Origin of the sequence: Bacteroides zhangwenhongii, assembly GCF_009193325.2 — a bacterium.
In the GTDB taxonomy this organism is placed as follows: domain Bacteria; phylum Bacteroidota; class Bacteroidia; order Bacteroidales; family Bacteroidaceae; genus Bacteroides; species Bacteroides zhangwenhongii.
This window is the reverse complement of the sequence record NZ_CP059856.1, coordinates 3,571,269-3,628,939: the sequence shown is the minus strand read 5'-3', so window position 1 is coordinate 3,628,939 and position 57,671 is coordinate 3,571,269. Positions and strand designations below refer to the sequence as shown.

General features: G+C 40.6%; 56 protein-coding genes and 1 tRNA gene (1 of these 57 only partly in view). 10 read left to right on the top strand and 47 right to left on the bottom strand.

Features of this window, described 5'->3' with window-relative positions; translation table 11 throughout:
• Nucleotides 1-373: 373 nt before the first annotated feature.
• From GD630_RS14565 to GD630_RS14515, 11 genes are all read right to left on the bottom strand, one after another.
• Complete coding sequence (locus tag GD630_RS14565) at nt 374-535, bottom strand: hypothetical protein (RefSeq protein WP_153260244.1); 162 nt, start codon at nt 533-535, stop codon at nt 374-376.
• Nucleotides 536-1,039: 504 nt separating this feature from the next.
• The gene (locus tag GD630_RS14560) at nt 1,040-1,213 is read right to left on the bottom strand and encodes a hypothetical protein (RefSeq protein ID WP_153260243.1); all 174 of its coding nucleotides are present in this window, start codon (nt 1,211-1,213) and stop codon (nt 1,040-1,042) included.
• Entirely contained in the window at nt 1,210-3,108 is a 1,899-nt protein-coding gene (locus GD630_RS14555) for a glucosaminidase domain-containing protein (RefSeq protein ID WP_143868874.1), read from the bottom strand. The genes GD630_RS14560 and GD630_RS14555 overlap by 4 nt, the downstream gene beginning before the upstream one ends.
• A gap of 154 nt (nt 3,109-3,262) precedes the next feature.
• Nucleotides 3,263-3,682: an A1S_2505 family phage non-structural protein gene (locus GD630_RS14550; protein WP_143868875.1), complete on the bottom strand. Its 420-nt coding sequence runs from the start codon at nt 3,680-3,682 to the stop codon at nt 3,263-3,265.
• A gap of 63 nt (nt 3,683-3,745) precedes the next feature.
• A complete protein-coding gene (locus tag GD630_RS14545) occupies nt 3,746-4,801 on the bottom strand; it encodes a penicillin-binding transpeptidase domain-containing protein (protein ID WP_182505627.1) in 1,056 nt (351 codons plus the stop codon).
• Nucleotides 4,798-5,259, bottom strand: a complete 462-nt coding sequence (locus GD630_RS14540; RefSeq protein WP_143868877.1) for a hypothetical protein — start codon at nt 5,257-5,259, stop codon at nt 4,798-4,800. Before GD630_RS14540 ends, GD630_RS14545 begins: the two co-directional genes overlap by 4 nt.
• Entirely contained in the window at nt 5,256-5,756 is a 501-nt protein-coding gene (locus tag GD630_RS14535) for a hypothetical protein (protein ID WP_143868879.1), read from the bottom strand. Before GD630_RS14535 ends, GD630_RS14540 begins: the two co-directional genes overlap by 4 nt.
• A gap of 4 nt (nt 5,757-5,760) precedes the next feature.
• Nucleotides 5,761-6,129, bottom strand: a complete 369-nt coding sequence (locus GD630_RS14530) for a DUF2752 domain-containing protein (protein WP_143868881.1) — start codon at nt 6,127-6,129, stop codon at nt 5,761-5,763.
• Nucleotides 6,130-6,135: 6 nt separating this feature from the next.
• Entirely contained in the window at nt 6,136-6,582 is a 447-nt protein-coding gene (locus tag GD630_RS14525) for a CD225/dispanin family protein (RefSeq protein ID WP_143868883.1), read from the bottom strand.
• A 640-nt stretch (nt 6,583-7,222) separates the two neighbouring features.
• Complete coding sequence (locus GD630_RS14520; RefSeq protein WP_143868885.1) at nt 7,223-7,810, bottom strand: tyrosine-type recombinase/integrase; 588 nt, start codon at nt 7,808-7,810, stop codon at nt 7,223-7,225.
• A 319-nt stretch (nt 7,811-8,129) separates the two neighbouring features.
• Nucleotides 8,130-9,149, bottom strand: coding sequence for a DUF3871 family protein (locus GD630_RS14515; protein WP_143868887.1), 1,020 nt, complete (start codon nt 9,147-9,149; stop codon nt 8,130-8,132).
• Between the two features lie 661 nt (nt 9,150-9,810).
• On the opposite strand from GD630_RS14515, the gene GD630_RS14510 reads away from it, so the two are divergent.
• Nucleotides 9,811-10,401, top strand: coding sequence for a putative polyvalent protein kinase domain-containing protein (locus GD630_RS14510; RefSeq protein ID WP_143868889.1), 591 nt, complete (start codon nt 9,811-9,813; stop codon nt 10,399-10,401).
• Nucleotides 10,402-10,510: 109 nt separating this feature from the next.
• On the opposite strand, the gene GD630_RS14505 is transcribed toward GD630_RS14510, so the two are convergent.
• The 8 genes from GD630_RS14505 to GD630_RS14470 form a co-directional block, all read right to left on the bottom strand.
• Nucleotides 10,511-11,728: an IS256 family transposase gene (locus GD630_RS14505; protein ID WP_431834204.1), complete on the bottom strand. Its 1,218-nt coding sequence runs from the start codon at nt 11,726-11,728 to the stop codon at nt 10,511-10,513.
• Between the two features lie 244 nt (nt 11,729-11,972).
• Nucleotides 11,973-12,647, bottom strand: coding sequence for a hypothetical protein (locus GD630_RS14500; protein WP_394368236.1), 675 nt, complete (start codon nt 12,645-12,647; stop codon nt 11,973-11,975).
• Nucleotides 12,580-12,768 carry a hypothetical protein gene (locus GD630_RS14495; RefSeq protein ID WP_143866327.1) on the bottom strand — a complete coding sequence of 63 codons (189 nt, stop codon included), beginning with the start codon at nt 12,766-12,768 and terminating at the stop codon, nt 12,580-12,582. The genes GD630_RS14500 and GD630_RS14495 overlap by 68 nt, the downstream gene beginning before the upstream one ends.
• A 5-nt stretch (nt 12,769-12,773) precedes the next feature.
• Nucleotides 12,774-12,947, bottom strand: a complete 174-nt coding sequence (locus GD630_RS14490) for a hypothetical protein (protein WP_182505626.1) — start codon at nt 12,945-12,947, stop codon at nt 12,774-12,776.
• A gap of 277 nt (nt 12,948-13,224) precedes the next feature.
• A complete protein-coding gene (locus tag GD630_RS14485; RefSeq protein WP_143866325.1) occupies nt 13,225-15,048 on the bottom strand; it encodes a DEAD/DEAH box helicase family protein in 1,824 nt (607 codons plus the stop codon).
• A gap of 3 nt (nt 15,049-15,051) precedes the next feature.
• Nucleotides 15,052-15,519 (bottom strand): hypothetical protein, encoded by a 468-nt coding sequence (locus GD630_RS14480; protein ID WP_143866323.1) that lies wholly within the window; start codon nt 15,517-15,519, stop codon nt 15,052-15,054.
• Between the two features lie 91 nt (nt 15,520-15,610).
• Nucleotides 15,611-16,876 (bottom strand): phage integrase SAM-like domain-containing protein, encoded by a 1,266-nt coding sequence (locus tag GD630_RS14475; RefSeq protein WP_143866321.1) that lies wholly within the window; start codon nt 16,874-16,876, stop codon nt 15,611-15,613.
• Between the two features lie 455 nt (nt 16,877-17,331).
• Complete coding sequence (locus tag GD630_RS14470; RefSeq protein ID WP_011108574.1) at nt 17,332-19,611, bottom strand: toll/interleukin-1 receptor domain-containing protein; 2,280 nt, start codon at nt 19,609-19,611, stop codon at nt 17,332-17,334.
• A gap of 104 nt (nt 19,612-19,715) precedes the next feature.
• On the opposite strand from GD630_RS14470, the gene GD630_RS14465 reads away from it, so the two are divergent.
• The 4 genes from GD630_RS14465 to GD630_RS14450 all read left to right on the top strand — a co-directional run bounded on the left by GD630_RS14465 (nt 19,716) and on the right by GD630_RS14450 (nt 22,468).
• Entirely contained in the window at nt 19,716-19,919 is a 204-nt protein-coding gene (locus GD630_RS14465; RefSeq protein ID WP_011108573.1) for a helix-turn-helix domain-containing protein, read from the top strand.
• 29 nt (nt 19,920-19,948) lie between these two features.
• Nucleotides 19,949-20,188 carry a helix-turn-helix domain-containing protein gene (locus GD630_RS14460; RefSeq protein ID WP_055169699.1) on the top strand — a complete coding sequence of 80 codons (240 nt, stop codon included), beginning with the start codon at nt 19,949-19,951 and terminating at the stop codon, nt 20,186-20,188.
• Entirely contained in the window at nt 20,139-21,722 is a 1,584-nt protein-coding gene (locus GD630_RS14455) for an RNA-binding domain-containing protein (RefSeq protein ID WP_011108572.1), read from the top strand. Before GD630_RS14460 ends, GD630_RS14455 begins: the two co-directional genes overlap by 50 nt.
• Nucleotides 21,723-21,838: 116 nt before the next feature.
• Nucleotides 21,839-22,468 carry a GIY-YIG nuclease family protein gene (locus tag GD630_RS14450; protein ID WP_011108571.1) on the top strand — a complete coding sequence of 210 codons (630 nt, stop codon included), beginning with the start codon at nt 21,839-21,841 and terminating at the stop codon, nt 22,466-22,468.
• A gap of 173 nt (nt 22,469-22,641) precedes the next feature.
• Here GD630_RS14450 and GD630_RS14445 read toward each other — a convergent pair whose 3' ends face one another.
• The 17 genes from GD630_RS14445 to GD630_RS14365 form a co-directional block, all read right to left on the bottom strand.
• Nucleotides 22,642-25,254 carry a UvrD-helicase domain-containing protein gene (locus GD630_RS14445; protein ID WP_011108570.1) on the bottom strand — a complete coding sequence of 871 codons (2,613 nt, stop codon included), beginning with the start codon at nt 25,252-25,254 and terminating at the stop codon, nt 22,642-22,644.
• A gap of 15 nt (nt 25,255-25,269) precedes the next feature.
• Nucleotides 25,270-25,929 (bottom strand): hypothetical protein, encoded by a 660-nt coding sequence (locus GD630_RS14440; RefSeq protein WP_011108569.1) that lies wholly within the window; start codon nt 25,927-25,929, stop codon nt 25,270-25,272.
• 32 nt (nt 25,930-25,961) lie between these two features.
• Nucleotides 25,962-26,459 carry a hypothetical protein gene (locus GD630_RS14435; protein ID WP_011108568.1) on the bottom strand — a complete coding sequence of 166 codons (498 nt, stop codon included), beginning with the start codon at nt 26,457-26,459 and terminating at the stop codon, nt 25,962-25,964.
• A gap of 365 nt (nt 26,460-26,824) precedes the next feature.
• The gene (locus GD630_RS14430; RefSeq protein ID WP_011108567.1) at nt 26,825-27,370 is read right to left on the bottom strand and encodes a hypothetical protein; all 546 of its coding nucleotides are present in this window, start codon (nt 27,368-27,370) and stop codon (nt 26,825-26,827) included.
• Between the two features lie 24 nt (nt 27,371-27,394).
• Nucleotides 27,395-28,606, bottom strand: coding sequence for a relaxase/mobilization nuclease domain-containing protein (locus GD630_RS14425; RefSeq protein ID WP_011108566.1), 1,212 nt, complete (start codon nt 28,604-28,606; stop codon nt 27,395-27,397).
• A gap of 15 nt (nt 28,607-28,621) precedes the next feature.
• On the bottom strand, nt 28,622-29,029 hold the full coding sequence (locus GD630_RS14420) for a plasmid mobilization protein (RefSeq protein ID WP_011108565.1): 408 nt from the start codon (nt 29,027-29,029) through the stop codon (nt 28,622-28,624).
• Nucleotides 29,030-29,207: 178 nt separating this feature from the next.
• Complete coding sequence (locus GD630_RS21590; RefSeq protein ID WP_011108564.1) at nt 29,208-30,026, bottom strand: hypothetical protein; 819 nt, start codon at nt 30,024-30,026, stop codon at nt 29,208-29,210.
• A gap of 46 nt (nt 30,027-30,072) precedes the next feature.
• Nucleotides 30,073-30,420 (bottom strand): hypothetical protein, encoded by a 348-nt coding sequence (locus GD630_RS14410; protein ID WP_022470529.1) that lies wholly within the window; start codon nt 30,418-30,420, stop codon nt 30,073-30,075.
• Nucleotides 30,421-30,556: 136 nt separating this feature from the next.
• On the bottom strand, nt 30,557-31,942 hold the full coding sequence (locus GD630_RS14405; protein ID WP_055169705.1) for a virulence-associated E family protein: 1,386 nt from the start codon (nt 31,940-31,942) through the stop codon (nt 30,557-30,559).
• A gap of 4 nt (nt 31,943-31,946) precedes the next feature.
• Entirely contained in the window at nt 31,947-32,264 is a 318-nt protein-coding gene (locus GD630_RS14400; RefSeq protein ID WP_022470528.1) for a DUF3853 family protein, read from the bottom strand.
• Nucleotides 32,265-32,463: 199 nt separating this feature from the next.
• Nucleotides 32,464-33,717, bottom strand: a complete 1,254-nt coding sequence (locus GD630_RS14395; RefSeq protein WP_022470527.1) for a DUF6043 family protein — start codon at nt 33,715-33,717, stop codon at nt 32,464-32,466.
• Nucleotides 33,718-33,737: 20 nt separating this feature from the next.
• Nucleotides 33,738-35,225 (bottom strand): tyrosine-type recombinase/integrase, encoded by a 1,488-nt coding sequence (locus GD630_RS14390; protein ID WP_022470526.1) that lies wholly within the window; start codon nt 35,223-35,225, stop codon nt 33,738-33,740.
• Nucleotides 35,226-35,847: 622 nt separating this feature from the next.
• Nucleotides 35,848-35,921: transfer RNA gene (locus GD630_RS14385), tRNA-Ile, on the bottom strand.
• Between the two features lie 91 nt (nt 35,922-36,012).
• Nucleotides 36,013-36,324 (bottom strand): DUF4491 family protein, encoded by a 312-nt coding sequence (locus tag GD630_RS14380; protein ID WP_007762258.1) that lies wholly within the window; start codon nt 36,322-36,324, stop codon nt 36,013-36,015.
• Nucleotides 36,325-36,330: 6 nt separating this feature from the next.
• Nucleotides 36,331-36,795, bottom strand: coding sequence for an Lrp/AsnC family transcriptional regulator (locus GD630_RS14375; RefSeq protein WP_143866319.1), 465 nt, complete (start codon nt 36,793-36,795; stop codon nt 36,331-36,333).
• Between the two features lie 160 nt (nt 36,796-36,955).
• Entirely contained in the window at nt 36,956-37,834 is an 879-nt protein-coding gene (locus GD630_RS14370) for an FKBP-type peptidyl-prolyl cis-trans isomerase (RefSeq protein ID WP_143866317.1), read from the bottom strand.
• Nucleotides 37,835-37,854: 20 nt separating this feature from the next.
• Complete coding sequence (locus tag GD630_RS14365) at nt 37,855-38,439, bottom strand: FKBP-type peptidyl-prolyl cis-trans isomerase (RefSeq protein ID WP_055279380.1); 585 nt, start codon at nt 38,437-38,439, stop codon at nt 37,855-37,857.
• A gap of 469 nt (nt 38,440-38,908) precedes the next feature.
• Between GD630_RS14365 and GD630_RS14360 the strand changes: the two genes are divergently transcribed.
• Nucleotides 38,909-39,607: an SIR2 family NAD-dependent protein deacylase gene (locus GD630_RS14360; RefSeq protein ID WP_143866344.1), complete on the top strand. Its 699-nt coding sequence runs from the start codon at nt 38,909-38,911 to the stop codon at nt 39,605-39,607.
• Nucleotides 39,608-39,627: 20 nt separating this feature from the next.
• Here the strand turns inward: GD630_RS14360 and GD630_RS14355 are convergent, their stop codons facing one another.
• Together GD630_RS14355 and GD630_RS14350 are read right to left on the bottom strand one after the other, a co-directional pair.
• Complete coding sequence (locus GD630_RS14355; protein ID WP_182505625.1) at nt 39,628-39,774, bottom strand: hypothetical protein; 147 nt, start codon at nt 39,772-39,774, stop codon at nt 39,628-39,630.
• Nucleotides 39,775-39,782: 8 nt separating this feature from the next.
• The gene (locus GD630_RS14350; RefSeq protein WP_143866315.1) at nt 39,783-40,580 is read right to left on the bottom strand and encodes a class I SAM-dependent methyltransferase; all 798 of its coding nucleotides are present in this window, start codon (nt 40,578-40,580) and stop codon (nt 39,783-39,785) included.
• Between the two features lie 386 nt (nt 40,581-40,966).
• Between GD630_RS14350 and GD630_RS14345 the strand changes: the two genes are divergently transcribed.
• Nucleotides 40,967-41,824 (top strand): SGNH/GDSL hydrolase family protein, encoded by an 858-nt coding sequence (locus GD630_RS14345; protein WP_143866313.1) that lies wholly within the window; start codon nt 40,967-40,969, stop codon nt 41,822-41,824.
• Between the two features lies 1 nt (nt 41,825).
• Here the strand turns inward: GD630_RS14345 and GD630_RS14340 are convergent, their stop codons facing one another.
• Genes GD630_RS14340 through GD630_RS14310 form a run of 7 tightly spaced genes read right to left on the bottom strand, consistent with a single transcriptional unit; the run spans nt 41,826 to nt 49,146 of the window.
• Complete coding sequence (locus GD630_RS14340; protein WP_143866311.1) at nt 41,826-42,575, bottom strand: glycosyltransferase family 2 protein; 750 nt, start codon at nt 42,573-42,575, stop codon at nt 41,826-41,828.
• Complete coding sequence (locus GD630_RS14335; RefSeq protein ID WP_143866309.1) at nt 42,568-43,833, bottom strand: glycosyltransferase family 4 protein; 1,266 nt, start codon at nt 43,831-43,833, stop codon at nt 42,568-42,570. Before GD630_RS14335 ends, GD630_RS14340 begins: the two co-directional genes overlap by 8 nt.
• A 3-nt stretch (nt 43,834-43,836) precedes the next feature.
• Entirely contained in the window at nt 43,837-45,102 is a 1,266-nt protein-coding gene (locus GD630_RS14330) for a glycosyltransferase (RefSeq protein ID WP_143866307.1), read from the bottom strand.
• A gap of 42 nt (nt 45,103-45,144) precedes the next feature.
• A complete protein-coding gene (locus GD630_RS14325; RefSeq protein ID WP_143866305.1) occupies nt 45,145-46,230 on the bottom strand; it encodes a glycosyltransferase in 1,086 nt (361 codons plus the stop codon).
• Nucleotides 46,227-47,141: a glycosyltransferase gene (locus GD630_RS14320; RefSeq protein ID WP_143866303.1), complete on the bottom strand. Its 915-nt coding sequence runs from the start codon at nt 47,139-47,141 to the stop codon at nt 46,227-46,229. Before GD630_RS14320 ends, GD630_RS14325 begins: the two co-directional genes overlap by 4 nt.
• 4 nt (nt 47,142-47,145) lie before the next feature.
• The gene (locus GD630_RS14315; RefSeq protein ID WP_143866301.1) at nt 47,146-48,171 is read right to left on the bottom strand and encodes a glycosyltransferase family protein; all 1,026 of its coding nucleotides are present in this window, start codon (nt 48,169-48,171) and stop codon (nt 47,146-47,148) included.
• Between the two features lie 12 nt (nt 48,172-48,183).
• Entirely contained in the window at nt 48,184-49,146 is a 963-nt protein-coding gene (locus GD630_RS14310; protein WP_143866299.1) for a glycosyltransferase, read from the bottom strand.
• Nucleotides 49,147-49,234: 88 nt separating this feature from the next.
• Between GD630_RS14310 and GD630_RS14305 the strand changes: the two genes are divergently transcribed.
• Nucleotides 49,235-50,065 carry an O-fucosyltransferase family protein gene (locus GD630_RS14305; RefSeq protein ID WP_007762192.1) on the top strand — a complete coding sequence of 277 codons (831 nt, stop codon included), beginning with the start codon at nt 49,235-49,237 and terminating at the stop codon, nt 50,063-50,065.
• Here GD630_RS14305 and GD630_RS14300 read toward each other — a convergent pair.
• A complete protein-coding gene (locus GD630_RS14300; RefSeq protein WP_143866297.1) occupies nt 50,062-51,504 on the bottom strand; it encodes a lipopolysaccharide biosynthesis protein in 1,443 nt (480 codons plus the stop codon). The genes GD630_RS14305 and GD630_RS14300 overlap by 4 nt on opposite strands.
• Before the next feature lie 3 nt (nt 51,505-51,507).
• Nucleotides 51,508-53,547 (bottom strand): methionine--tRNA ligase, encoded by a 2,040-nt coding sequence (gene metG, locus GD630_RS14295; RefSeq protein ID WP_143866295.1) that lies wholly within the window; start codon nt 53,545-53,547, stop codon nt 51,508-51,510.
• Between the two features lie 120 nt (nt 53,548-53,667).
• Here metG and GD630_RS14290 point away from each other — a divergent pair, with 120 nt between their 5' ends.
• Both GD630_RS14290 and GD630_RS14285 read left to right on the top strand, forming a co-directional pair.
• Nucleotides 53,668-55,728, top strand: a complete 2,061-nt coding sequence (locus GD630_RS14290) for an acetate--CoA ligase family protein (RefSeq protein ID WP_143866293.1) — start codon at nt 53,668-53,670, stop codon at nt 55,726-55,728.
• Between the two features lie 96 nt (nt 55,729-55,824).
• Nucleotides 55,825-57,671, top strand: the beginning of a protein-coding gene (locus GD630_RS14285) for a hybrid sensor histidine kinase/response regulator transcription factor (RefSeq protein WP_143866291.1). Its footprint extends 2,164 nt past the window's final position; 1,847 of the gene's 4,011 nt are visible here — the first part of the coding sequence; it begins with the start codon at nt 55,825-55,827; its stop codon lies beyond the right edge, outside the window.

Sequence of the window (57,671 nt, the reverse complement as noted above, 5' to 3'; positions counted from 1 at the left end):
CTCTATGCAAGTTCAGAGGTCAACAATAGGTCAACATTGAACTTACTCTGCAAAGTTAACAATAAGTCCTCATATCAAGAACTAAATCACTGTTTATTATTACATCAAGGTGCAGAATCTTATTTATATGTGTGCCTGTCCTGCCATGTTTAAAACTCCGCTCTATGTATTATGTTCTTCTCCTGTTATTTAATATCATTAAATTTGAATTCAACCTTTCATAGATAGGGGTATTATATAAATATATCTTGTAGTAAAAGGTAGTATTGGTAATGTATTGACATCTCTTTATAACTAGGACAATCTCCCCCTCTTCCTAAATCAACTGACATTCCAGTCAATTCGTTTAACTTGTCTTGTGTTACTATTCTACTCATCGTTTAAATTCTTTATTACTTACCTTATTAAGTTCATCTTTATAGAATGCCTTACTATCTATAATAACTGGCTTACCATTTAGGAACCCTACATTAGATTCCATAATATCATCTGCAACAATCGTACCATTTGAGAATGATACATCATTAGTAGCCATTTACAGTTATCACGTTTAACAATTAATGTATTGTTATATTAATTTAATTACTATCTTTGTTGCCAGAGCGGCTATCCTCGTCTCGTGAGAGAATTAAGAGCCGCTTCATGGCAGATTAGTTATCTAATAACTCTTAATTGGAGGAGAAGTTATGAAGAATAACTATTCTTTAGGTAAGACTGTCTTTGTCCGCGACTACTGGCGGTTCCGCTATGGAAGGTGGGAACATGTCAAAGCTCACTGGCGTAGACCGCCCAGACGTAGACGAAGAGGTACTTACCTTAGGCACTGTGCCTGATTGCTTTGGTGATAAGCCTGTCTTAGTAAGGGCTTACACTCGTACTAGATTTGGCGACAGGAGCATGTAAGGGCGTACTGTCGCACTTTACCTAAGTAAAGATTCACCAAAGGAGCCTGATTCTCACCACAGAATTAGGCTCCTTTTATTGATGTAAAGTTACTCATTACTAGTCTACTAAACTAATGGGGATGTGTTAAGTATTGTTACTTCATTGTATCATCTCCGAATATGTCTTTTAATAGCTTCTCCAGTTGCTTAGGCTTAGGAGGGTCGCTAAGAACTTCTATAGTGTCATTACTATGTTTCAGTTCTTCCTTCCATTCTAACTTCTGCTTCTTAATATTAAGATAGCTCCACTTTACTCTTCTTATGTTCATAATTTACCTCCATTCTTATATCCTAGTTTACCTAATTCATTTAATATCTTGTGTACTGTGCTATCATCCAGACCAAATAAGGTGCTTATATAGTCCTTCGTTTTACTTTGCTGCTCTGGGGTCATTAAATTGTATCTAGGCGCTTTTAAACCTATTCTTAGTGACATCATTTCGCTGTTCAATTCTTTTGGACTGCCTTCCCAAGTACCAGCTTTGGTCTTTAAAGGAGTAAGAGCTTCTGATGTTATAAAATCATCATTCACTATTCTATAGTCATTAACCTTTGTCCGTCTATTTGCCATTAGTGCTAGGTCAGGTAGGGCATTTTGATAAGAATGCTGTAATTCATGAGCAACATTCATCCTTATTGCCCCAGTCGGAATTAAGAACTTAGAGTTAGGCGACTTACGTAAATTAATGTGGCTATTTATACCCCAACCTCTACTGTTGACCCCTGTAGAGTTGTCTGGATTATCAAAGTTGCTGTAAGTCTTGGAATTAAACGTATACTTGGTATTAGTTCCTTCTAGTGGTCTGATATCGTGATACACATCTGGGTAATTGTCACTCCTGTACTTATAATCGTCCATATTAATTGCTTCCACTTCAGCGCTAGTCGCATCTCCAACCTTATGTGCTTTCTCTAAATACCTTCTTCTCTCTTTGTAAGTAAGCGGATACGTTCCGTCTTTCCTAGCCTGTCTAAACCTCTTAGGAGAGCTTACAAAGTCCTTAGTAATAATTACATAGTCCTTACCAACTCGCTTAAGTGTCTTTAATGGCTTCTCTATAAAGTTGGGAAGTAATAGCAATTCTGCACCCAAAGCAGCCTGTCCGTAATTACCAGACCTAGCATCTTGGTATATATCTCTGGCTGATTCAATATCGCCTAATGGAGTAGTTGCTGATAGTATCTCTCTACCTACATCTCCCACAGCTCTCCTTCCTCTATCTACAGCACCTGCTAAGTTAATATTCTTAGTAGTAACTGTAACTTCTGGTAGAGTTACGTTGTTCATGCCATTCTCATTAGTAACTGGCAATACCATATTACCTCTCTTATCATAACCTCCCATATATTTAATAGGTTGAGCTGGATTCTGATACTTAATAATACCACCTTCTCTGAAACTATTATATACACCTCTTAATGAGTTGGCATATTCCTTAGCTTCTGCATACCTTCTCTTACCTTTATTGCTACCAGTAAGCTTAGCTACAAACTTATTAATATCATCATTCTCATCAAAGTCATATAGTCTCTTTAAGAATTGTATCTTATCTGCTGCATACTCATCCATAGAATTATAAGACCTAAACTTCTGCTTAATAGCTTCACCTTTAGCATTCTTATCATTACCAGTTACATAGTCACCTTTCCATGAACTACCAGTAGTCAGATTACCAAAGTTGTACTTACCTTGCGCAGACTTACCCCAACTAGATTCTAGTGCGTCTTGTGCTAACAACATTCTAATTGCATTATCATTAGTAATACCAGCCTTCTTATAAGCATTAATAAGTTCTGTAGTCCATTGCTTTCTGTTAGTATATGGACTCTTCCAAGTTGATTTGGCAGTCTTAGTAACTGGCTTATTAATTACTGGCTCTACTGTAGGATTATTAGCTACTACAGGAGATTCTTCTACTGCATCAGGTTTACTATCCTCTCTAGTAGGTACTACTAATCCTTGTGGAGTATTGTAAGTTGTATTAAAGTTGTATTCACTAAATGGATTAGTAGGATTAGTTATATCCTTATAATCTATAGTAGGATTCTCTACAACATTATAGTTTACAAATCTCATACCTTGTTGAGCTTTCTTGATTCTCTTCTTATAAGTTGGGCGGCTTGATTTAACAAACTTCTTGCGCATATCTCGTTTGCCATTCATAAGTATTCAACCTTTCTAACATAGGGGTATTATATATGAATATATGTCTTAGAAAGGTTGAATACTATCTAACAGCTTTGGATGTATCAATTCGCAGGAATACAATCAACAATCTGTCTAAATACATCACCTGCCATTAGTGGCACAATGCTTGTTAACCTGTTATTACATCAATAAACTCTTTAGGTAAGCTTACATTAGTCAGGTTTATAGCATTGTCAAATAGAGGAGCTATATCTTCATCTCTAAAGCCTGCGATTCCGCAACCAATCCTTGTAACTAAGAAATGTAGGTTAGTATTAGCCTTAGCAAACTCTATAAATTCATCTGTGTACGGTTTTATAGTTCTCACTCCACCTTGCATAGTAGGTATGGCATAGGACTGTCCTTGAAGTCCTACACCTTGTCCCATAATTGCACCAAAGCACTCTCTAGCAATACGTGCAGCACCGCCACCATGTATACCTTGTAAGTTACTGCCAAAGACAAAGATTTCATTGTCTTTTAATTCTCCAATATATGCAGGAGTAATACCACAACTTACTATTTTAGGCTTGTTACTCTCTTTAATCATAATAGTTATCTTCTAAGATATTATAGTTTAAATTTAGCTGTTGTAAAGATAAACATTATTTAATTATAGACTATCAACAATCTGCTTAAATACATCACCAGCCATTAGTCCACCACTGGCTGGTAATCCAGTCTTATTAATAGTAACTATGATACTATACTTGGGATTATCAACAGGGAAGTAACCACAGAACTCAACTGCATACATATCTTTAGTACTATCCTCATTAGTAGATAGCGAACTAGTTCCCTGTATACCTGCAACTACTACCTTATCAGACTTGGCAGGTTGCCCTAGTCCGTCAGTAATATTAAGTACTAGAGCTTTCTTCAAACTGTCAATATTAGCCTTACTTGCTATTTGGGGATTAATAACTACTACACTATCCTTATATAGTTGAGGCTGTATCATCTTCCCATTATTAGCAATGGCATTATAGAAGGTCAGTATTTGAATTGGTGATACCTGTTGGTTATAACCAATACTAAACCATACAAAAGCTGTCTTAGTCCAGTTGTTGTCTTTAGGAGTTATAAAGTGTGCAGGCTTTAAATTGGCTATCCCTGTTATACTATCTGGCTTGCCATAGCTCATATTAGCAAGTAAGTCAAAGCATGATTGGGGATTACTACCAAATGCTTTCTCCATAGTCTTATAAATAGCTATATTGGAACTAACCGCCAATCCTTCTTGTACTGTAAGTTCACCGTATCCGCCCCTATGCCAATTATGGTCTTTAAGCTCTCTACCGTGAACTTGGTAGATACCATTCCCAGTATCAACTCTATCACTCAATCTCACCTTACCAGTTTCTAAGGCTGCTAATAGTGATATTGGGTGCATCAGACCCGTAGACTGCCATACAGAGAGGTTCTCACAAGATTGGTAGTCTGTACTGTCTTTCTTGGTAAGTCCAACCAGAGCCTTAATTTGCCCTGATTGAACTTCCATTACTACTACCTGCCCAGATTGGGCATTTACCTCTGATAGCTTACTTCCCAATATGGCAATAGCATTAGTTTGTAATGTACTGTCTATAGTGCAAGTAGGTGATGTTACTTGCTGTCTGGATTGACAAGATACACACAGTAAGATTGATAGTAAATATATGTACTTCATGGTTTGTGACATTTAGGGTTATCTTTATTCCTTCTCACATAGAGTATACTAAAAGTGACTATTGCAATTATGATAAATGACAATACAATTCCAATGCTCCCATAAGTTAAAATGGTAACTCGTAAGGGATTGGTTTGGCTATCAGCTTGTTGCTTAGCCATTTCCTCTTGGTAAAGTCTCTCGATACCAGCTGTAAAGTCTAATGTACCACCTTGTTGTGCCTTAGCCTGTTGTTGCTGTTGGCGCTCTGCTTCCCTCTCTTGGTAAAGTCTGTTAACATCAGTCATGAAGTCTAATGTGCCTCCTTGTTGGAAGTAAGACCCTTTATGCTTAGATAGATGAGGTACTTTATCAGTAGTGGTAATACTGTCCATAGTTAAGCTATTTGCTGCCATTACTTGTTCTTTAGACTGGTAAGACAAGCATATAAGGATTGCTATTAAATATATATACTTCATAATTTATTGTGCTTAGGATTATACTTGTTCCTCCTCACATATAGTATTCCAAAGGTGACTATTGCGACTATAATGAATACTGATACGATTCCAATAGTCCCATAAGTTAATATAGCGGCTTGTTGTGCCTTAGCTTTTGCTTGTTGTTGCTGTTGTTCTTCTGCTTCCATTTCTGCAATGAACTTTGCTATATCAGCATTAAAACCCTCTTCATCAAACCCTATAACTCCTCCTTGTTGTTCTTTAGCTTCCTCAACTTTGGCTCTCTCTTCCTCTTCAAACTTCTTCTTGTAAGACTCTTCTATCCTCCTATCCCTACCAGATGTAGTTCCGTATTGGGCTTTGATAATTCTACTTCCTTCATCCTTAGAGATATGCTTGTCAGTTGTACTAGCAATACTGGCTTGTAATGTGCTTGTAGTCGCTGATGTTACCGCTTGCAGTTCAGTCTGATAACAGAGACATAACAAGGTTAGTATAAATGAAATGTACTTCATAATCCTAGATGTTAATTAAGTTTCTAATAATCCACCATAACACGACAATGATTAAATAGCACCATATATATGACTTATTGTGTATCTTAACATAAAGGTCTGGTCTACTGCATCTGTAGCATTCCGCCAATGACAGTATTACTATAACTGGAAGTGTTGCTACTAATAAAGCATTATAGTGGAATGCCTTTGATATATCTAAATGTAATAAATAATGTATTGCCCTTTGAGATCCACATCCGGGACATTGCAATCCAGTTAGAAGCAAGAATGGGCATTTAGGAAAGATACTATAATTACATGGATTGTAACAATAGCTAATAGTAGTTAGTACTAGTATCAGTACAACTACCCCAATCTTCCACCACTTCATTACTGCTTAGTAATTAGCAAGTAGCAGTATATATATTGCCCAGAATATAAGATAGACTACCACAAATGCCAACATTATAAAGAATCCCCAAAGAGTCCACTTCTTCGCCTGTCTGGAATGGTACAATGCCTGTTCATACTGCCCAGTAGAGTATAATGCTTCTATCTTGGTTGCGTTGACAATTCCCATGATACCAAAGGGCAGGCAACAGAGACAAGTCACTAAAATGGATTCTACCAACCATGTCTTAGGCATAATACTCTTATTGGCTATTGGCGGTTCCGGTGGTAGACACGCAAGTAAATCAGCTAATTCGGGTACTTGCTTGGCAGGTTTCCATTCAGTAAATCCTACCGTCCATACCATTGTGTTTGGCGTAATATTCTTACTGGCTAATACATCCAGAGGAAATGGTCCTTGCTTGGCATTGTTAATTAATATATAAAACTCCATAGTATTTAAGTTGCGCCTACCTATCCCCTCTGGTAGGCAGTTATAGAATTAGAAGCATTGGGAATGATAATGAGCCGTCTGACAGTGTGTGCGCTATTATAATGCTCCATAAATCATAATATTATGCACTACAGGACTAATAGCATATAACTGAATGCCATAGTAGTGTATTGTTTTACAAATATAATAATTACAACAATTACCTACCCAAAGAATTTAATATAAAAATACCTAATCTCTGGATTTAGTAAGGATTTTAACAGTCTACATACCATTTGAGAGGTAGGGGCTAGTTGTAAATATGCCTGTTCCATAGTCTATTATTAGTTGTATCTAGTTCCCAATAGATACAGTTCTACATACAAGAAGGTGCGGGAACTGTCAATGTATATGTCTCCAAGCATCGCCAAACGCTCCAATCACAAATACACAACAGTAACCCGCACCAGACGATATATGGACTATCATTAGATAGGCATATAACACTAGTGCGGTGTTGTGCACGTTCCTGTGATTGTATAAATTTGGCGAATTTAGAGACAAGAACGATGCAAAACACCTTTCGTTAATATGTCCTCCTATTGCTAGGATTGGCACAAAGATAGCGAAAGGTATTTGTATTTGCAATTAATTTTATGAGTTAAAAGCTAAGACAGTCATAAGTATTAAGTAACTCTTCCTGTCTCAATCCCAAGTACCTTTTAGTAATTGATACACTGGAATGATTGAATAGCTCCATGAGCTTGACAAGTGCAAGCTCCGAACTATCGCTGTTCATGTTATACACCTGTCTGCCAAAAGTCTTTCTAAGGGAATGGCAACTGAAATTGCCTATATGTAACCTGTACTTCCTCTTAATCTCTTTCAGCATGACATTGATTCTTTGGACTGTGTACACTGTCCCCTTCTGACTTATCAATACGGGTGCATTTATACCAACTGGATTTATATGCTCATAACAATCTCTGATATGTTGCTGTAGCTGCATATTAATCCTAATCGTCCTTTGCTTCCCTGTTTTAATCTCTGTAACGGTAAACTCGTCTGTATCTAATATCTGATTCCATCTTAAAGAAAGAATGTCAGAGATTCTTAGACCTGTAAAGCAACCCAAAGCAATAAGAAGTGACATTTTATAATTACTACCCTTTGCCAACTTCCTTATTAGGTTCATTGCTTCGCTCCATTGCAGGTAGTCTGCTGTTGTACTTGAATACTTTAGTGACATAATGTTCTGATTTATAGTAAAACTAATAAGAGTGAATATTAATTTTAAACTGGAATGTCTAACTTACTGACTACTAGTAAAACGTTCACTAATAGTAGAAGTGAATGTTATACTACCAACCATTGAAAAGGAAAGAGTGCCTATATATAGTATATAGATACCCTTTCAGTAATACTATTACCTCTTAGTAAAGCAATAGCCAATCAATAGAATATACCCAATCATTATAACTGGGTATAATAGCACACTGACAAAGAACGTAACAATCACAGCAAGTAAGTAGAACAAACTTCTCATAGTTTCATAGATTGAGTTACCACTAACTAAGAAACCATTGGTATTTGTTGTCACCATGTAAAGCGGAACATATCCCTGTTGCCAATTCTGTAGCATTATAGGCTCTATCCAAGAATGAATCTATATAGCTGCTCTTATTAGCACCTGTGAGCAAGTTGTAGAATTTCCACATAGACAAGTCATTTCCCAAGCTGCCAAAGTTCTCATCATTGATATACGCTTTTGCCACATTGTTAACCTGTGTATCAGTTAGTAACATTTTAGGTATGTCCTTTTGGTAGCCTTGCGGTAGTGATTGGTAAAGTCTCATCCTTCCAAGTAGTTGGCAAAATTGATGTTCCGTCATACTGGTATTGCCTAAAGTCTGCATCAAATGTATGTGTTTGGCTGCATCGTATTTGTGGAACATCTCCAATACAGCTTGATATAAATCCCTTGTATTAGTAACTTCCAAGCAACTAAGATAGCCATCTGTAGACACACATAGATTGGTGCAAACCTTACAGGTGAAACCGATAAAAACCTTGAATCTTTCAGCTCCTTTTTTGCTGTAGAGATTAGTGTGGTTATAGGCTCTGACACCACCAATAGTAAGTGTTAGCCTGTTACCGTGTACTGTCTCATAGATAGTAGGAACTTCAATAACGAAAGCACACCTTTCATAGTAGATAGTCTTGTCACTCTCTAATAACTGACTGGCTGGCTTATGTATCGCTTCCGGTATTCTGCCTTTGATTACATGAGATACACGAATGTCTGGCAGTTCAATTTGTTCACCGCTAAAGAATGTATTGGTTGCATCCTGTACCGCTTCAATGAAAGCCACATGAGACAATGTAGCTTCGTTGTCCTTAGCGAACACGGGTATAATACAATCATTCCTTAGATGCTCCAAACTTGCTTCAATCGTGTTGGCTTCAATGAACAACGGTCGCTTCTGTTTGGTAGGTTGCTCTTCAACTATTACCGCTTCTTCTGCATACTCTCCAAAGTTCATACTACTAGTTCTTTGTACTGGCATAATCTGTAATGTCGTTTCCATAATCTGTAATTTATAAAGTTAATATTAGAAGTTCCTCTGTCTGAAAGCTAAGTAAGCCACAGTCAGTATTAACAATCCAATAAAGAACTGTGGTATTAAGACTACAGGTACAATTAGAATTACTCCAATCGTTAATAACATCTTTAAATCTTCCATACGCATAATAATAGATTAGTAAATAGTGTATTTAAGGACGAAATGAGGACTTAATACGAATTACCATTCTTACCACTTCCCTTTGTGTATCTTTATATGTAGACATATATCAATGACTGATAAGCCTATATATTCAGACATTCAAAAGGTTTGTGGGCTGAATAGCGATTCATGTAATCCTTTCACTTCTCCTAATGATTGGTGAGGGGTGTAAGGGTAAACACAACTATAAAGTTCACAATATATACCTCATGCTCACTGTCTCATTAATAGTTCCACTTTATAAAAGCATAAATCTTGAATGGAACTACTTTCCTAATCTAAGGGGTGGGGGTATGATTTTAGATACTACCAAATTTGAGTTGGGGTATATAACATGAATATATCTTATTAAAAGGTAGTATCTTAATACATCTTTATATTGTCAGATTCAAATAGATTGGCTACATTTGCATAAACTCATAATTATATGAATTATGGAATACATTAATGAATTTCACAAGCAATGGATAGAGCGTACCCGCCAATCAATAATCTCTTGGAGCAAGCAGCCTGTATCACCGGAAGAAGTAAGGAAGCAACAGGAGAAGTTGAACCAACAGAGGGCTATAAGGGAAGGCAAATTAAAGAACTGATAGAATTTGCCAACGCCAACAATTTATGGATTGACTTGTCACACTTCAACATTACCTACATGGACAAGGGTGGTGAGAATGAAGTATTCCATGACGGTAAATCGTCTGTCATCAAGCTGAACAACTTTGAGTATGCAGGGGATGATTTGGAGAACTTCTTCATTCGCATTAACGCACACAATAAGTTCTTTAGTAATGTACCCTATCAGATGATTGGCTTCTCTTATAACAGCCGCCAGGAGTTCTGTGCAGTTCTCATACAACCTTACATATTGGCAGAACGGGAAGCAACAGAAGATGAGATTGCTGAATACATGGAAGCACTTGGCTTTGAAATGGATTATATAGACGAGTTTCATAACGACCAATATGAAGTGTTTGACGCTGTCCCCAACAATGTGCTGTACGGTATTGACAAGGATTTGTATTTCATTGACACTCAAATCAGAGTAAAGAAGTGATTTAGATATATGTGTAGAGTAACAAAGTCTTCAACCATATAATATAAATCTTATTAGGCAGTGTCCATAATATTGTGTAAATGTAAACGGGATTCAGTTATAAGTTCTCTTATATCTGGATTCTGTTTTCAAAAATAAGCATAAACTGGTTCATAATCAATCCCCAGTTAGTAATCGGCATTGTCCATTTCTTCTCAATCTCCATCAAGGAAAGGTATACCATCTTCTTCACTGCGTCATCCGACGGGAATGAAAGCTTTGATTTAGTGTACTTTCTGATTTTTCCATTCAGATTTTCAATGAGATTTGTGGTATAGATTATTTTTCTGATTTCCAATGGGAACTGAAAGAAAACAGTCAGATCATCCCAGTTGTTCCTCCATGAAAGAATGGCATAAGGGTACTTCCCTCCCCATTTCTTTTCCAGATTATCAAGCTCCGCGGCAGCAACTTCCTTGTTTGGCGCATTATAGATATTCTTCATATCTGCCGTGAACTCTTTTTTGTCCTTGTAAACGACATATTTACATGAGTTTCTTATCTGATGTACAACACAAATCTGAGTTGATGACTGAGGGAATACGGTACGTATAGTGTCCGTAAATCCGTTCAGGTTATCGGTACAGGTTATCAGTATATCTTGTACCCCACGGGCCTTCAAGTCAGTGAGAACACCCATCCAGAAGGCGGAACTCTCTGATTTACCCACCCACATGCCAAGAACTTCCTTCAAGCCGTTTTGTTTCAGGCCGACACAGAGATAGACAGTCTTGTTGATAATCTTCCCGTTGTCACGGACCTTGAAGACAATACCGTCCATCCAAACGATGAGATAGACCGGGTCCAAAGGACGGTTCTGCCATTCTTGAGCAGCCTGGTTTACTTTGTTTGTGATGATGGAGATGGCAGAGGTGGAGAGTTCTATCTCATAGATCTCGCGCATCTCTTCTTCTATATCGGACACACTCATTCCTTTGGCATATAAGGAGATAACAAGCTTTTCTATGGAAAGCCCGCGGCTTTCATGCTTGGGGACTACTATGGGTTCAAACTGACCGTTGCGGTCACGAGGGATGGGTATGACAGCCTCGCCGTGCTCGGTCTGGATTTTCTTGGGGTAACTGCCGTTACGGGAATTACCACTGTTATTGCCGGAAACAGAATGTTTCTCATAACCCAAATGAGCATCCATCTCACCTTCAAGCATCTTCTCCAGCACTTGGGCGTGGAGCTGCTTTAGGAACTTGCTTACGTCTGCCTCAGTTTTGAAATGGCTGAGGAACTCCTTGGTTAAAACCTCATCAGGCACTACATGATTCTCTTTCATAATCTTTTTCATTTTGCAAATCTATTAAATAAAAAAATACGAAACTCGTACTGAATCCCGTATTTTACATTTACACAAAATATTTTATAGTGCCTCTTATTAAAAGGTAGTATCTTAATAAGGTGCTATCTCCATTCTTATTAATACTACTTCATAAGCATATAAAGACTATATATTACAGACAGAGGTCAAATTATACCCTCTCTTAATATAATTAATAACAGGTATAAAATGACCTCTTTACTTACTTATTAAAGCTAAGAATTATATTAGGTAGTAAATCTTTAGTTGTGGGATGCCACTCTCTTCTCTGTTTGGCTTCATCATTACTTAATAGCAGTTCTTTAGGAGTAAGTTCCAATCTGTCGGGAAACAGTTTTAACAATCCAGCTTTTAGTAATTCAATATTATACTTAAATACTGTGTTCTTGCTTAGTCCCAACTTATCAGCTATTCCTATATTAGTAAGAGGAACGGTATTGTCCTCTGCAATTAGTAAGAGCTTGATATAATACCCTTTCACTTTCACGCTTAGCCTAACTTGGGTGAACTTATGGGATAGTGTAATAAAGCCTTTATAGTCTATGGCAGGTATCTGATACAGACTTCTCATTGTAAATTCATATACAGGGTGGTTGATTGGAGCGGGGTATCTCTTCCTTATTAATACTGCATCCATGTTCTTATTGAAGTTCCTTAATGCGCTTTCCTTCTCACCTGCAACCTTAGCTATATCCTTAATCCGTAGTCTTACATTATAATAGCTGTTTCTGTATAGGGACAGGCAGAAGAATCTATATATGTCAGGTTCATTTAAGGTGTTCAGCATTGACTTATTAATAGTTGCGTTATCACTTCTTCTGCTTGTCCTGTTTATTAAATGTTGTTTGGTAATATTCATTAGTAGCTGATTGAACATTAGTGGTAAATAGTAAATCTCTCTTCTCCCGTTCCAACTTGTAATAGTAAGCTGTACCAAAGTAAATCTTGGCTTCCTTCCTGTTGGCGAACTGCTTCCCTGTAGGTATATGTATTATCATAGCTGTTAATAGGTTAGTCTCTGTAATGCTACATATATGGTACGTGTCTTGCCATTCCGTTTCCGCTTGCACTTCATATAGCCATTGAATTGTGCCCACATTCCAATCTGAAACTTATTGTCTGATACATTGTGCCTTAAGGCTTTAGCTCTGATTTGTTCGTAAGTATACTCATCCATTGTTATTAATAAGATTTAAATAGGTCATTTGTAATGAATCTGGGTGAGATGACGGGTAATCTGGATATGGTTTGATTGAAGTGATACAAAGATAGTCAAAGTTCGGGACTATGCCTAATCCTTATGTCCCAACTTGGAATTATAGTCTATAAGTGATAATGAAGCCCAATAGTCCAGAGTGCAATGTCCGAACTATTGGGCTATGGGGGTATATTCAACCTTTTATAAAACGGGGTATATAATTCAAACATTCTTCCCTAAAAGGTTGAATGATTAATTATACCTTCTCACTTATAAGCAACAGGGCTTTGTCCTTCCTAATCCATGCATCTTGAGTATCGAAGTATAGATTAATACTTTGGGCTGTAATCTTATTGGGTGGAGTAACTCTTAACAACTGGAATATGCGGGTCAGTTCCTCTTTAATATACGTGAGCCTGTATTTCATTCCCACCTTGAATGAAGCCTTTATTAACTGAATAGTCTCCGTCCCTTTAGCATCTGTAAGGAACTGGGCAACTATCATCCGCTTCTTGATTTCAGCATAGGAGTAATCCACTTCCTCAATCACTTCCTTGCCTACCAGTTCGTATGCTTCAACAATGAACGGGTCGGTTCTTCGCAAGTCAGCTTTATATTCCCGTTCCTGTTCTGTCAGGTCATTACTGCCTAGAAATGCCAGTAATCTAACAATCTGCTTCCGCCTATCCTTTGTGTTTAACATCTTCAATTCACGTTTGAACCGGAAGTCTTCATCTGTAAGGAAAGAATTGTCAGCCGTTACAAATACATAAGTTGTTAGCACATCGCTATGTTGCTCATAAGCCTGTTGAAGTGACTTCCTATCATGGTAATACCCTGTTACCAGTGCATCATTTATATAGTTGTCAATAGCAAACCAATTCTTGTTCTTGTCTATGTCCAACATCTGATTGAATGGCAGACTGTCCATTGCAGCCCTATATGCTTCCCTCGCTCCCTTACTGGGTGCTGCATCGTAGAAGGTCTTGAGCACTTTATATACTTCCTCGCTTGTTCGGACAAATTCATTCAGTACCTCTTCACTCCTCTGTGGCAGGTCATAGTTGGTATTGGTAATATGTGTGACAGCCGCTATTCCATTCCTGAACCTGCCTATAATTTGGACTACATCAGAGTATGGGTCAAACATGGTTTGGTCTGCAAAGAACACATCTGTAACCAATATGACATAAGGTTTGAAGTCCAGTTCGATGTCCACCGCATTAAAGAAGCGACTTGTGAAGAAGTTATACAGTCTCATGTTGTCTACTTCCCAATTCTCATAACATCTTGTAAACTTGTTCTGTTTTAGTTTGTCGATACTCTTGGGGGCACAGAACACGGAAGACTTGTCTAACAGCTTTAATCGGGACATTATAGAGTAGATGATGTCTATAGAGTTTACGAATATGAAGTAAGGGTTGTCCTTACCTTGTCCTGTAATAAATGGCATCCAATCCAATTCCTCCCAAACTTCCCTTAATACGTTGGTTGCAGGCTTAACATCAATCTCTTTAGCGTAATCGTATGTAGGTTCTATCTTAATGATACTGAAATGGTTCTCTTCAAATCGTGGGTCACTGAATTTAAGCGGAGTTGCAGATACCAGTGCCTTGTCCTTAAATTTGAAGAAGTCATTCATAGGCAGGACAATATCAGTTCTATAGTCCACATCCTTTATAGTCTTGTGAGCTTCATCAATAAGCAGGAAGCAGGTATTATATATCTTACCGCTAAATGTCAGAAACGCATTCTTAACCTTCGGGAAGCTTTCGGGGGTAGTGAGTATCTTATAATACTTACCTCTGCTTGCCCTTAGGTATTTGATAATCCTGTCTGTCGTGACACCTTCATAGACACCTAACAGGTTATCATCCTTGTGTTTGGCAGAATTGCACTTACCTGTGATTACAGGAACATTCGGTTCTATAACAATGGAATGTCTCTTAGCCTTAATCTCGCTATAAGTCGCACCAATACCTGTCAGAGTCTTATAAAGAATGACATTGGAAGGAATCTCTTCCAGTACATCTGACAGATGTTTATCCGGTGAATCAATCTCAATATATGTGGTCTCCATTTATTAAAGTAAAATGATGTCACGTCCCCTTAGATAGTCCAGTAGCTCGTCTGTCTTCTTCAATTTGAATATTACCTTCCCGTTGTCAAATACCGATAGAGCTCTTACAAAGCCGTTCCCGTCTCTATGCAGAGGACTGAACTGTACAGTGATATTGCTTTCAATAAAGTTCTTCAATATACATAGTTGGAAGTCTTCCTCTTCTTCCACCTCTCCCTGTATTCCAAACGGCTTCGCATCAATGTCTTCAACTTCACCATTGACAAGATAGTTCATGAGCCAATAGAAGTTGTCTGCCTTAAAGATTACATACTTAAATGCACTGACCGTCTTTGATTCAATCCATGCACATGAGTAGTTGGTTATATCCTCATTGAAGAAACCTATGGTAAGATTCTCACCTCTAAGCATTAACTTCTTGATTAGATTGTGCGCTTCTGTGTTGCCGTAATTGTAAAGTTTATCTTTCATGTCTTAATGATGACTACTTAGTTAATGATGCTTCAAATATAATAATAAAATCCCACCTACAATGGCTGTAAGTGGGATATTCTTGAATTTACTAGCCAAGTACGTACTTCACGACCTTCGCATTAGCCCTGTTCTCATTGACAAAGTCCCGCTCAATGTAAATGTCCGTTACCTTCATTGCTTCATCAACATGGTTTAACGCTGCATGGACTGTATATTTGTCAATCCCTACTTTGTTGAGTGCTATGGTAGCCCATGAGTGACGGGCTGCATAATACTCTAAGTCTTCAATCTCCAATAATGCTCCAATCTCTTTCAGACCATAATTTATAGCTTTATTAAAACCTTTCTCGTCAACATAATATTGATAGAAGTTAAACAGGCGTTTGCCTGTGCTGTCCTTGTACTTGTCAATAAGAGGTTGCACTATCTTGGGAATGTCTACTATCATCTTTGCACTGTCCAATCTGCGAGCTTTGGTTTTAGTTCTGTTATAGACAATAGTATTCCCCTTCATTTCAGTAGCATTGTAAAGGTCTGCTGAATTAATTCCCATGAGGCAGAATGAGAGAATGAAGCAATCCTTAGCCAAGTTATAACGGCAGGTGGATTTATATCCTTTCTTCATGTCTTTGTAAGGTAACTTCCACACCTTTTTAATAATGTCTGCTGGAATGGCTCTCTTACGGGTAGCTTCCTGTTTAGGTATCTTGAAGTCCTCAAAGGGTGAGTTAGGAATGAGAATAAGGTTCTTGTCCTTCTTATTGAACTTGCGTTTAGCTTCATTGAACAGCTTCTTAATGCTTACCAAGTAGAGGGAGAGGGTACGATTAGAGGTAACACGCTTACCCTGTTGTATCAGTTGCTTGGTACGTGCATCACGTTCTCCAATTAAGAATGCTTTGAACTGCTCCAAGAAATCTAATGTGATAAGGTTTATATCCAGTTCCTCTTTACCAACAAACCGTACCAAGGCATTAATGGCAGTCGTGTAATTGGGTGCACCTTTGATTGTAGTTGAGGCTATCCATTCACGGCTGAATCTAATAAAGTCTATTACTTGCTCCTTCTCATGTTCATGGCTTAGGCGCTCCAATATATCCTCTAATGTGTAATTGTTTTGGTCTATTTGAAATTTGCTGCACCGTTCTTTATAATATACTACCAGATTATCAATCTCCTTCTTAATAGGAGTACCTTCCTTGAATTTGAAATCTTTAGTAAGTTCCTTAGGTGTTATGAATAGATTTGTGGATAGCCTTCTTACCTTTCTATTCATTGTAAACCTTACCTTGACATTGTATGTCTTATCACTCCTTTGTTTGTCCTGTTGGACTTCTGCTTTAATTGTTAGCATTTTAACCTATTAATTTGAGGTCAACAATAGGTCAACAACTACCTAAATTAAGGCTAATATTACCCAAGCAACAGACTTATATCTGTGAGGTTCTACAAACTAAAAGAGGCTCTATTCCCTTAGGAATGAGCCTCTTAGTTTGTGGACCAGCCTGGGCTTGAACCAGGGACCTCCAGATTATGAGAACGACAAAGTGATATTCTGCGATGGTCAGTTTTCTCAATATTTACTGTGTATCAAACAATTACGAATTTAGCTATCTCCTATGAAACTCACTAAATCCCCCTAACTGAAACCGTTTGTTTACGCATTGTTTACGCAGGTTTGAAAAGAACTGTTGTAATTATTCTCGTTTATATCTGTTTGTATAGGCTATATTTTGTCGCAAAACAGTTTTTTTGCGACAAACCTATACTAAAATGTCATCTTTAGCTTCCTGTCTTTAAATCATAGACTTAGCAATTACAACTTTTACAAAATCTACTTTTGTCTCTTTCGAATTCTTCTTTAATTCTATAAACTTGGGGCGAGTTAGGATAAACAATTAACGTTTCTTGTATCTTTTCTTTTATTTCTTCCTTAGTGTGGTTTCTAGATTTAATAAAGTATTCTAATTGCATTGATGCTAAAAGTTCATCCTTACGTTTACTAAAATTCTCTTCCATCTCCTTAAGGAGGCGATTAAGTGTATCTTCAGTTTCTGTATTCCAAGGATAATGATTTAATAAACAACGAAAATATGCTTCTATATGATAAGAATTGGTCGATTTACGATTATAATTCTCTTTTGCCAAAGGAAGGGCTTTAGTATATTTTTCTTGATTCAGATAAACATTCACTAACTCTCGTCTTGCAATTTGCATATTAGAATTAAAATCTAAAGCCTTAAGGAGATACTCCTCGGCCTTGGAATAGTCCTCTTTATAGCGATAGTAAAATCCATACAGAAAATCTTTACTACCTTTATCTTTAATTTTGTCAATGTATGTAAAGAAAATTCTATCTTTCATACGAGCTAAAACTTGGCACAACCTATAGTACAATTCTTGCAGAGGTTCCTCTGTATAACTTGAACAATGTTCCAAAGCATGCAAACAAATATCTTTTACTGAATCATAGCTACCCTGATTATAAAGATCAATGACTGTACTTATAACGATAGACGGCATGACATACGCAAAACCTTTGCCAGACAGCAACTGCTTCCGCAAGTCATGTAAAAATATTGATAATTCTCCTAGATCATCTTCTGCCGTATCTATTTTATTGAAGATTATTTCTTCAATACGGGTTTTCATTATAGGATCTAAATCTAATTTACTTCTACGTATATAATCTGAAACGCCACCGTCCAAACTAATATTATTGCCTCCAGGACCGTAAAAATCTAAAATAGACAAAGATTCAAAATTATTTACGAGCTGTTCTATTTTAGGATAATCTTCCTCATATAATTGTTCGAGTAAATCGAAACTGATCATATCAACTTCAGCAAGCACTTTTGCTAAAGTAAGAGCAGTCTCATCTCCTTTAAACCAACTAATAACTCTGGAAAAGACTTCATCTCCTATTGCAATCAGGTTTTTAATGTCTTTCTTAGCAAATCTTACGTTCTTATCTTTAATTTCTCGAACTGCCTGTTCTAGTTGTTGGGGAGAGGACTGAAGACGATCCACAAAAAAATCGACATCACTATCATTTAGTTGAACATTATAATAACGACAGCAATTTACAAAAAGACGTTTGCGTTCATCTTTTGTAAACCCAGAAAGATTTATATGAATTATCTGGGGATATGCTCTCAACTCAGAATATCTAGGCTTAACCCTACTACTTATAAATATCTTTAACGAGTCTATCATGGCAGGATGGGATATAATTTCTTTACCCCATTCAGAAATAGTTCCGTCATATGATACAAAACTCATCTCATCTTCAATTAGTAAGAATGAATGAGCGTTGATTATCTGATTAATATAAGATACACATTTAGTAATTTGATGTTCATGATCTAATTTAAGAATATCCTCATATGATGCTTTACTAAAGCCCAAGCCTTCGTGCAATTGAAGTATAAAGTTGTCTAAATATGTTTTTTGAGGTAGTTTTATCTGAAATCCTTCAGGGATAAATGATAGTCCGCTACTGTCCTGAATACATTTTTGGATAAATCTAGTACGCCCACTTCCCGGTTTTCCCGAGACAATTAAAGAACGATGAGGCATATACACACTGTCGTACATCGCTCTTTGAAACTCATCTAATTCATTACTACGGCCAATAAACGTATTTATCCAATTGCCATATGCATTATTCCCGACACAACGAATTTTTCGTTGTGTTTCAATAATAAACTGACCTATAATTTTGGGGGATGTTATTGTTTTTATATTTAAACTCCAGTCACGGGTCATCCATGAAGGTAACTCTTCTAACTTTACTCCTTCTTCAATTATAAAAGGCATAAACTCTCTAATAACACCTGTGTCATAAAGTTGTCGAGCTTTTGACATTTCTAATTTAATCCAATCAGACTCAAGGGCATCTTTAGAAATTAGTAATACAAAAATCGGCGCAAAGTTTAGATTTCTAACTATTTCATTTACCGTTTTTGTCGCTGGATAAAAATCGAACTCGTCAACAATGCAATTGTCTCGTTTTACTGTGTCAACTATTTTTCTAACAAAATCCTTATGAGTACTTCTATGAGATATGAATGCTACGGTTGATTGCATATTACTGGTGTATTAAAATCATTATTAATGCTGCAAATATAATAAAACAAACTGGTTTGTTGAATATAATTCACTATATTTGCGCAATAAAATTACATTAAAGAATGAAGTTGAATAGAATTAAGGCTGTTTTATCCGAAAAAGGTATTTCTCAAACATGGCTGGCAAAGAGACTTGATAAAAGTTTTAGTATGGTCAATGCCTATGCTTGTAATCGGATTCAGCCTAATTTAGATACTTTGCAACTGATCGCTGAGATATTACAAGTAGACCTTAAGTATTTGATAACCGACAAAAAGGATAGGTGAGATGAAGCAGTTTTCAGAAGCAAAACTGTGTGGCTTTTCCTGTACTTGTCGAAGAACAAAAAAGTAGTAAGTGGCTGGCAGAACAATTAGGAAAAGACAGGGCTACTGTCTCCAAATGGGTGACGAACACTATGCAGCCAGACGCAAGAAACCTCCTACGTATAGCAGAGGCTTTGAATATTGATGCAGGTAGACTGCTCAACCAAAAACATTTGAACAATGAAGGAAATAGATATTATCCAACAGATAAAACTTGGCGAGGTCAGTAAGGTGCAGTTCAAAGAACGGCTCCTTGACAACTATGACATCGGTTGCGAACTGGTGGCTTTCAGTAATGCACGTGGTGGCACGTTGGTTGTTGGTGCGGTAGATAAAACCGGAAACATCAATCCTTTGTCCTATTTGGAAGTACAGGAAACCACCAATACACTTAGCAATATCGCATCTGAGAATGTTGTTCCTGCCATCCTTGTTGATGTGGAAACAATTTCTGTGGATGGCGGAAGCCTTGTTGTGGCTCATATTAAGGAAGGATTGAATAAGCCCTACCATGACAATCGGGGAATTGTGTGGGTGAAGAACGGTGCTGACAAGCGCAAAGTGTTCGACAATGCCGAGCTTGCCGAGATGATGACTGACTGTGGCAGCTTTTCGCCAGATGAAGCAGGAGTAAGAGATGCTACCATCAAAGATTTAGACGAGGGTACCATCAAAACCTTCCTTAGTAACAAGTTTGATAAGGTGTTAGCAAGAAAAGGCTTGGTGGGCGACGCATTTCGCGAAGCCTCTTTAGATACCGTCTGTTCTGCTATTGCCAGTGGGCACAATGGAGAGAAACTGTTACGTAACCTGCGTTTTATTCGTCCCGATGGTAAAATCACAGTGGCCGCGATGTTATTGTTTGGCAAGTACACCCAACGTTGGCTTCCAATGATGACTGCAAAATGTATTTGCTTTGTAGGCAACAATCTTGGCGGTACTCAATTTCGCGACAAGGTGAACGATGCCGATATTGAGGGTAATCTGCTTCATCAGTTTGAGACTATTATGGATTTCTTCACCCGGAACTTGCGTCATATACAGGTTGGGAATGAGTTTAACTCGCAAGGCGTGTTGGAGATTCCTTACACCAGCCTTGTTGAGTTCACCGTAAATGCTTTAGTGCATCGATCGCTGAATGCGACAGCCCCAATCCGCATATTCATTTTTGATGACAGGGTGGAGATACACAGCCCCGGAATTCTCCCTAATGGACTTACCGTAGATGATATTGTTATAGGCACATCCATGCCACGCAATATGTTCCTATTCACAAATGCCATCCACCTGCTTCCCTACACAGGAGCAGGTAGTGGTATGCTTCGTGCCTTGTCGGAGGACGTGAATGTCTCGTTCACCAATAATGACAGGACTAATGAGTTCGTGATTACTATAAATAGGCAGATAAGTAATCAACCCAATGCAGACTCTGACACCGACTTAGATACCGACTCTGACACTTTTAATGCGGACTCTGACACCAAACTTAGATACTCTGACACCGACTTAGATACCGACTCTGACACTTTCAATGCAGACTCTGACACTATACGTCCTAAAATAACAAATAAGCAGAGGGATATAGTAAACTTCTGCAGTGTGCCACGTAGCAGCAAAGAAATTCTTGAAAGGGTAGGTGTGACATACCATAGTAAGAATATTCAGACATACATCATGTCACTAATCGAGGCTGGCTATCTCGAAATGACCAATCCAGAGCATCCCAATGCCAGTAATCAAAAATATAGGAGAAGTAAAAAATGAACTCACATATATTCACTAACAAGAACGGCAACATACTGATGCGCGAATTTGAAAGAGTTCTTGATTTCATTATAAACAAAGACAAACTGTACAATAGTCTCTAAAAAAACAACGATATGGAATACGGAATAGTTTATCTTCTGACAAACCCTGTGATGCCAGGACTTGTAAAAATAGGCATGACCACACAGGAAGGCATTGATAAACGGATGAAGGAACTATATACCACAGGAGTTCCCATTCCGTTTGAGTGTAAATTTGCGTGCAAGGTCAAAAAAAGTGATTGTCTCAAAATTGAAAAAGCCCTTCATAAAGCCTTTGACCCTCAGCGCATCAACCAGAACCGTGAGTTCTTCCGTATCAACGTGGAGCAGGCACAAGCCATCCTCGAGCTTTTTCATCATGAAGATGTGACGGAAGAAGTGACGGATGAGATACAGAATGACCTCACCGATGAGGATAAAGCTGCCAGCACAAAAGCACAAGCCAAACGTCCACCACTCAACTTCTATGAGATGGGGTTGCAGAAAGGCGATATTCTCATATGGAAAGATGACCCATCAATTTCTGTTACCGTTCTTTCAGAGCGTAAAGTGTGTTATGAAGGAGAAGAAACTTCTATTAGTGCGCTTTCTGCTAAGCTAAAAGGATATAAGGTCAAGCATATACAGCCCACACCGCACTGGTTTTTCAACGACCGTTCTCTAAGTGAAATCTACGACGAAACGTATCCATTTGAAGAGTGAAGGCATATATAGGCTGCCTCTAAGTTTACTCATGAGTGTGGCAAGGATATGCCAAGAGCAGGAGAAAAACGAAACAAAAAAGATAAACGAAATATTCAAAAGATTCTAATGTATTATGGCAACGTGGCAACATACAGACATCATCGTTGTGAAAAAATATAGCATTAGTGCGACTATTGGGTAAGTTTGTTCAATCGCATTACGATTGAAGTTTGACTTCTGCCCATTTTGGCAGCGATGTATTTTACGCTCTTACCTTCATTATGCAGTTCTAATAAAAACTGGTCTGCACGCCTTGTCCATCTTTTATTAGCATTGGGGTGTTTTACATAGCTTTCTTCTGATACCTTTTCAGGATGCAAAAACTCATCTACAAATACAGATGGGAAACGCTTGTCGTATAGCACAAGTGTTTTCAACTTTGCTCTCGTTATTGCAACATAAAACAACCTCCTTTCTTCACCATATGGGAACTGATCACTTTTAGTCAGGACATAATTAAGCACAGGGTCATCGCTTACAAGTGATGGAAAGCCATAGGTATCTTTATTACATTGTAAAAGTATCACATAATCTGCTTCAAGACCTTTTGATTTATGTACTGTCAAGAACTCAATTTTTCTTCCTCCTATTACATAGTAAAATCTATTACCTTCTTTTATCCCTTGATACATAAATGACAAGTAATAATCATCAAAAGAATAGCGTCCCAATAAAAATATAGATTTATCCAATGGAATAGAATCTATAAGTTCTCCTATTGTTTTGCAGTAATCACGTCTGTCGTAAGAACAAAACTCCAATTCTGTTTTCATATCAGAACTGAATGAATGTATATCTTTTTTTATTTGTGCGTTATTACGTTGAATAAAACGAGATGATAAAGAGACCAAAGGCTCTCCAAATCTATATGTGGTTTCTATCTTATTTATCTCTGTTGTACCAAAATATTCTGGAAATTGATTAAAAAGAGCCATATCACTTCCCGAAAAACGATATATGGACTGCCAATCATCACCTACACAATACAACTTTGCAGGCGGATTTCCCTCTCTCAATACTTTTAAGAAGTTGTAACGGTCAACCGATATGTCTTGAAACTCATCCACAATGATGTAATCATACTCAACAAGATGTGTAGTACGACATATCTCTGTGGCTTGAAGAATCGCATCAGTAAAATCGATTTGGTTACTATCGCTTAATGCACTTTTATAACGTTCATATACAGGTTGAAATATGTTTTTGATGATAAAAACACTTCGTTCATCACCTGCATTCTTTGCTTGCTTCAGAACTTCTTTAACTGATTTACAACTTGATTTTACCAATGTTACGAAAGTAACTACAAGCCGTATAAACGCTTTTTCTTGCTTACTACCTTTGGGCAAAACCAAATCATATAATTCTTCGTCTGTTTTCTCTTGAATTGGTACGCCCACATCTGTTAATATTTTTTTGAGTTTATCTTTTATGTCAGAATAATGGAAATCTGCGCTTGATGTCACTAAAAGCTGAGTGCCAAATTTCTCATGAGCAGTTTTCTTCCAAGTTATACCATCATTATATTTTTGATTGGCTTCTTCGTATGTTATATTCTTGTCTTTTGCAAACCAAGCTGGGACAAGACCGTGTTCATCAACTCCGAAATGTTCCAAATAGATTCGTTTGGGTACTCCCTTTTGCTCGAAGTATATAGAAAAATCAGGGCGATATTGAGAGTGCATTTCATCTGCCAATTGATGTTCGTATGGCTCTTCATATCTGAATTGCACTCCAAGAGATGATAAAACAAAACATATCTTTTGTTCCTGTTCACTTCTCACATATATGGTTCTACCGTCCATATCGGGAAACATCGCTTTTAGCTGTACATTCTTTTGCTCTGACAATTTTTCTCGCCTTTCATTCTTGCGTTGTTCCCAATCTGCTTCATTGGTTTGGTAGTCGATGAAGTATTCTACTACACTTTTCTTAAAATCCTCATTCCCTAATAGAGTGTGATAAATATCTATAAATAAGGCATCAGTATTATCGCATATAGAAGGCTTAACACCAGTTTCTTTTTCGATAATATCAATGGCTAATTTATGAAATGTATAGCCTTTCAAACCGTTGGTAGCCATTCTCTCCGTTAGTTCGGCTGCTGCTTTGTTCGTGTAACTAATCAGTAAGATTCTATGAGGGGCAATGTCTTTGATTTCTGTTAGATACTTGACTTTTCCAACAATAGAAGAGGTCTTTCCACTACCTGCACTACTAACCACTAAACAATTATCTTCCTCTGAAACAATTGAACGTCTTTGCTGTTTATCCAATGGATATTTCAAACAATGGTCGAAAAAATCCTTGTGTGTATCAAGTAAGGAATTTATTACCGTATCATTATGTTGTTTGACAAGCCTCTTGATATTACCAAAGTCACGAATTAGGTTTGAGATTGTTACAGATGGCGTGATATTGAAAGTTTCAAGTTTCTTAACAAGTGAATATGCTTCTTGAAAATATGATATATAATGATTTGTGAAATCCTTTTCTTGCGCTGCCGATATTATCTTACCATAAAAAACATTGTTTAAGTCTGCCGGAATATCAATAAATACAGCATCGTTAAGTTTAGACAGCCTCTCTTGGGCTTGCTCGTAGCTGGACTTCTCACTATAAGCGGATATTTGAAGCAATTTTTCTGTTAATTCTTTGGATTTGTTTTTGAGGTGCATTCGTATTGCTACTATTATAAAAAGAGCAACAAAACAAATCAAAGCTATGAATAAAACTAACTGCATATCCGAGAATAATAGCTATTTAAATTTCTCAATCCACCTATAATCATCCCCTTTGGTACTCCATTGGAATTTCCACATATCTCCTGTATTATCATTTATGAGATAGTATTGATACATACTTGTCAATGGTTGAATGGAGAATATACATTTTTCGTTATCAGAAACTAACTCATATTTATTTATTGGTATGCAAAATAGATTATCCAAATCTTGTGTACTATATTGGACTTGCCATAATCGCCCATTATACGAATCTAATAGTATAAAAGTCCACATATTTTGAGTTCTGAACATCTGAAACCTATTACTCCAATTTGAAGTTGTTTCAGGATATGCAAGAGAGAAAATGTTTATCGGTGCAGCAAACATATAATCTTCGCCTTTTACACTAAATTGGACTTGCCAATTTTTACCTGTATATGTGTCAAGCATTATAAAAGTCCACATATTCTGTGTCTCATAAAGGCAAAATCTTCCTACTTTATCCCCTGAAGCTTCTCTCGCACTGCAAATTTCCCAAGATTGACCATCATCTTGAATTTGTTGTACTTCACCTGTCATCGTATTTAAACGGAGTTGGTTATGGTAATTTCTCGTAGAATACATTTTATAGGTTTGGGCATACGATACCAATGTAATAACCATTAATGCACATGATACAATAAGTTTTTTCATAAATTGTTGTATTATTTGATTATTAATTGGTTTTATTTCTTTGGGAATAAAGTTGATAATGCTCTTCTAATGGCTTGACGAATATCATCGGCTTCTGTTTCACCTTGTCCTTCTGCCGTACAAGAGCATATCATTTCATTGGTTTTTGCAGAATTAAATTGTATGGTTACTTCTATGGTATATCCTAAGCCTCTATTACGCCTACCACTCTCACCATAATTAACGATTAAAGTTTCATTAGCTAATTCTGGTTTAAGTTCGGGTAATATAACATATCCCTCTTTTATTAGTATTCCGGCTATTACATCACTCGGATTAACACTTTTGGTGGTTGAAGAACCATAGATGCCATATTGTCCTCCATATGTACCTCCTGTACTTGATGTTAATTCCTTTGTCGGAGAAATGTATGCGTATTTATACATTTCAACAGGGGCATTCCTGACGATTACAGGCATTCGAAGTGGTGCACATCCATTCATCAATAGAATGGCGCAAATGGCTAACAACCAATTTTTAATTATGTTCATACACTACACATTTAATCTCCAGTCCCATAGAGGAATTTAACCTACATAAAAGCGTGGAACTGTATGCCACACTCTTACTTGAAGGTCGTAGGAAACCTTGGATACGGATGTAACAATAGCAGCCCACGCTATAGCGTGAGAACCACTATGCTATCCTTGTATCCAATTTGAAAATTTCCTACGTTTTCAAGTACAAGATAAGCATAACGCTTCTTCTTTTTCTAATATGTCTTGGATAGAGTTTCCTCCAATCCAATTGCAAAGGTACGAAAAGTATTTGATATTCGATGGTTTATACAGGATTAAACTTATCTCGTGATATGTATTGTTTGCTATTATTGATACAGGTCTATTAATATTATGCTTTACAGACGAGTTTTCAAGTAATAAGAAATAAATATAAGCAGAAAACACACTAAAATAACCCAGCAAAACACTTTCGCCCAAAAATCGGAAACCCAAAAGCCTTGGTTTCGGCTGAGAATGGATGAAATTCTTCGCTCGTGGGCTTCCATTGCCTGAGCTTGCTTCTCAAAATGGCGTTTCATCACAATCTCGTCCGTGGTTAAAACAGCTTGTGAGTTTTTCATCAACAGTTCCACATCTTCCTGTGCAATACTAACTTTGAACTTTGTATTTTCTTGCGCATTGACAATGGCGTTGTTAATCCCGGTCACGATATTGGCGGAACTATCAGTAGCGGATTTAAGGGCTGCAATGGCTTCATTCAAAGTCATTGTAGCCTTTTCCAATGCTTCGGTCGCTTGCCGTAAGTCCCTTTGAGCAACTCGCAATTCCTCAATGCGCTTATCAACGGCATCCGATTCCACGGTTATCCGATGGTCGTTCTCTATCTCGTTCATCAGACCGTTCAGGTCTATGGGTTCATTCTTTGGTTTTCCTATGCTCATGTCCTTTGATATTGGGTTGAAAAATTATCTGTGAAGCCCTTTCCTGCGCTTGCACATTCGGTTCGCCATTCTCGCACAACGGCGTGCCCATTCAAGTTCGTCCTCGTCTTTGTCCCGTCCCCAGCCACCTGTATCAGAACCACCGCCACCGCTTGAAGCCGCCATGCTCGTGGCTGCATCCAAATATCCGGCAAACAACAGAAGAGCCGTGTGCTGTATCTCTTCCAGCTTAGCCAATGGATGTGCTTCCTCCAAAGAACACTCCTGACGGATGATGCAGTCTGCGGCTTCCGATAGGGAAACGGCAAATGTCCTGTTGTCATCCGTGCCAATGGAATAGTGCTTCATTACAGGTTGCGGTGTAGTCTGTGGCTTGGAAATGGCAGTCGGTGTGGCTGTCCTTGTTTGCTTGTCTTCCGCTTGCGGTTGGTTGATTTTACCCTCCTGCGGATGCAATTTCTGCCATGTCTTCATAATCTTTGAGGGGACAAGGTTGCGACCGATACCCAACTTGGATGACCTATAACTTGAGTTCCCTCGCTTGATGGAATAGCCGTAAACCGTGCCGTCCTCATTTTTCTGTATGTGTACCCCATAGCCATGCCTCACCAGTTCCGCTTCGTAGCGTTCCCAACTGAACTCATCCATCTTGCGCAGTATCTCCATGCAACAGTCTGAAACCTCCTGCCTGTGCCGTATGCCTATTTCTTCGGACTGCACCCAGCCGTAACGCTCGTTGATGATATTCGCAGCCATTACAGCCCTCATGCCGGACAGGTGTCCGTCATTTATCTTGCCCTCCATATCTACACGGTTGGCATCAATGTGCAGATGGAGAATGCCACTCTTGGCATCTCGATGTAGGGCAACAACGTATTGCGAACCTTTGAGGTTGGTCTGCTTTGAAGAAGCGCGTTTGGTCTTTTTAGACAGGTCTATGGAATCAAACGCTTGGATGAACTCGTCTGCCAAACGTGCCCAGTCATCCATCGTCCAACCCTTGCTCTCTTCTGCGGATGGGGAAATTTCAATTCTTATCACATTGTCGGTAAACGGTCTGCCTCTCTTCCTCTCGTTGGTAAACATCTTCTGCACAAGCATCATTCGTTTGAACATCGCTTCGGGCGATATGTCATCGGGCAGAAGATTGGTCTTGACTATATCTGCCCGATCTTTATTGACGGAGTATCTGATGGCATTTGAGCCATGCGAAATGGTAGCTGCTTTTGCAATCATAACAGGTGGGGAAATTTATTCGTTAAGGTAGGCTTCAATTTGATTCCAACGGTTGATGAGCTTTGTGGCAGCTTTCATCCATTGCTCCACAAATCGGGTATCGCTGAAATAGATGGCTCGTTTGTCCGCTTGGATGGACTTCACGGCAGCAACGACACGGATAAGGTCGCCCCTCGCATCCGAAAGGCTACACAGGGCTTCCACTTCACGCTCAGTTAGCCGCAGGTGCGGACGATGCCCTAAAGCCGTCCTGCGCACATAGTCACTCATGGTCAAACCACAGGATTGGGCGAGTTCCGCAGCTTTGGCATATTCGTCTTCCGTAACTCTGGCTTCAAGGCGCAGGATTCGTCTTGTGTCTTTTTTATCCTTTTCCTCTTCCTTGTTCCCGTCAATCTGTTTGACATTATCTTTATTCTTCATTCTTTTCTGTATTATAACAGGTGAAACATCTTATCTAAAAAAGTACAGCACGGTGGGAGCTTGCGACTGCCGGAATACGCTTATGTGGTACTGGCAAGCGAAGCGAGCCTGTGCGACATAGGCACTTCTTGTAACACTACATACTATAACATAGTACATTTTACTGTATCTGAAAGATTTATAATTGCCAGTCATTCCCTTGGTCATTAGTTGGTTCTTCCTCTGCCAAAGGCTGTGGAGAAGCCAATGTCGTAGTCGGATATGCCGAAGTGGAATTTACCTGTGCAGCATCGTTGTCGCTTCCATTGCCTGCAATCTCATAGCCTGATGTGGTTGTAGGGGTGTGGAGAAGCTCATGGTTATTTGTTTCGGCTTTCAATTCATCGTAACCATTTCTATTTTTGTCATCGTAAGCTGTAACAGGAGTTTCGCTTGATGTTGGTGAAGTCGATAAATCAGGGGAGTAAGTTTCATCCGATACGGCTGTGTTGTCTGTTTGCGTTTGGGTAGGGCAATTTGCTTCTGCGTTGCTCTCCAAAATATGCTGTTGTTTCATTGGAAGAATACTGTTGTTGTATGGACGATTAGCCGTTTTTTCGTTGCCGTCCTTGCGGTTTTTCATTCGGACATAAAAAGGGTTGTCGATACGCTTGCCGTCCAGCATCCAAGCCGATACGCATTTCTGCGTGTGAATACTCGTGCGGTTACTTTGAACGGATGCGACAATGCCAAGCTGATTCATCTTGTCTATCACACGTGAGATGGTCTTCTTGTCATAGCCCAATTTGCAGGACAATTCCACTTCTGACAAGGCAGCCTGTCCGACTTGCAATGTCATGGCAAAGCCTTTCTTGGAATACTCCGTTTGTTCCAACACGGTCGCTTCGATAAGCCGGTTCAAAATCTTCATTCGGTCAATGCCGTACTTGCTTCCTGCCAAATAGGAAAGCTGTTCCGATGATAATACGATACAATAGCTCAAATCTTTATTCATCATTCGTCTGTTTATGGATAATCTAAAACTGGTACAGCCAAAAGAAAAGTCAGTAGCGCATACCTTGCCCTCTCTCCGGCATATAATACTCCTTGTCGTATGCAATATGGTCAAGTATGTCCTGAAGCCTGTCCTGTTGTTCGGTGTCAAGTATACGGATGGCAGCGATAGTGATTCGCTGTGAGGCAATCCTGCGATGCTCGCAATTAGCTTCCGACATACTGCCGTCACCGTCCGCATGAACACTATGCAGGTATTCGTTTACCGCCATAGTCTGCTCCTTGCTCGGAAACGTGGAGGGATAACGGTCTTGAACATACGCAACCATGTGGCTGACTGCTTTTGCCAATAAAGGCTCATGTTTGCTGATGCGTTCTATCAGTTCTTCAGTTCTCATATTTTCAACTCTTTTTGTCCCATGTCCCAAGCATATTTTGTAACTTTTTCTTTTCACTGCTTTATGTTTCTATTCTTTTTTCAAAGGAAATAGGGACAAAGGGACATTATGTTTTTCTTTTCCCTTATTTTGAAAATTAGAATGGTAATTCCGGTTCACTTGGTAATGTGGCGCAGACTTCTTCGCTCGGTGTACCCACCCTCACCCAAGGATGCTTTGACCTCCCCGTCTTGTCACAATAAGCAGGATGCAAACCCTTGACCTTCTCCTGTTTGCTCCGTTTCCAATTAGGAATCATGGACATCAAGCGGTTGATATATTGTGAGGTGTATTTGGACGTATTGCGTCTTACCAAGTCATTGGGTAACTCCTCTATAATCTGTCGGGCACAAACCATATTGAGTGAGGTCATTGTGGAATTGGGTTCTGAGTATGCTCCTTTCTGATAAGCCAGTCGTGTCGGAATCATCCAACTTGCATACTGCACGGGAACTTCACGCTCCAGATACATTTCAATATCCTCCATGATTGGGTCAACAAGGATATTGGAATGCTGCATTTGTATTTCGTTGGCCTCGATTTCCATGTCTGGGGACAAGTAGAGTTTCATTCCTTGTCTATAATAGGTGTATGCCTCTGCCCAAAGTTGAGGAACGGAATGCTGCAAACAATCCAACCAATCTGATACATGACCGTTGCCTTTGACTGGGATAATCCACCATCGACGGTTCCCATTGTCCCCTTGCAAAAAGTTTGTCTCATTGGTAGTGGCCGCAAAGACATTGTGGCGCATAAACTCCACTACCTTATGTCCGTATGCAGGACGCATATAGTCGCTACAACGACTCAAGAAAGCCTTGGCCGCTTCTACATCATTCGCCCGTTTCAAACCATTTAACTCACTGATTTCAATAATCCAACCATTGGTAATAGTTTCTACTTTTTCCTTATCGCCACTGGCGAAAGAGAAAGAATCGTTGAACCACTTTCCGCTGATAGTCTTGAAGAATGTACTTTTTCCGATACCTTGTGGTCCCGGCAAAGTCAGTACATTATCAAACTTACAACCGGGACTAAACACACGCGCAACCGCTGCCACAAACCAGAGTTTAGTCTGTTCCCTGACGAGAGGCATGTCCTCCGCCCCCAGATAATCAATGATAGCCGTGGCTATACGGGGCTGTCCGTCCCATGTCTCTTGAGTTATGAATTCCTGCACAGGATTGAAACTCCGTTCCGATGAGGTCGTTTTTAGTATTTCAAATACTTTGTTCTGTGTCAAGCGTAGTCTGTACGTTCTTTCCAGATAGTCCTGTATCTTTCCCACCGACTCCTCATCAATCTTATTGCCATTGACATTGCGGAACAAAGGATTGAAACACACATCATCCTGACAAAAAGTATCGTACCTTATCTGACTGAGGTTCTCATCTAAGGTAAAAATGAGTCGGAGATTACTGATGGAACGAACCGGATTTCCATAACTGTCTGTTGCCAGTTGTTGTTTCCAATTTTCATCCATACGCTCACTCCTTGATGTGAATGCTACCAGCTTCCTTTGCCAAAGACAGTGCGAGGTCTGCATCCACCACTATCTTACGTCCTATCTGCGTGATGGCTTTGTCTATAACACCACTTTTTTTAATACGGTTGGCTGTGGGTACACTGCAACCGAACACACGGGCAATGCCCTCAATGCCATAATAGTTGCCTTTGGAGGTTGCCTGCGATGTGGGTTTTTCTATACTCTCCACACTCTTGCCGATAAGAAAACAAAGTTCTTCGCCCGTCATCATAGCGATGGGCTTTTGAAGTAATTGGGTAAAATTGAATTTTTCTTCCATACCTTTACTTGTTTGGTAATTAAACATTTTAAGTCTCGGTTCAACTCTGTGAAACCGATTTCACAAGCAAAGGTAGAGGATGAAACTCTGTGTATTGGTCGGTTTATTTATACCTTAAACTTACCGACCAATATTCTATATGTATTAACTGAAAAAGAGGGAAGAATAAAGATTTGGATAGAAAAATAAGAGGAATGTGTTATTTACACTCCTCAAAACAGATTGTCCACCTATCTATGATTTTCTTGGCTTTCTTATAACTGGCACTCTGCATAGAACACTTGAAATTAAACTCCTTCATCTCTCCATATCGCTTTTGGGGAACATCATATCCGTAGTGTCGTTGGGTAAGTTGTTCGATGGCGCGGTGAAAAGTCATATACTTCACTGAGGATTTAATATGTTCGGTTTTAACAAGAACAACGAGCAGATAGGCAAGGCAGATGTCTTCAGTGTTTGTTTCCAGAAATTCCATAATGCACTGTTTTACCTCGGCTTTGTTCCCGACAATCAAGTCATCAATGGTCATTACCTGTTTCTTATTTCCTCGTCTGCCTTTCATACTACGAAGAAGAAACGCAACCTCTTTCCAGATGTCAGCTCCACATTCATCAGCAGTCTTTTCCCATGATGCTTTTGTTTCAGTTCCCATATCAAGACTGTGCAGAACTAGGGCATTGATACAATCTTTCACCATTAGCATACTTCCCTGATCAATGTTCTCTGATAGTAGAAACTGATTTAGCAGCATCGCCATCTTTGTCAGTCCGTGGTCAAAGACAACATAATAATACATGCAATAAGGAAGATTGTCTTTACGCTCAATGACAAGGTCGTAGAGGTTAGCGAGGAAATGTCCTGTTGCCGATGCATATGTAAGGAATATAAGTCTTGCAAAGAAAGTTATGGCCTGATATATCATCTTTCTTTCAAGGTTGCTGAACATCCAGCATCCTTTGCTGTTCTTCATCAATGCCTCAGTCTGGCTGACGATATAGACTCTTTTATCTACAGACATACGATTCCATATCTCTATCGGTGTTCCCGAACGAACCATCAGGTAGCCGTTTACTTTCTTGGAGGTCACTTTTACCTCTCCGGTCTTCATATCTATGGCCATCCACTGTTCTTTATAGACAAGGCATTTTGCTATCATGTGGATATGCTCAATGGATAACCCCTGAATGCTTTGGGTAATATCTGCCATCTTCACTTTCCCATTCAAGACATCTCCTAACCAGTTATGGAATACCCGTACTTCTTCTGGAACACAGTTCTTAGCGACATCCATCATTTCGGTAATAATGCTCATATCACCTTTTTTGACTGCTTCTATCCGTCTTACAAAATCCGAATAAACTTTTTTGTTCTCAGTCTTCCATGCGCGAATAAGCATATCCGTATGCTCCTTCCTCAAATTGAAATCTTTTATCCGTTCTATGAAATCAAACATACTCTAAACTCTATAAAAGGTTATGCGAATAGTTTAGCCAATTCTTCTGTGGACATATTTGCCAGCTTAGCCAACAAGGCATCCCTTTCTGAAGTTTCTCCCAAGTTTAGCAGCTTTGAGTTGTTCTGCATCTGTATATCGAGAGGGTAATGCTCAATGTATATTTGAGTGATTGCATGGTCTGATGAAGCATGCCCCATGCTTTCAGAGATATAGTCCATATCTACTCCGGCATTATGCAGGTTGGTGGCAAACGAGTGACGGCACCATGTACCGGACGGGCAGATGGACTTGTCCCAATGCAGTGCCTCGTGGCAAATCTTGATGACACGGTCTTTCACATTTGAATTCTCCTGCACGGTGTACTTACGGCGCAGCTCTTCCGTTTCCGCACCTTTTAATATATCGGGAAACACAAAACCATCCCGGGTGGGTGGTGCCGCTATCTCGTCTAATACATATTGTAAGGGAGGGATGATAGGAACAATTACTTCCGAACCGTCAGCACTCCTACGGGAGGTTTTCTTTCGGTTGAAGCGGAAAGCCTTGCCATCTGTCTTGTAATAGTAGTTGTCGTATGTCAATCGCCCTGCGTCAGCCATATTGAAGCCGTTGCAAAGGTATTGGGCAAGGAATAGTCCCAATGAGTAGTGGGCACGTTGCGTATATTCTTCCGTCCAGTGTTCTGGATATTCCTTTGAAACAAAAAGGTTATAGAGTTCTGTCATTTGAGCGACATTCAAGAAGTTCTGTTTGCGCTTCGCACTTTTGGGTATGCTTACAAGACCTTTCTCTTTCTTGTTGGAAAAAGGATAAGGAATATCTTTGAGGAATCCTTCGTGTACACACCGATTCCATACGGCACGGCAACAACGTAGATAAATGCCTACTGTGGTGTCGCTGATTTTTCCAACGACTGCACCATTCTCGTCTTTAACCCCATTGTGCATCCCATCTTTCCATTTCTGGATTTCTGCTGCACTGATACAAAAGCCCTTAATTGTATTTGCTCCAAGTATCTTCCTGAATGATTTGAGCGCACACTCGTAACTTTCGGCCGTGGTAAAACGTGCTCCACCATCATCTGTTTTGAAACCATTGATAACTTGCTCCCATATACTGATAAACGATTGTGACTTGGTTGTTTCCTCTTCAGATAGTACCACATCCTCACCTATAATACATTGGCGCACCATCTCAAATGTCAGGATGCCACCCTTGTTCAGATTACTCAAAACTTTCTTGTATTTAGGGACAAAGGTATCTTTCCACTCTTTTTGAAGTTTGTAGTTCTCACTCTTGCATTTGGTTGCATTGCAGATGTCTGAGAACTTTTTCTCGCTAAAAGAACTTCCGACTGTAAGATAAAAGAACTTGCGGTCAATCGTGAAGCGAAGGGATAATGGGAACTCATACGCATTTTTCCTGCGAGTACGTGAATCCAACACGATAGAGACAGAACAATTACGTTCTTTGAAAAGGGGCATGGATTTCGTTAATTTTTCCATTGCATTCATTAGTTTATGTTCAACATAACCTCTGAATACAGACGCTTTGCAACGTGAGGCATACATATACAAAACGCTGCATATAACTACAGAGTCCCTATCCTTAAACGGATAAAAACATTGTCGTTATATGCAGCGGTGCAATCTCGTTGTCTTCTGTCGCTGACTGGTAACCGGGCTTATGCTAATCGGTCTCAACCCCTGAAGCAACTCCCGCGTTTCGTTTGTCATAGAGTGCCCTCCGACTAACACTCCCTTTACGCTTCGATTCATCGGAATGGGATGACCCTCCCACGAAGGTTAGGCAAACTCACTTTTCTTTTTCAAGAAAGAGCACCATTGAAGTCATGGCTTACCATAAATGTGTTGCATCTACAAAATTACAACATTTTTTCTTGCAAATATGCAAATGGAATATATTTGAGCTTATTTAACAGGCAAATGAGTGGAAAACAACGCAATCTTATGCTATTACCCCGTATATAGAGAAATTAGGATTGTATGGAGTTTCATAGAAATTCTATGCGTAAACATAATCAACTCAAACAGTTTGTTTACGCATTGTTTACGCAAGAGCAAGAAAAAAGCAGCTACGAAATTCGTAACTGCTTGATTTCCTTTGTGGACCAGCCTGGGCTTGAACCAGGGACCTCCAGATTATGAGTCTGTTGCTCTAACCAACTGAGCTACAAGTCCGGTGTATCCATTTACTGGATGCGGTCACAAAAGTAGTGCTTTCTGTCGAATTATGCAAATTCTTTTGATAAAAATCTGCTATTCTTTGCCTTCAAAACTTATATTTGCGTTTCGGATTCTTGGGAAACCAGCCTTTCCGTACCCGTTCTTCCTGTTCAAAGACCTCTTTAATGGTCCAAAAGGAAGAGAAAGCGAATACGCCTAGCAGGGAGGACAGAATTACATTGTCAACGCTCAATGACGCTATGACACCGCCTATGCCGAGTATCAGAAATATCCACCAACATTTAGTGCCCCAGTAATATTCGGCCTTTACCACAACAGGGTGAAAAAGGCCGATAATCAAAAAGGTACAAATTCCGATAAATAGCCCTGCAAGGTGATATTCATTCAGAAACTCCATCGCCTGTTATTTTTCTACGCGAATGGGGATTTCTTTCTTGATGCTCTGTTCCAGAGAAATCAATGTCTCGGTGGCTACTACACCCGGTATCTCTTGCATTTTGTTATTCAGCAAATCCATCAGATGTTCGTTGTCGCATGCGTACAATTTGGTCAGCATAGTGTATGGTCCTGTAGTGAAATGACATTCCACAATTTCGGGAATCTTCTGAAGTTCTGCCACAACAGCTTTGTACATAGAGCCTTTTTCCAATTTGATACCGACGTATGTACATGTTCTGTAGCCCAAAGATTTGGGATTAACGTGGTAGCCCGAGCCTACAATGACACCTAAGTCAATCAGTCTTTGCACACGCTGATGGATGGCTGCACGTGACACTCCACATTCGGCTGCTACGTCTTTGAAAGGGATACGGGCATTCTGGGAAATAATTTCTAGTATCTGCCTGTCGAGATTGTCTATTCTTTCCATAATAATAAATTATAATTTCCAGTTGTTATCAAATAGTAAGCAAATATAGAGATTTATTTTAATTATTCTTCTTTTTTGAGAGAAAAAATAGGCAAAAGCAAAAAAAAGAGGTACAAACGCTTTGCACCTCTTTCCTTTTTCTATTTAGAAAGAAACTTTCTTATTTCTTATCTTTTTCAATGCCCACCAGCTCAACTTCGAAAATCAAAGTAGAGAACGGTTTGATCTGGCCGCCTGATTCTCTAGCACCGTATGCCAGTTCCTGAGGGATGTAAAGTTCCCATTTAGAACCGACAGGCATCATAGTCAATGCTTCTGTCCAACCTTTGATTACTTGGTTAGCACGGAAAGTAGCCGGTTCTTTACGTTTGTAAGAACTGTCAAATTCTGTTCCGTCAATTAAAGTACCTTTGTAGTTAACTTTCACTTTGCAAGTGTCAGCAGGGATTTCACCTTTACCTTCAGTGATCACTTTGTATTGCAGACCGCTCGGAGTTGTTTTCACACCTTCTTTAGTCTTGTTGTCGGCAAGGAACTTTTCGTTTTCAGCTTTGTAGTCAGCGTATTTTTCAGCCAAAGCTTTTGCTTTGATTGTTTCCATAGCTGTACGGGTATAAGTCTGAGCTTCTTCCATAGTCATCATGCCGCCTTTTTCCAAAGTACCTGCGATGAAACCTGCCATGAAGTTAGCTTTGCTGATTGTTTTAGTAGAGTCGCCGACAAATAACTCCTGGTTGATACCTTTCATCATTTGGTTGCTGATCTGTTGACCGATTTGCAAACCTGCCATGTAAGCGATATCTTTCTTGCTGGTTTTGTTTGCACCTTCGTTCAAACCTTTGATGAAATCTGCCATGTAAGCGGTATCAACATCCAGACGGCCTGTCAGGTAGCCTTTCAAACCTTGAGTCTGAGCCATACCGATAGAATAAGACAGGGAGTCGAGTTCTGTTGACAGATTTGCTTTAGGAGACTGAGCTGTGCAAGAAGCAAGGCTTGCAGCAGCGGCGATTGCCATAAAAATACTAACTTTTTTCATTTTGCTTTGAAATTTTTTATTTATAATACTTCGAGTAATTCTACTTCAAATACGAGTGTGCTGTGAGGAGGAATCATTTCTCCGGCACCTCTTGCGCCATAACCCAGTTCAGACGGAATATACAGTTTCCATTTAGAACCTTCCGGCATCAGTTGCAGTGCTTCAACCCATCCCGGGATTACCTGGTTCACGCCAAATACTGCGGGCTCACCACGCTGAACAGAACTGTCGAACAGTGTTCCGTCAATCAAAGTACCTTCGTAATGGCATTTTACCTGATCGGTAGCCTGAGGCTTTTTGCCTGTACCTTCTTTTATTATTTCGTATTGCAATCCGCTGGGCAGAGTTACTACGCCTGCTCTTTTTTTGTTTTCCTCAAGGAATGCTTTCCCCTGTTCGATAGCGGCGGCACCCATTTTAGCTTCCAGTTCTTCGAAATACTTGTTTACTATTTCGCGGGCTTCCTGATGGCTGATAGCCGTCTGGTTGCCTTCCAATACATCTTTGATAGCTTGTGCGAAGTCGTCTACCGAAAGGTTGGCGATTCCCATACTTGATAAGTTTTGGCCGATTCCGAGACCAATAGAGTAACTGAATTTATCCATATAATGTTTTTTGTTGGCGATTGAAGCGTATTTCATAGTTTTAGCCTTCAATCAATTGCAAATTTATGAATCACAAAAGTACGTGTTTTATTTGAATGATTTAATATTTGGTATTTAAAAATTCTTATATCTGTGAAAGTTAACCGCTTTTTACAAAAGAATTAGTTTTTTTGTTCGTAGGATTTAATCGGTTTATTCTTATTATCTAGGTTGGTTTATGCAGATAATTAATCGTCTGACTGTAGTTTGTTTTTCGTCTAACTATAGTCAGACGAAAGAGTTACTATAGTCAGACGAAAGTTTAACTATAGTCAGACGATTAAATATTAGTATGTTTGATGTTAACTATCTATATCTTTCATCTTAAAGTTCAGTATAAACCGGATTATATTAAGTGTAAGAAAGTTTTCGTTTATTCGATGATTCTGATTACATTTGTGTGGCTATTAAAAAAGAAGGAGGAATAGTAATGAAGAATCTGGTAGTTTTGACGGGTGCGGGTATGAGCGCCGAGAGTGGAATTAGTACATTTCGGGATGCGGGCGGTTTGTGGGATAAATATCCTGTAGAGCAGGTGGCTACTCCTGAAGGTTATCAGCGTGACCCGGCTTTGGTTATTAATTTCTATAATGAGCGTCGGAAACAGCTGTTGGAGGTAAGGCCGAACCGTGGACATGAATTGTTGGCGGAACTGGAGAAAAACTTCCATGTAACGGTGGTGACACAGAATATCGATAACTTGCATGAACGTGCCGGGAGCAGCCATATCATTCATCTGCATGGCGAACTGACGAAAGTGTGTTCCAGTAGAGATCCTCATAATCCCCATTACATAAAAGAGCTGAAACCGGAAGAATATGAAGTGAAGATGGGGGACAAGGCAGGCGACGGCACTCAATTGCGACCTTTTATCGTATGGTTTGGAGAAGCTGTGCCGGAAATTGAAACAGCCATCCAATATGTGGAGAAAGCGGATATTTTCGTTATTATCGGTACGTCGCTTAATGTATATCCTGCAGCGGGGTTGCTTCATTATGTACCGAGAGGAGCAGAGGTGTATCTGATTGATCCGAAACCGGTAGATACGCATACTTCCCGTTCGATACATGTAATTCAGAAGGGAGCTTCTGAAGGAGTGGCTGAATTGAAACAGCTGTTGGGAGTTTGAGAGGTTTTCTCTTCCCGGTTTTATTCCAGTTCGGTGGCAAAAATATGATTGTTCCGGAGTACTTCCGATATTTCGAGTGCAGAGATGTCCCTGCACTCGATTCTTAATATTTTCTCCCAATCCTCAAAGTCCATATTCCATTTGTCTATTTTAGGGAACTTTGCCAAAAGCTCTCCTATAATCCGTAGGCGTTTCGCCCATTAGATTTTTGTCCTATATAGAATACGTAGCCGTAGTATTCTTTATACTTATTATATAGGCTCTCTTCATACCGTTGTCCGGTGATGAGGTCTGCGGCTGCTTCATTTCCTGCATATTCCTTTAAGAAAGCTTCCTGAACCGGGAGCTGGGGAGCATAGAAATGCTCGGTCCAGCAATTTTCCGGTAAAATGAAATGGGCTGTCGGGATATATCCTGCTTTTTCCATTTGCATTATCTTTCTTGGGATCGTATCGATTTCCGGGTAATTGGCCATCCAGAAGTCTTCTATTTCGGAGGGACGTTCAGGGGTGAACCAGGAGGCTTCCGTTACAGCGATAAATCCGTTCTTTTTCAGGAATTTGTTCCATTCGTTCATACCGCGTTCGAATCCTATGTTATAGATAGCGCCTTCGGACCAGATCAGATCGAGTTCTTCCTCTTGAAACGGCAGAGCGTCCATGGAGCCGACGATACCCTTTACTCTGTCTTCACAATGGGCTTCTATTGCATTTTTGTTGAATAGCTCGATAAAGTCGGGGAAAAGGTCGATACCTGTAATTTGTCCTTTCGTATAGTTGGCTAATGCCATTGTCTGACCGCCTGTGCCACAGCCAATGTCGGCTATTCGTGCCTTGTCGGACAGTTCGTTGATGAAGCTTACGGCTTTTTGTGTGACTTCAGGACTTCCGGGACCTTGACGTTTTAATGCCTTGAAGTAATTACATATCAGTGTAAAATCGAATTCGTGGATTGATTTAAAATCGTTACTCATTGTTTTAATGTTTTGGTAGTTTAAAAATTTAGATATAGAAAGTAACTCTGACAAGAGTATGTCAGAAAACATAAGGGATAATCTGTAATGAGGGGAAGGTTTACAGATTATTTACAGAACGGAATCCTTATGGAATGAAAATGAGTTAAACATCCAATTTTTCTTTTAGTTTGTGGCAAAGATAGGGTTTTAGCTGTAAAACTCAATGATAACTTGGTTGAAAAAAGACTGTAAACTTGCATTTTAGCAAGAATAGTCAAATAGGAATATGTTTATATATCCGGTTGTATGGATGAGATTGATCGCCCAAATTGATTGAAACTACATTTTTTGAGTTATTTTTGTCGAATATTAAATACAAATCTCTCATTTAATGTATGATACCGATGAAAAGCAAATTATTACTCACATGTATCCTCCTGTTTTTCTGTTCCTCTTTTCTGTGCGGACAGAATCAATCTTCTAAAGTGGCAAACTCTGTTGAAACGAATAATGGATGCATACGGCACCCGTGGCAAGGAAAAAGAGTGGGATATTTGGGAGACTCTATTACAGATCCCAACTGTTATGGTGACAAGATAAAGAAATACTGGGATTTTCTGCAGGAATGGCTGGGAATCACTCCTTATGTATATGGTATCAGTGGCAGGCAATGGAATGATGTGCCCCGGCAAGCCGAGCAACTGAAGAAAGAACACGGCGGAGAAGTAGATGCTATCGTGATTTTGATGGGTACGAATGATTTTAATGGCGGTGTACCTATTGGAGAATGGTTTATGGAAACAGAAGAACAAGTGATGGCAGCCCGTGGACAAACCCAAAAGCTGGAAACCCGTAAGAAACGTACTCCTATAATGGATGGAAGCACGTATAAGGGACGTATCAACATAGGAATCAATAGACTGAAACAACTCTTCCCGGACAAGCAGATTGTGTTGTTGACCCCGTTGCACCGTTCACTGGCCAATTTTGGAGAAACGAATGTGCAACCGGATGAAAACTACCAGAACAGTTGTGGCGAATATGTGGATGCCTACGTGCAGGCTGTTAAAGAGGCCGGCAATGTGTGGGGAGTCCCCGTGATTGATCTTAATGCGGTGACCGGATTGAATCCGATGGTGGAAGAACAACTGATTTATTTCTACGATGCGGGATATGACCGTTTGCATCCCAGCACGAAAGGACAGATACGCATGGCACGAACGCTGATGTATCAGTTGCTTGCGTTGCCTGTTATGCTTTAGGCTACCGATGGATAACCGCTCGGAACACAAACCATGCATGATGTATCGTGGTACTGCTCCATCCATAATGCTTTGCCATAATGCGGAATCTCTCTTTGAGGGATGCTTTCCGGTTCCGGGTGGTCATGCCCTCGTCCAGATAGTCGATGATTGTCAGGTGAGTGTTGTGCAAAGTACGTGCTTTTTTCATGATGCGGATGCACCAGTCGAAGTCAGCGGAGAAACGGTACTGCAAATCATACGGCTCTACCAACGTGTGGCGGGGGAAGAATGCCTGATGGCAGACCAACATCCCTTGTTTAAAGCTTTTCCACGTTAAAGTCTCCGGAGCGGATAGCCTGCGCATACGTAGGAAATGACCGTTCTTGTCTACGATGGCTGTTTCTCCATAAAGTACATCAGGAAGTTCGTTGCCGATGATGGTATGTATCATTTGCTGTAATGTATTATCTTCGTGGAAGCAGTCGCCTGCGTTCAGAAAGCAAAGGTAATCACCGGTGGCAAGAGAGATTCCTTTATTCATGGCGTCGTATAATCCTTTGTCCGGCTCGCTGACGACAGTGTGTATCCGCGAACGGTACCGGTCGATGATAGATAAGGTCTTATCTTCAGATCCCCCGTCTACGATAATATATTCGACGTGATGATAGGTTTGTGAGATGACACTTAGAATGGTGTCCTCCAATACCTTCTCGGCGTTGTATGTTACCGTGATGATTGAGAATTTCGGAGTGGGATGGACGCTATGCATATTTTCCTGTTATTTTGTTATAGATATCCGTATATCTTTTGGCAACGATACTCTCCGAATAGTTACCCAATACCTTGCGGCGGGCTTGTTCTGAGAGTTCGCTGTATTCCGGTTCTGTCAATATCCAGTGAATACCGTTGGCAAAATCTTCCGAAGACTTGTATTGTGCCACGTAGCCATTGTGCAGATGGTCTATCATTTCGGGAATGCCGCCTACATTGAATCCTACGCACGGCACTCCGCATGCCATCGCTTCCATAATCATGTTAGGCAGATTCTCTTCCAGCGACGGGATGGCGAAAATATCTACTGAGTTGTATATATTCACTAATTCATGCTCATTCTTGATGTAAGGAAGTGAGTGTACACGAAAGGGAAGCAGAGCCTGTAACTGTTGGGATTGGTTGCCGAACGCAACTACCTCCAATGAATCTTTCCATTCCGGATGTTTTTCTGCCAGCATTTTGCAGGACTCAATTAAATATTCGACTCCTTTCCGCTTATCGGTAATCTTTACCGAACCGAACAGAATTAGTTTTTTGTTTTGCGGCAACATACATTTCGTACGTGCCTCCTCCTTCTTTTGTGGTTTGAAGAGATTCGTGTTAATGGCGTTCGGAATATTGACAATCTCTTTTCCTGCAAGCAATGCACTACTTTGTGCTTGTTCTTTCAGCCAATGACTGCAAGTGACGAAATGAATCGGGGCATGAGCATAAAGTTCTTGTTTGTTGCGGAAAGTGCGATATGACAGATCCTTCCGGCCTCCTTCCTTATATATATAGGGGCAGTGATGGCATTCCTTCCGGTATTTGGTACATTCCCGTGCATAGTGGCAGATACCGGTACAAGGCCACATATCATGCATTGTCCATACTACAGGCTTGCCGGATGACAATATCTTTCGGATATCTTTCAATGAGAGCATTCCCTGATTGACCCAGTGAAGGTGGATGACATCCGCCTGACGGAACTCCGGAAGTGACGTAATGTCCGTGCCGGTATTCGCTATATCTACATCAAACATATGATTCCGGTGAAAACGGTTGGCACTCCAGATGACAAGACGTTCCCACATGAATTTCCATACTTGCAACCAGCTTCTGTTCAACCCGACAACACTAATCTGGTCGGTCTGTTTGTCACGTACCAACATTTTAGCTTTGATACCGTTGTTTTTCAGCGATTCCATCAGACGGCTTGCCGCAACGGCCGGACCGCCCATCTTCTCAGAAGTATTAATAATCAGTATTCTCATTTTCTAAAGTTTGCTTGCCAGCAGGTTTGTATACAGATTGATATATTGTCCGGCTACTACCTTGCCCGAATATTTAGTCATTACTTCGTTTCTCATTGTTTCCGGTGACACCCGTTCTTTCCCTTCGGTAAGTCCCCATTTTATTCCGTCGGCCAGACTTTCCGCCGACTGATAGTCAGCCAAGTATCCATTCTCTTTATGGCGGATGATGTCTGCTTGCCCGCTGTTGCCGAACGAAACAGGCAGGCAACCGCAAGATTGGGCTTCAATCAGTGTTTGCCCGAAGGTTTCGTAGAGCGAGGCGGACACTGCGACATCGGCTGCCGAATAGATTTGAGAAAGCTCCTCCGCTTGGCTTACCCAGCCCATGTCGGTGTAACTGACAGGAATCAACGGAAGAATCTGTTGGGGGTATTTGGTCTTTCCGAAGAATATGAGATGCAACTCTTCACTCCGGAAGTCTTTTCGTCGGATTAAAAGGCGAATGGCCTCCATCAACGTTGGGAATCCTTTTATCGGATCATCAATACGGGCAGCCCCGAACACGATAATCCGTTTGTCAGGAAGAGATAATGCTTGTCGGCATTCTACTTTATTAAGTATCCGGAAGTTGTTCAGTGAGAGCGTGTTCGGTATCACTGTGACCGGCTTGCCTTTGAGTAGTGTGCTTTGGCGTACTTGTGAGGCGAGCCAATTACTTACTGTAACGATATTTATTCTTGCCGGAGAGAGTATGCTCTGTTTTTTCTTGAAGACGCGGTGAGACAAGTCGTTGTTCCCGGGAAAACGGAGAAAGTGGCAGTTTCCGCATTCGTTTTTGAATGATTCGCAAGAGTAGGAATAATGGCAGATGGAGGTACATTCCCACATGTCGTGCATCGTCCAGACAACAGGTTTGCCGGAGGTGATGACTTGTTGAATATTGTGCAAGGACAGCATGCCCTGATTGATCCAATGCAAGTGAATGATATCTGCCTCTTTGAAAAACGGAAGCCGGGTGACATCGAACCCCGTATTGGCAATGGATACCCTAAAAAGATTCTTCCGGCTGAAAAGATTATTTGCCCAAATAATGAGACGTTCCCAGATAAACGTGAACTTTCTTTGCCAAGACTTACCGACGGTATGTACTTTATCGGAGTGGCTCGTTTTGTGCAGTACCAACATCCCGGTGTCTATTCCGGCACCGTTGAGCGATTCCATCAGACGGTTTGCTGCGATAGCCGCACCGCCCATTCGTTCGGAAGTATTGATGATTAGTACTCTCATGCGCATAAAAGTTTATGCAAATGTACGCTTTTCGTTGCAAATCTATGGTTGCTTGCGATAAGTTTTTACCGTAGTAGTTAAGATTTGCGATAATTCGCGGCTGTAATGTTCTAAATTATATTCCCGTTCTGCCAGTTTCCGACCGTTGGCTCCCATTTGCTGTGCTTCTTCAGGATGGGTGTAGAGGTAACGGATGGCTTGTTTCCATCCTTCCGTATCATTATAGTCTACATAGATACCTGCTCCTTCTTTTTCGATGTCCATTTGAAATTTAGGATTACGTGAGCAAATCACCGGGAGTCCTAATGCAAAAGCTTCTACCAGTGTGGTGAGTCCCACGGTGTAGGGGGTGTCAAGGCAGCAGATGACTACTACTTTTGAATGTGCTACTTCTGTGGCGAGCTTGTGTGGGATGATACCGCCCGTGAAATGTATCCGTATGTTGGTATATGGTATATATTTTTTTAGTAAAAGCTCATAGTTCTTGTCTCCGGCGGCAGGTGTGGTAAACACATCGAGGGGAAACCCTGTTTCGGCAAATGCTTTTAACAAGGTGGTGAAGTCACGATTCTCTTTCCCGGTAGTGATAAACGTCTTTTCCGGTTCTTCTTCGTTTGCGGCTGGAAGGTGCTGTTTCAGATAGTCATAGAAATCAAGGTCGGCTCCCCAATGTATAAGGTGCAACTGACCGGCGTTGACTTTGCCTGATTTTAAAGAGTCCTCAATTAACGTCTGACTGAAAAAGAACATTTTATCGATACCTCTGTAATAAAAGCGGGAAATCAAATTCTTCAGTTTGTTGGAGTTTCGGACTACGGCTTGATGGTGCCAGATAGCAATGGGTTTGCGATACAATCCGAACGCACGTAAGAAGATAATAAGCTCTAGTCCGTAAAAGGAGGTACCATACAAAAGGTCGTACGGTTCTTTGCAACGTATGATTTCAAAGAAATTGTAGAGTGAGAACCGTATACGGGATGCGAAATGACGGTAATGGTGGAGTATCGGGTGAATACCGTGTTTACTGAAATGAGTGAGCCCATATAATATATGTCCGGGGTGTAAATGGTTCTTCCATTCGTCCAATGCTTCTTGTATGGGGCGTGTGTGATAATAGTATATTTTCATGCGCCGAAGTCTCCTTTCAAGGTACGTTTAATTCGTCGGATCGCTTTGGCCATAAAGCAATTTGTGCGGTGGTAATAGCGTGCGAATGCTTCTCTGGCTTTTTCATTTTCTTCTATTGGCGACCATTTTTCTATTGGGAGCGGTTTCATCCATAAGGTGGAACTGTATAAACCTCCACCGCCGCAGTTGGTGCCGCTTCCATCGAAACCGATGTTCTGAATAAGTGAACGTCCGGTGTTTAACGAGAGGATATCTGCTAGAAACAGGCTGGCATTCCAGCGGATGGCCCATGAATTATTTTTCCCTTCGATTTGGCGTCTCAGCATTCGTGTGAAAGGATAATTCCCGTTGAGGTCAAATCTCCGTGTGAGGTTACGTTCTTCCAATTGGCGGAGCAGCTCTTTCCCGTCGGGATTGAAATATTTCCATGCTCTGTCCCAAGTAGCCCACCCCCAGCTTCCGGTAAACTTGATAAGAAATGTATCGGGCAGGGAAGGGTCGTTGGTGAAATCACAAGCTTGTATGTGACCGACGCGTGGCTCGTCTTTGTAAGTCTCAAGTGCGTCGTTCATAAATTGTAGGAAGTAAGGTGCTGTAATCAAGTCGTCTTCCATTACGATAACCTGCCCGAAGCGACTGACTTGTGTAGTAACTCCGTCAATGATATTACGCGCAAGTCCCCAGTTCTCTTTCCGTTCGATGAGGGTGATGCTCTTAAATCCTGTTATCTTATGGATATAGTTGCGGACTTCAGTTACAGCTGCCTCGTCTGTGTCCTTGCGGGCTGCATCGGAATAGATGTAGAGCTCACTTTCGGCGGCGAGTGTGTTGTTTTGAAGTGTCTCCATCGTTTGTTTTAAATGTTCCGGACGATTGTACACGAACAGCAATATGGGAGCGTATTTTGTCATTATGTTATTTGGTTTTTGTTACTAGTTCAATAATTTTGCTGCCGAAGTACTGCCAAGCGTTTTCATCGAGAAATTGCCTATATCCAACTAGTGAGGCTTTTTCTTTTTTATGGTCTGAGAGGATGACGGCAATATCATCCAGACTTTTAAATGTGTGAACGTTTAATAGACTGTTGTGGCTGTAATCGATGAATGATCCGGTGGCTGGTCCTATTACCTTTGCCCCGAAAGAAAGGGAATCCATTAATACTCCCGAACTTAATACAGAATCGGGACAGTAAGGAATGAGTACAAAACGGGAGCAGGCTACGTAATTACTTAGCTTTTCAAACGATGGACTTTCAGGGATGATTTTGACATAATCAGGTGCTTTGTCCTGCAATTCTTTCAACAAAGGGGCGGAGGCACATCGTCCGATAATGCAGACATTGGGGTGTTGCTCCGGATGGTTACGTAGGTATGAAAGATATTCATGTATACCTTTATAGCGTGAGATAGTACCCCATATCAGCAAATCATAAAGAATATTATTCTCGGCAGGTAACTGTCGGGGAAGTCGATTGATGGTAGGATGGTGCAGAAAATGAACTTTTCCGCTGGCTTGCGGATATCTCTGCCGGATGATTTCCAGCCCTTCGGTAGCGTGTGTAAGTATTAAATCCGCTTTCCGGGCGATGAAACGCATGAGGAATTTTTTCATGCCTGTATACCCGTCATTGTGTGGTTTTTTGTTGTGCAGTACCCATACGATTTTCTTCTTTGCCAATTTGAGTACTGTTACGAAACAGATTGCCGTGACAGCTTGTAAAAGTCCGTATTTGAAATCAGGAATACTTTCAAACCAATTGAAGATAATCACGTCTCCCCATCGTTTGGGAGGCAATATGCTAAGAAGCGGGTTTCGGTGTGGAGGATTGATAACAGTACTTTCTCCTTCACGGTTCAAGGAAGCGATGAAATTCTCTATATAGGGATTGCTTTTTTCGTTAGGGTTTTGCCTTAAACGCGGAAATACAGTAAATGTTATCATATTCCTAAGTCATTAATGGATGGCAAATTTACTACAATCTCGGATAAAATACAAGGGAGTGAAAAAAGACTTGATGCATGATTGCAAAAAACGTGTATGGGGATAAAGTTGTTTATGCTGAATGCAACAGACGCAACAGGCTTTCAGAATTCCAACAATACTGCCTGTCTTCATATACCGAATTGTTCGGATGGTATATTTCTGCCTGAATGGATAGCTGCTGACAGCTTGAAAATATCTTTTTGTAACATTGCGCTGTAAGTGGTTGCTTAGGCTTTTCAGAGCAGTTTGCAGTCCTTCCCATGCATTGTACTTTTGTTCCGTATGGTAGGAAGTGGCTTGAGGATGTCTACGCCAATAGACCAGTCCTTCGTCAATGAACTCTATTGGTCCGGAGACAACGGCAGCCAACATTAGCAAGGAGTCATAGGAGATGTTATTCTCTTGTTTCACAACTTGCTGGAAAATGGGTAGGATATTGCGGTGGAAGAAACATTCGTGTCCCGGGACATATGGTTTCATTAATAGATAAAGCTCGTTGTAAAGTACATTAGATTTGTTCTTTTTTCCCATGGTCTGTTGGATATCCATGGTGAATAGGTAAGAGTTATGAAAAAGTAGAGAATGATTTTTTGCGTGGTTCATCAGAATCTCTATCTTATCCGGTCGCCAGATATCATCTTGGTCGGAAGAGGCGATATATTCACCTTCAGCTTTGGTGAAGGCGGATGAAAAATTGTAATTGAATCCTAGTGGTGCCTCGTTAATATAGAGTTTGACACGTGGGTCTTGTTTTTGATATGCTTCAATAATTGTTACTGTACGATCGGTAGAACAATCGTCTTGTATGATCAATTCATGGATGGGATAGGTTTGGCACAATATAGAATCTATTTGCTGTTCAAGATATTTATCTCCGTTATAGGTACACATAACGACTGAAATGGAAACCGGTGAGCTCGGATTAATATTCATATTTTTGAATTTGTGTAAATACTGTCTGCAAAAATAGCCAAAGAATAATAAACTTGTTTACTTTTGTGTTGGAAATGAATATATGATTATGGAAAAGATAATATTAGTGCCGGTGGGAGGATTAGCTAATCGTATGCGCGCTGTAGCTTCTGCCGTTACCTTGACATATAGAGTAAGGAGAAAGTTGGAAGTACTATGGTTCCGTGATTGGGGACTGAATGCTCCCTTTTTCAAAGTGTTTGAGGAACCGGAGTTGATGAATATATCCTTTTCGGAGACTTCTTGCAAACATTTGCTTATGTATGACCGTCCTCGCAGGCGTAATTTTTATCTTCCGAAACTTTTTCAGAAATTGTTGTTTGAGGATTGTCTGTATGAAAGGGATGTACGTGCTCTTTGTTATAAGGAGTCGGAGCTGGAAGAGTGGGCATCTCAAAGTGGACGGTTGTATATTGCTACTTGTGACCAGTTTGCGAATTACAGTACAAATTTACTTCGTTCTTTGTTTCATCCTGTCGCTTCCGTTTGTGAGGAAGTCGAACGCCGTTTTTGTTACTTTTCCAAGCATACGGTAGGTGTACATATTCGTCGTGCAGATCATACGGTAGCCATCCGTCAAAGTCCATTGGATTTGTTTTTTACACAGTTGGACAAAGAAAGTGACATGTATGATGATTTGTGCATCTATCTGGCAACTGATTCGGAAGAGGTGAAACAGCAGTTACGCAATCGTTATGGTGGCAGGGTGCATACGGCTGAGGCGGTTTCTGATCGTGGCTCGATTTCCGGAATTAAGGATGCTGTAGCCGATATGTATACACTGTCACGCACTCAAAAGATTTATGGATCTTCAGGCAGTTCTTTTTCGGAACTGGCTGCCCAATTAGGAGATATTCCCCTGCAAATACTTCGTGTTTAGATTTTCTTTCTTATAAATTCAATGCACTCACGGAATATCACGGATTGTAATTTCCATAAAATCAGAGCGTACAAAGATACTACCAGCACTATTTTTATGAGTAAGGATAAATATAGATTTCGGATTCCGAGAGTGATATAATAAGCGGAGGCAGTCAATGTGGCTGCTAATAAGAAATAAGGAGCGATATCCTTGAGTACGCAGGATAGAGTCAAAGGTATTTCTCTTTTGACGAAGAAATACCAGACAAAAAGCCATAAGATATTGATGGTAATGAACAGATAAATCATCATTGTGATACCATAAGGATAGCTGAGACATGCTGTGATAAGTTGCAAAATGCTGAGTGTGATATTGCAGAACATAAACACGGAAGAACGTCCCCGGCTGACCAATAGGTTTGAGAACAGGTTATTAATAGGGATAAACGCACCCCAGATACAGAGCAACTGCATCATTTGGGCGGAAACGAGCCATTTGTCAGTAATGGTAATCACGATGAACTCTTTGGATACAATGCTGAGGCCGAACATGGCAGGGAAAGAGATAAATGCGGTGAAGCGCAGCATTTTACGGAATACGGCTACCTGACGCTGGGTGTCTTCCGTTATGCTTGCTAATACGGGCTGGGCTACTCCGTTAATCATTCCTGTGATTAAGGAATGTCCCATGTTATTCCATTTGTTTGCTTGGCTGAAATCTCCTACTGCCTGCTTGGTATAGAATTTCCCTAATAGTACGGAGAACAGGTTGTTGTTGATAGTCATGAATATGTTGGTAATTAACATTTTACTACTAAAACCGAACATCTCTTTTATAGGAGAAAAGTCGAAATGGAAGCTAGGCATCCATTTGGCGAAGTACCAATTGAGTATAACGACAACTGCTACGTATACAAGTGATTGTATGGCTATGCCCCAATAGGCAAATCCATTTACGGCAAGGACTATTGCTGTAATACCGGATAATGTAAGTGAGGAAAGGGAAATAATCGTATTTTCTTTCACTTTGAGGTTGCGGAAAAGGATGGCGCGTGGAGCGATCCCTAAACTAGCGATAAAAAAACTTAGGAAAGCCAGCCGGGAAAGGGGGACTAATTCCGGCGTACGGTAAAACTCGGCAATCAGTGGAGCCGACAGGTAGAGTAATATATATAAGATGGCGCTACAGGAAACACTAAACCAGAATACGGCATTGTAATCTTTGTCCGAAGCATTTTTACGGTTGACCAGAGCGGAGATGAAACCGCTTTCCTGCAGGATGTTGGCTATCGTTGAAAAGATGGTCAGCATACCGATCATACCATAATCGGAGCGTGACAACAGACGAGCCAGAACAATTCCGAAAAGAAGTCCCAGCAACTGCTGTAAGCTGTTGCTGAGTCCTCCCCAAAATAATCCTTTGGCTGTCTTTTGTCTCAGTGATTGCTCTTCGCCCATTTTTTATTTTACTTCGCTGCCTGGCTTTACCTCCCGTCCCGGCATAATAACAGCCAAACTGCCATCATTATTTTCGGCGCTCAGAATCATTCCTTCGCTGACGATACCTTTCAGTTTGCGCGGGGCAAGATTGGCGATGAAGCAAACCTGTTTGCCTACCAGCTCTTCCGGTTGATAGTGTTTGGCAATGCCCGATACGATAGTACGTGTTTCCAGTCCGTCGTCGATTTTGAATTGCAACAACTTATCTGCCTTTGGTACTTTCTGGCATTCGAGGATAGTACCTACACGGATGTCCAATTTCGTGAAATCATCGAACTCGATGTTCGGACGAATCGGATTGGCTTTGTAGTTCGCTTCTTCGTTTGCTTTTTTAGTATCAAGCAACTTCTGTACTTGTGCTTCGATAGTAGCGTCTTCGATCTTTTCAAATAGCAGTTCCGGCTTATTCAACTGATGGCCTACGGGCAGCAGATTGTCTTTTCCTAGTTCAGCCCATTCGAATGTGTCCATATTCAGCATCTTACGGAGTTTCTCCGAACTGAACGGCAGGAACGGATCAAAAGCGATGGCGAGGTTGGCAACCAGCTGTAGGGAAATGTTCAAGATAGTGCCTACACGCTCCATATCTGTTTTGGCCAATTTCCACGGTTCTGTGTCGGCCAGATATTTGTTACCGATACGTGCCAGATTCATGGCTTCTTTCTGTGCATCGCGGAATTTGAAAATGTCGAGCAGTTTCTCCACTTCTGCTTTTACGTCTGCGAATTCTTTCAGAGTTTCCTTGTCATAGTCAGTCAATTCGCCCTGTGCAGGTACTTTTCCGTCAAAGTACTTTTGGGTAAGTACCATGGCACGATTCACAAAGTTGCCATATACAGCGACCAGCTCGTTATTATTGCGTGCCTGGAAGTCTTTCCAGGTGAAGTCATTGTCTTTTGTTTCCGGTGCATTGGCGGTCAGTACATAGCGGAGTACGTCTTGCTTTCCGGGAAAATCGGCCAGATATTCGTGCAGCCATACAGCCCAATTGCGGGAAGTGGAAATTTTATCTCCTTCCAGGTTCAGGAATTCGTTGCTCGGCACGTTGTCCGGCAGAATGTAACTGCCTTCAGCTTTCAGCATTGCAGGGAATACGATGCAATGGAATACGATGTTGTCCTTGCCGATGAAGTGAATCAAACGGGTTTCAGGATCCTTCCACCATGTTTCCCAACTATCGGGAAGTAGTTCTTTGGTATTGGAAATATATCCGATAGGCGCGTCAAACCATACGTACAAAACTTTTCCTTCTGCTCCTTCTACGGGAACGGGGATTCCCCAATCGAGGTCGCGGCTTACGGCACGTGGTTGCAAGCCCATGTCGAGCCAGCTTTTGCATTGACCGTATACGTTGGGACGCCATTCTTTATGATCTTCCAGAATCCATTTGCGCAGCCATGACTCATGTTTGTCGAGGGGAAGATACCAATGCTTGGTTTCTTTCATTACCGGCTTGCTCCCGCTGATGGCGCTTTTCGGATTAATAAGATCTGTCGGAGAGAGTGAAGTACCGCATTTCTCACATTGGTCGCCGTATGCTCCTTCCGAGTGGCAGTGAGGACATTCTCCGGTGATATAACGGTCGGCGAGGAATGTTTTAGCTTCTTCATCGTAGTATTGTTCGGACGTTTTTTCGATAAATTCTCCTTTGTCGTACAATGTTTTGAAGAAGTCCGAAGCTAGTTGGTGATGGGTCGGTGAACTGGTGCGGCTATACACGTCGAATGAGATTCCGAATTCCTCGAATGACTTTTTAATCAAGGAATGGTAACGGTCTACTACATCCTGCGGGGTGATTCCTTCCTTCTTGGCACGGATCGTGATAGGCACTCCGTGTTCGTCCGAACCGCCGATGAATAATACATCTTCTTTTTTCAGGCGCAGATAGCGTACATAAATATCTGCGGGTACGTATACACCGGCCAGATGACCGATGTGGACAGGTCCGTTCGCATAGGGCAATGCCGATGTGACGGTGGTTCTTTTGAATTTCTTTTCCATTGTATCGTGTGATTTTATTGTTTTCAGCTTTGTAATGTGCAAAGATAATGACTTTTCTTTCTTTTTTCCCGTAAGAAAGAATATATTTGTATTCAAGTTAAACGAAAATTAGAGTATGATATGATAACAACCCAGTTGCTGCGCCCTGAGAGCATTGTTGTAGTAGGGGCTTCGAATAATGTACATAAGCCGGGTGGCGCAATATTAAAGAACCTGATAAACGGCGGTTATCAGGGAGAACTTCGGGCTGTGAACCCAAAAGAGAAAGAAGTGCAGGGAGTTCCTGCTTTTGCGGATGTGCAGGACGTGCCTGATACGGACCTTGCGGTATTGGCGGTTCCTGCTTCAATGTGTCCTGGCATTGTAGAAACATTGGCTGGTCGGAAGCATACCCGGGCTTTTATCATACTTTCTGCCGGCTTTGGTGAGGAGACTCATGAGGGGGCATTGTTGGAAGAACGTATTCTGGAAACTGTAAACAAATATGGTGCGTCGTTGATAGGACCTAACTGCATCGGATTGATGAATACTTGGCACCATAGTGTGTTCAGTCAACCAATTCCAAATTTAAATCCGAAAGGAGTGGATCTTATCTCCAGTTCGGGTGCTACAGCCGTATTCATTTTGGAAAGCGCGGTGACTAAAGGATTGCAGTTCAATTCTGTATGGTCGGTAGGAAACGCCAAACAGATTGGGGTGGAGGATGTATTACAGTTTATGGATGAGAACTTCGATTCTGAAAATGATTCACGAATCAAATTGCTCTATATTGAAAGTATCCAAAATCCGGACCGATTATTGTTCCATGCTTCTTCATTGATAAGAAAAGGGTGTAAGATTGCAGCGATTAAGGCGGGAAGCTCGGAAAGTGGAAGCCGTGCGGCTTCTTCGCATACGGGAGCTATCGCCAGCTCGGATTCTGCTGTTGAGGCTTTGTTTCGTAAAGCGGGAATTGTACGTTGTTTCTCACGTGAGGAGCTGACTACCGTCGGTTGTGTGTTTACCTTGCCCGAACTGAAGGGAAAGAATTTTGCGATTATCACTCATGCCGGAGGTCCCGGAGTAATGCTGACGGATGCGTTGAGCAAGGGGGGGCTGAATGTGCCGAAGTTAGAAGGTAACCTGGCAGAAGAACTGAAAGCGCAACTCTTTCCGGGAGCTGCTGTTGGTAATCCGATTGATATTCTTGCTACGGGAACCCCGGAACATCTGCGTCTTTGTATTGACTATTGTGAAGAGAAATTTGAGAATATAGATGCTGTGATGGCCATTTTTGGAACTCCGGGACTAGTCACTATGTTCGAGATGTACGATGTGCTTCATGAGAAAATGCAGGTTTGCAGTAAACCGATTTTCCCGATACTTCCTTCCATCAATACTGCCGGAGCGGAAGTGGCAGCGTTCCTTGCTAAAGGTCACGTGAACTTTTCGGATGAGGTCACATTAGGGACTGCTCTTTCCCGCATTGTGAATGCTCCTAAACCGGCAGTTCCTGAAATAGAACTGTTCGGAGTGGATGTTCCAAGAATTCGGCGGATCATTGATTCTATTCCGGATGACGGATATATCGCGCCTCATCATGTACAAGCTTTGCTTCATGCAGCCGGTATTCCGCTTGTAGATGAATTTGTGTCGGATAATAAGGAAGAAGTGGTGGCTTTTGCCCGTCGTTGCGGATTTCCGGTGGTGGCAAAAGTCGTTGGACCTGTGCATAAATCGGATGTTGGCGGGGTCGTGTTGAATATCAAGAGTGAGCAACATTTGTCTCTGGAGTTTGACCGTATGATGCAAATAGCCGATGCGAAAGCAATCATGGTACAGCCAATGCTGAAAGGTACGGAACTTTTCATTGGAGCGAAATATGAGGAGAAGTTCGGGCATGTGGTCCTTTGTGGTCTGGGAGGTATTTTTGTGGAAGTGCTGAAGGATGTCTCTTCGGGTTTGGCTCCGCTTTCTTATGAAGAGGCTTATTCGATGATTCATTCGCTGAGGGCTTATAAAATCATACAGGGGACACGTGGGCAAAAGGGGGTGAATGAGGATAAGTTTGCGGAAATCATTGTTCGTTTGTCTACCTTGCTCCGTTTTGCGACAGAGATTAAAGAAATGGATATAAACCCGCTTTTGGCAACTGAGAAGGCGGTTGTGGCGGTTGACGCACGTATTCGAATAGAGAAATAGGACTATTTTATTATTCATTGAGACGTAATTGCTATCTTTCTTTTGTTATTTTGCCTACATTTGGTAATTCAAACAGAAAGCTAGAAAACACGTAATATGAAGAAGACTTTACTACTTTTAATCTGTCTTGTTTGTTACTCGGGCATTTGCCATGCACAAGTGGCGAATGAACATTATTATTTCAAAAATCTGAGTGTACAAAACGGATTATCCCAAAATACAGTCAATGCGATTTTGCAGGATAAGCAAGGATTCATGTGGTTCGGTACGAAGGATGGACTGAACCGGTATGACGGTTTGTCGTTCCGTAAATTCAAACATGATAATCGTAGTCGGCAAAGCATTGGCAATAATTTTATTACGGCTCTCTATGAGGATGCGGAGGGAAATATCTGGATAGGAACAGATGTGGGGCTCTACGTTTATTATCCGGAGAAAGATTCTTTTTTGCACTTTACCGAACTCAGTCTGGAGGGTACAAGAGTAGAACACACAGTAACTGCAATATCCGGTGATAATCAGGGATGCGTCTGGATGGCTGTAGAGTCACAAGGATTGTTCTGCTATGATTTGGAAAAGGACCAACTTCGGAATCATACATTAAAGGATTTTTCTTTTCTTACCAGCAATGTGCAGACTTTTGCTTTTGATAATAGCGGAACGCTTTGGATTGGCTGTTACGGTGACGGACTTTTCTATTCGAAAGACCGCTTGAAAACACTTCATCCCTATCTGTCTCCTGTGGATAAACAAGAAACTTATGCGAACGATGTTGTGATATGCCTCGCGAAAGGTGCGTACAATTGCCTGTATGTAGGTTCATTGAAAGGAGGGGTGAAGGAGCTGAATCTGACTTCGAATAAATTACATGACTTGCTTTCGGTGGATGAAGGTGGAGAGTCTGTATTCTGCCGTGAATTGCTGGTGGCTTCTGACAATGAACTTTGGATTGGCGCAGAGTCGGGGCTTTATATTTATAATCTCCGGACGGGCAAGTATGTTCATTTGCGTAGTTCGATTAACGATCCGTACTCTTTGTCAGATAATGCTATTTATTCTTTGTGCAAAGACCGCGAAGGTGGTATCTGGATTGGTTCTTACTTCGGTGGGATAAACTATTATCCCCGTTTCTATACGAATTTTGAGAAATATTATCCAAAAGGAGCAGCGAACGGGTTGCAGGGGAAACGTGTACGTGAGTTTTGTCAGGATAATCAGGGTATTTTGTGGATTGGTACGGAAGATGGAGGCTTGAATCGTTTTAATCCTAAAACAAAGACTTTCTCTTTCTTCACACCGAGCAATGCTTTTACAAATGTACATGGGTTGTGTATGGTTGGTGATAACCTTTGGGTAGGAACTTTCTCAAAGGGAGTGAAAGTGGTGGATACGCGGACGGGAGCTATTGTAAAAACGTATCTGAAAACAGAGTCACCTTATTCGTTAGTGGATAATAGTGTTTTTTCTATTTGCCGGACAACGACGGGAGATATTTATTTAGGTACTTTATTTGGTTTGTTGCGCTATAATAAACAGTTGGATGGTTTTGACCGGATACCGGAACTGAATGGAAAGTTTGTATATGATATAAAAGAAGATTCCGGTGGTAACCTCTGGCTTGCAACTTATGCAAATGGTGCTTATTGTTATAATGTAAACGAGAAAAGATGGAAAAACTATTTGCATGATGAAAATAATCCGAAAAGTCTACCCTATGATAAAGTGGTAAGTATCTTTGAGGATTCACATCGTCAGGTGTGGCTGACTACTCAAGGTGGAGGCTTCTGCTGTTTTCACTCGGATACGGAGACTTTCACCAATTATAGTTTGGCTGACGGATTGCCGAACGATGTGGTTTATCAGATTGTGGAGGATAAAGAAGGGTTCTTTTGGCTGACTACCAATAATGGTCTGGTATGCTTTCAGCCGGCTACGGGTGGAAT

Excerpts from the sequence above, each read along its gene's own strand:
- GD630_RS14530 (WP_143868881.1), bottom strand. The coding sequence starts at position 6,129 with ATGAAGTGGTGGAAGATTGGGGTAGTTGTACTGATACTAGTACTAACT.
- GD630_RS14390 (WP_022470526.1), bottom strand. The coding sequence starts at position 35,225 with ATGGAAAAATTAACGAAATCCATGCCCCTTTTCAAAGAACGTAATTGT.
- GD630_RS14565 (WP_153260244.1), bottom strand. The coding sequence starts at position 535 with ATGGCTACTAATGATGTATCATTCTCAAATGGTACGATTGTTGCAGAT.
- GD630_RS14420 (WP_011108565.1), bottom strand. The coding sequence starts at position 29,029 with ATGAAGAATAAAGATAATGTCAAACAGATTGACGGGAACAAGGAAGAG.
- GD630_RS14370 (WP_143866317.1), bottom strand. The coding sequence starts at position 37,834 with ATGAAAAAAGTTAGTATTTTTATGGCAATCGCCGCTGCTGCAAGCCTT.
- GD630_RS14315 (WP_143866301.1), bottom strand. The coding sequence starts at position 48,171 with ATGATAACATTTACTGTATTTCCGCGTTTAAGGCAAAACCCTAACGAA.
- GD630_RS14380 (WP_007762258.1), bottom strand. The coding sequence starts at position 36,324 with ATGGAGTTTCTGAATGAATATCACCTTGCAGGGCTATTTATCGGAATT.
- GD630_RS14405 (WP_055169705.1), bottom strand. The coding sequence starts at position 31,942 with ATGGATGAAAATTGGAAACAACAACTGGCAACAGACAGTTATGGAAAT.
- GD630_RS14300 (WP_143866297.1), bottom strand. The coding sequence starts at position 51,504 with ATGGGCGAAGAGCAATCACTGAGACAAAAGACAGCCAAAGGATTATTT.
- GD630_RS14540 (WP_143868877.1), bottom strand. The coding sequence starts at position 5,259 with ATGAAGTATATATATTTAATAGCAATCCTTATATGCTTGTCTTACCAG.
- GD630_RS21590 (WP_011108564.1), bottom strand. The coding sequence starts at position 30,026 with ATGATGAATAAAGATTTGAGCTATTGTATCGTATTATCATCGGAACAG.
- GD630_RS14395 (WP_022470527.1), bottom strand. The coding sequence starts at position 33,717 with ATGTTTGATTTCATAGAACGGATAAAAGATTTCAATTTGAGGAAGGAG.
- GD630_RS14450 (WP_011108571.1), top strand. The coding sequence starts at position 21,839 with ATGGAATACGGAATAGTTTATCTTCTGACAAACCCTGTGATGCCAGGA.
- GD630_RS14555 (WP_143868874.1), bottom strand. The coding sequence starts at position 3,108 with ATGAATGGCAAACGAGATATGCGCAAGAAGTTTGTTAAATCAAGCCGC.
- GD630_RS14360 (WP_143866344.1), top strand. The coding sequence starts at position 38,909 with ATGAAGAATCTGGTAGTTTTGACGGGTGCGGGTATGAGCGCCGAGAGT.
- GD630_RS14485 (WP_143866325.1), bottom strand. The coding sequence starts at position 15,048 with ATGGAGACCACATATATTGAGATTGATTCACCGGATAAACATCTGTCA.
- GD630_RS14350 (WP_143866315.1), bottom strand. The coding sequence starts at position 40,580 with ATGAGTAACGATTTTAAATCAATCCACGAATTCGATTTTACACTGATA.
- GD630_RS14545 (WP_182505627.1), bottom strand. The coding sequence starts at position 4,801 with ATGAAGTACATATATTTACTATCAATCTTACTGTGTGTATCTTGTCAA.
- GD630_RS14340 (WP_143866311.1), bottom strand. The coding sequence starts at position 42,575 with ATGCATAGCGTCCATCCCACTCCGAAATTCTCAATCATCACGGTAACA.
- GD630_RS14510 (WP_143868889.1), top strand. The coding sequence starts at position 9,811 with ATGGATAGAGCGTACCCGCCAATCAATAATCTCTTGGAGCAAGCAGCC.
- metG (WP_143866295.1), bottom strand. The coding sequence starts at position 53,547 with ATGGAAAAGAAATTCAAAAGAACCACCGTCACATCGGCATTGCCCTAT.
- GD630_RS14325 (WP_143866305.1), bottom strand. The coding sequence starts at position 46,230 with ATGAAAATATACTATTATCACACACGCCCCATACAAGAAGCATTGGAC.
- GD630_RS14425 (WP_011108566.1), bottom strand. The coding sequence starts at position 28,606 with ATGATTGCAAAAGCAGCTACCATTTCGCATGGCTCAAATGCCATCAGA.
- GD630_RS14515 (WP_143868887.1), bottom strand. The coding sequence starts at position 9,149 with ATGGAAACGACATTACAGATTATGCCAGTACAAAGAACTAGTAGTATG.
- GD630_RS14400 (WP_022470528.1), bottom strand. The coding sequence starts at position 32,264 with ATGGAAGAAAAATTCAATTTTACCCAATTACTTCAAAAGCCCATCGCT.
- GD630_RS14525 (WP_143868883.1), bottom strand. The coding sequence starts at position 6,582 with ATGGAGTTTTATATATTAATTAACAATGCCAAGCAAGGACCATTTCCT.
- GD630_RS14505 (WP_431834204.1), bottom strand. The coding sequence starts at position 11,728 with ATGAAAGAGAATCATGTAGTGCCTGATGAGGTTTTAACCAAGGAGTTC.
- GD630_RS14375 (WP_143866319.1), bottom strand. The coding sequence starts at position 36,795 with ATGGAAAGAATAGACAATCTCGACAGGCAGATACTAGAAATTATTTCC.
- GD630_RS14500 (WP_394368236.1), bottom strand. The coding sequence starts at position 12,647 with ATGTTCAATCAGCTACTAATGAATATTACCAAACAACATTTAATAAAC.
- GD630_RS14290 (WP_143866293.1), top strand. The coding sequence starts at position 53,668 with ATGATAACAACCCAGTTGCTGCGCCCTGAGAGCATTGTTGTAGTAGGG.
- GD630_RS14305 (WP_007762192.1), top strand. The coding sequence starts at position 49,235 with ATGGAAAAGATAATATTAGTGCCGGTGGGAGGATTAGCTAATCGTATG.
- GD630_RS14435 (WP_011108568.1), bottom strand. The coding sequence starts at position 26,459 with ATGAACATAATTAAAAATTGGTTGTTAGCCATTTGCGCCATTCTATTG.
- GD630_RS14445 (WP_011108570.1), bottom strand. The coding sequence starts at position 25,254 with ATGCAGTTAGTTTTATTCATAGCTTTGATTTGTTTTGTTGCTCTTTTT.
- GD630_RS14490 (WP_182505626.1), bottom strand. The coding sequence starts at position 12,947 with ATGGATGAGTATACTTACGAACAAATCAGAGCTAAAGCCTTAAGGCAC.
- GD630_RS14535 (WP_143868879.1), bottom strand. The coding sequence starts at position 5,756 with ATGAAGTACATTTCATTTATACTAACCTTGTTATGTCTCTGTTATCAG.
- GD630_RS14330 (WP_143866307.1), bottom strand. The coding sequence starts at position 45,102 with ATGAGAGTACTAATCATCAATACTTCCGAACGAATGGGCGGTGCGGCT.
- GD630_RS14550 (WP_143868875.1), bottom strand. The coding sequence starts at position 3,682 with ATGATTAAAGAGAGTAACAAGCCTAAAATAGTAAGTTGTGGTATTACT.
- GD630_RS14495 (WP_143866327.1), bottom strand. The coding sequence starts at position 12,768 with ATGATAATACATATACCTACAGGGAAGCAGTTCGCCAACAGGAAGGAA.
- GD630_RS14430 (WP_011108567.1), bottom strand. The coding sequence starts at position 27,370 with ATGAGCATAGGAAAACCAAAGAATGAACCCATAGACCTGAACGGTCTG.
- GD630_RS14470 (WP_011108574.1), bottom strand. The coding sequence starts at position 19,611 with ATGCAATCAACCGTAGCATTCATATCTCATAGAAGTACTCATAAGGAT.
- GD630_RS14410 (WP_022470529.1), bottom strand. The coding sequence starts at position 30,420 with ATGAGAACTGAAGAACTGATAGAACGCATCAGCAAACATGAGCCTTTA.
- GD630_RS14455 (WP_011108572.1), top strand. The coding sequence starts at position 20,139 with ATGAAGGAAATAGATATTATCCAACAGATAAAACTTGGCGAGGTCAGT.
- GD630_RS14345 (WP_143866313.1), top strand. The coding sequence starts at position 40,967 with ATGAAAAGCAAATTATTACTCACATGTATCCTCCTGTTTTTCTGTTCC.
- GD630_RS14335 (WP_143866309.1), bottom strand. The coding sequence starts at position 43,833 with ATGAGAATACTGATTATTAATACTTCTGAGAAGATGGGCGGTCCGGCC.
- GD630_RS14475 (WP_143866321.1), bottom strand. The coding sequence starts at position 16,876 with ATGCTAACAATTAAAGCAGAAGTCCAACAGGACAAACAAAGGAGTGAT.
- GD630_RS14310 (WP_143866299.1), bottom strand. The coding sequence starts at position 49,146 with ATGAATATTAATCCGAGCTCACCGGTTTCCATTTCAGTCGTTATGTGT.
- GD630_RS14440 (WP_011108569.1), bottom strand. The coding sequence starts at position 25,929 with ATGAAAAAACTTATTGTATCATGTGCATTAATGGTTATTACATTGGTA.
- GD630_RS14465 (WP_011108573.1), top strand. The coding sequence starts at position 19,716 with ATGAAGTTGAATAGAATTAAGGCTGTTTTATCCGAAAAAGGTATTTCT.
- GD630_RS14520 (WP_143868885.1), bottom strand. The coding sequence starts at position 7,810 with ATGTCACTAAAGTATTCAAGTACAACAGCAGACTACCTGCAATGGAGC.
- GD630_RS14365 (WP_055279380.1), bottom strand. The coding sequence starts at position 38,439 with ATGGATAAATTCAGTTACTCTATTGGTCTCGGAATCGGCCAAAACTTA.
- GD630_RS14320 (WP_143866303.1), bottom strand. The coding sequence starts at position 47,141 with ATGACAAAATACGCTCCCATATTGCTGTTCGTGTACAATCGTCCGGAA.
- GD630_RS14560 (WP_153260243.1), bottom strand. The coding sequence starts at position 1,213 with ATGAACATAAGAAGAGTAAAGTGGAGCTATCTTAATATTAAGAAGCAG.
- GD630_RS14480 (WP_143866323.1), bottom strand. The coding sequence starts at position 15,519 with ATGAAAGATAAACTTTACAATTACGGCAACACAGAAGCGCACAATCTA.